The sequence below is a fragment of the Streptomyces sp. NPDC038200 genome, from assembly GCF_055600785.1.
Genome location: NZ_JBVJYH010000003.1, coordinates 450,833 through 508,099 on the forward strand (window position 1 = coordinate 450,833; position 57,267 = coordinate 508,099).

Genomic DNA, 57,267 nt, shown 5'->3' on the forward strand with positions numbered 1-57,267 from the left:
GGCGGCACGATCGAGTCCGACACCGGGGAGACGCCGCGGCAGGGCGCCCGCCGGGAGACGCTGGAGGAGATCGGGCTCGACCGCGAACTCGGCCGGCTGCTGGCCGTGGACTGGGCGCACGGCACGGGCCGGCCGCCGCTGGTGGCGTACCTGTACGACGGCGGGGTCCTCGACGAGACCGAGCTGACGTCCATCCGCCTCCAGGAGGAGGAACTGCTCTCCTGGCGTCTGGTGGCGCGCGAGGAGATCACCGCCCATCTGCCCGGCCCGCTCGGCCGCCGTGTGCTGGCCGCGCTGGACGTCCTGGCGGACGGCTCGGCCACGGCGGAGCTGGAGAACGGCCACCGCGCGGTCTGACCGTTCGGCCCCCGCGACGATCACGACCCCCACGACGAGCCGGGCGAGCGCGACCGTCACCTCGGCCGTGCCCGGAAGCCGGCGCCGGGGGCCTCCGCCGGAACCGGTCGAACCGGTCCCGTGTGCGGGGCGGTGGCCGGCTGAGCGATATCCGCTCGCGACAGGCCGCGGACCCGCCCTACCCTCGGTGTCATGGCCAAGCCCCTCGTCGCCCTGCTCAGCGGGGCCGGTATCTCCACCGACTCCGGGATCCCCGACTACCGCGGTCCGAACGGGCTGTGGAAGCGGGATCCCGAGGCCGAGAAGCTCGTGACGTACGAGTACTACATGAGCGATCCGGAGATCCGGCGGCGGTCCTGGCAGATGCGGCGCAGGAACCGCACGCTGGGGGCCGAGCCGAACGCCGCACACCGGGCCGTCGCCGAGCTGGAGCAGTCCGGCATCCCGGTCCGGGTGATCACGCAGAACGTGGACGGGCTGCACCAGCTCGCCGGGATGCCCTCCCGCAAGGTGCTCGAACTGCACGGCAGCGCGCGCAGCGTGGTGTGCACCGGGTGCGGGGCACGGGGACCGATGGAGGACGCGCTCGCCCGGGTGGAGGCCGGTGAGGAGGACCCCGCGTGCCTGGTGTGCGGGGGCATCCTGAAGTCGGCGACCGTGATGTTCGGCCAGCGGCTGGATCCGGTGGTCCTCGGCGAGGCGCTGGCGATCAGCAAGGCGTGCACGGTGTTCCTCGCCGTCGGCAGCAGTCTTCAGGTGCAGCCGGCCGCCGGTCTCGTCGGAGTCGCCGCCGACAACGGTGCCCACCTGATCATCGTCAACGCCGATCCGACGCCGTACGACGAACTCGCCCACGAGGTCGTACGGGAGCCGATCGGCACCGCGCTCCCCGCGCTGCTGGGCCGGCTGGCCGCGGAGTACGACCGGTAGCGGGCGGGGAGGGTCAGAACAGGGCCGCTCCCCGCTCGAAGTCCAGCAGGCGGCGCTTGCGGTCCAGTCCGCCGCCGTAGCCGGTGAGATCGCCGCCCGCGCCGATCACCCGGTGGCAGGGCACGATGATGCCGATCGGGTTCCTGCCGTTGGCGAGGCCGACCGCGCGGGACGCCTTGGGGTTGCCGAGCGCGTCGGCGAGTTGGCCGTAGGAACGGGTCTCGCCGTACGGGATGCGGGTCAGCTGGTCCCAGACAGCGCGCTGGAACGGGGAGCCGTGCAACCGGAATTCCAGCGTGAACTCCGTCAACTCGCCCGTGAAGTAGGCCGCCAGCTGTTCCTCCGCCGCCGCGAAGGGGGCGTCGTCCGGTGCGCCGAACGCCTCCTCCGACGGGCGGTGGCGCTGGTCGGTCATGTAGAGACCGCACAGTACGCCGTCGTCGGCGACGAGGGTGAGCGGGCCGTAGGGGCTGTCGATGACGGTGTGCTGCTTCATGTCGTACGTCCTTACGCGGGCAGGAAGTTGATCGGGTGGCTGTCGGTCGCCCACAGGTACTGCACCGCGTACGCCCGCCAGGGCCGCCAGCTCTCCGCGCGGGCCGTGAGCGCGGCCGGGGTGGACGGCAGGCCCAGCTCCCGGGCGGCCCGCCGGATGCCGAGGTCGGTGGGGAGGAACGCGTCGGGGTCGCCCAGGGCGCGCATGGCGATGACGTCCACGGTCCAGGGCCCGAAGCCGGGCAGGGCGAGGAGCCGGGCGCGGGTCTGCGCCCAGTCGGCGTCCGCTCCCAGGCGCAGTTCCCCCTCGGCCAGTCGGCTCACGAGGGTGGTGAAGGTGGTGCGCCGGGTACGGGGCATGGCCAGGGTCTCGGGGTCGACGGCGGCCAGTGCCTCGGCGGACGGGAAGAGGTGGGTGAGGCCACCCTCGGGGTCGTCCAGGGGCTTGCCGTGCGCGGTGACCAGGCGGGCCGCGTGGGTGCGGGCGGCGGCCGTCGACACCTGCTGGCCGAGCACGGCGCGGACGGCGAACTCGGCCTCGTCGACCGTGCGCGGCACCCGGCGGCCCGGGGCCCGGTCCACCAGGGGCGCGAGCAGTGGATCGGTGCGCAGCCGCTCGTCGACGGCGACCGGGTCGGCGTCCAGGTCGAGCAGGCGGCGGCAGCGGCTGATGGCCACGGTGAGGTCGCGCAGGTCGCTCAGGGTGAGGCGGCAGGCGATGTGGTCGGGGCGGGGGGCGAGGGCGGCGATGCCGTGGCCGTACGGCAGCCGCAGGGTGCGCCGGTAGGCGCCGTCCCGCCATTCCTCCACGCCGGGTACGGCGGTGGCGGCGAGATGACCGAAGAGGTTGGACGGGTTCAGCGGGGCGCGGAACGGCAGCCGCAGGGTGAGCACGCCCGGGGTGCCCGCGCCGCTCCTGGGGGCCCGGGCGCGCAGCTCGCTCGGGGAGAGCGCGAAGACTTCGCGGACGGTGTCGTTGAAGGCGCGCACGGAGGAGAAGCCGGCCGCGAACGCGATCTCCGTCATGGGCAGCGAGGTCGTCTCGACGAGCAGCCGCGCGGTCTGGGCGCGCTGGGCGCGGGCGAGCGCGAGCGGGCCGGCACCCAGCTCGGCGAGGAGCTGCCGCTCCACCTGCCGGGTGCTGTAGCCGAGCCGGGCGGCGAGTCCGGGCACGCCCTCGCGGTCGACGACGCCGTCGGCGATCAGCCGCATGGCCCGGGCCACCAGGTCGGCGCGCTGGTTCCACTCCGGGGAGCCGGGGCTGGTGTCGGGACGGCAGCGCTTGCAGGCCCGGAACCCGGCCTGCTGGCAGGCGGCGGCGCTCGGGTGGAACGTCATGTTCTCCGGCTTGGGCGGCACGGCCGGGCAGCTCGGCCGGCAGTAGATCCGGGTGGTCAGGACGGCCGTGAAGAACCATCCGTCGAACCGCGCGTCCTTGGACCGCACGGCGCTCACGCAGCGCTCCCGGTCGAGGTGCATCCCTGTCTGCATGCCTCCAGCATCGGCCACCGGGCAGCCCGGTCGCTGGCGGAAATCCGACACCTACGTGGACCTGGCCAGGGGTCCCGCCGGATCAGGCCGGGTGCGTCGCGGGGGTGCTCGGCTGCCGGAAGCGGGTGATCCACTCGGCGGTGGTCCGCAGGCCGCCGAACGTGTAGAAGTGCACCTTGACCGTGCCGTGCCGGGCGGGGTCGTAGCGGTCGGCCAGGGTGTGCAGAAAGCGGTCCGGGCCGGTGGTACCCATGAGGTTGGTCAGCGAGAACCCGTACTTGCGGGCGACGGAGGCGCTGGTGCCGACGCCGAACCGGGTGGCGTAGCCCAGCAGCCGGCGCACCCCGGCCGGTCCGGGGACGCCGATGCGGACGGGCAGGTGCACACCCCGGGCGCGGAGGGCCTCCAGCCAGGTCAGGACCGGGTCGGTGTCGAAGCCGAACTGGGTGATCACGTCGCCGGTGAACCGGTCGGCCCCGATGGCCGCCGCCTTGTCGGTGAGCGCCGACCACAGGGCATGGTCAGTGATGCCGGGGTGGCCCTCGGGGTAGCCGGTGATCCCGACGTGCCGGACGCCGTGGTGGCGCAGCAGTCCCGTGCGCAGGACGGCGAGGGCGTCCTCGTAGGGGCCCTCGGGCCGGGCGGGGTCGCCGCCGACGACGAACACGTTCTCGGCGGTGCCGTCGGCGGCCAGCCCGGCGAGGAACTCCTCCAGGGCGGGCCGGGAGGGCAGGCGGCGGGCGGATATGTGGGGTACGGGGACGAAGCCGAGGCGTTTGACCGCGCGGGCGGCCGTCAGCCGGGTACCGGTGTCCTCACCGGCCAGGAACGTGATGTTGATCCGGGTGCCGGGCGGGATGCCGTCGCGCGCCTCCTCCAGCCTGGCCACGTCCTTGCCGGTCATCTCCAGGGAGAAGTCGTCCAGCAGCGAGGCGCCGCCCCGCCCCGCGCTCCGGGCGCCGTGCGGGGAGCCGGTACCGCCCTCGGGCGCCCGGGTGAGAGCGGGGTTCATGGTGCTCCTCGTACTCGGTACTCGTCGTGCCGCCTGTGCCGCCTGTGTGTCCGGGCGGCCCGTGCTGCCTGGGCGCCCCTGCTGCATGGGGCGGCCTGTGCCGCTCGTGCCGCGCGGGGGTCCGGCTGCCTCGCCTGCCCGGCGGCCGGCCCGGCCGATGATGCCACGCGGGCCGCCGCGGACTCCGGCCAGGGGCGCCGGGGCCGGTTTATGGACCGGTGAGCCGCACCTTGTTTGGCCCTGGCCGCCGGTCCAAGCGCTGGGCAAGGTGGTGGTGTTCCCGATCACCGAGGAGATCCCGTTGAGCGTTTCGTCGAACCCCGGCGCCCGAGCGGTGGTGGCCTGACCGTGCGATTCCGGCATGCCGACGCGGTCCGGGCCGCGTACCCCGAACTCTCCGCCGGCGCGCTGTACGCCGCCGGCGTCGGTGCTCCCGCGGACACCCGCGGGCGTGCCGCCGCGTACACCGACCGGGCCGTGGCCCGGCTGGAGCGGGCCACCGAGGGCGAGTTCCCCGAGGTGCTGGCCTGGCGGCGGACCTTCACCCGGATGGGAGTGAAGCCGACGCAGTACCGGTCCGCCGCGGAGTCGCTGCTGCGCCGGCTGCGGAAGGAGGGCGCGCTGCCGCGCATCCATCCGCTGGTGGACCTGTGCAACGCGATCTCGGTGGCGTACGCGGTGCCGGTCGCGGTCCTCGACGTCGAGCGGGTCACCGGGCCGCTGCTGGAGGTCCGGCCGGCCCGCGGGGACGAGACGTACACGCCGTTCGGCGGCGGCGTCGAGCAGCCCGCGCCCGGTGAGGTCACCTACGTGGACTCCGCGGGCCGGGCGCACGCCCGCCGCTGGACCCACCGGCAGAGCGGGCACTCGGCGGTCGGCGCGCACACCGGCCGGGTGCTGGTGGTGGCGGAGGCGATGCACGAGGGCGGCGCGGACGCCGTGGCCGAGGTGCTGAAGACGGTCGAGGAGGAGGTGGCCGCGCACTGGGGGGCCACCACCCGGGCGGCCCTCCTCGCTCCGGGCACGCCCGAGTTCGTCTTCGGGCCCTGACCGGCATCCGACCGGGACCTCACCGGGCTGCGGTGCTGCCGGGCCCGCCGGGCCCTGTGGGGCCTGCCGGGCCCGCCGGGCGCTGTTGTGCCTGCCGGGCCCCCCGGGCGCTGCCGGGACTGCCGGGCCTCCTGGAGCTGCCGGGGCTGCCGGGCCCGGCGGACGCGGGCGCGGCGCGTGACAGCATGAGCGGGGTGGACGAGGGGCGGGACACAGTGGGGGCGGCGGGGGACGTGCCGGCGCGTGGCTCCGACTTCCTCCAGCTGGCCGTCGGTGACGTGCCCGCCGGTGGGAAGGCGGAGTGGTTGGCCGGACGGCTGCGGCGGGCGATAGCGGACGGCCGGCTGGCGGTGGGCAGCAGGCTGCCGCCGACCCGGGTGCTCGCCGCGGAGCTGCGGGTCTCCCGGGGCGTGGTGACCGAGGCGTACCGGCGGCTCGCCGAGGACGGCCAGGTGGCGGGCCGTCGGCGCGGGGGCACGGTGGTGGTCGCGGCGCCCTTCGCCGGCGCGGTTCCCGGCGCCGGCCTGCCGGATCGGTCCGCGGGCGGCGACGGACCACCGCCGGGCGGACCACTGGCGCACGAAGCACGGCCGGACGAAGCACTGTCGGACGAAGCGCTGCCGGACGAAGCGCTGCCGGACGGCGGCACCGGCGCCGGCCGTCCCGCCCGGCTGTCGGCCGGTGAGCAGGGCGGTGGGCACGCCGGACCGTACGCCGCCGGACCGTACGCCGCCGGCCCTGGCCGGTTCCTCGCCGGCGGCCCGGGTGCCGCGACGCGGTTGTTCGCCGGCGAACCCGGTGCCGAGGTCTTCGACGCGCTGCGGGCCGCCCCGGCCGCCGTCGACTTCACCCCGGGCCGGCCCGACCTGACCACCTTCCCGCGGGCGGCCTGGCTGCGTGCCGAGCGGGCCGTGCTCACCGAGCTGTCCGCCGACCATCTCGGTTACGGCGACCCCCGCGGCGCGCCCCGGCTGCGGCGGGCGGTCGCCGACTGGCTCGCGAGAGTGCGGGGCGTACAGGTGGAACCGGACGCGGTGCTGATCGTCGCGGGCACCGCTCAGGCGCTCACACTGCTGCACCCGGTGCTGCGGGCCGACGGCGTCGACGCGGTCGCGGTGGAGGATCCCGGTTCACTGGGGGCCCGCCAGCATCTGCGGAACGGGGGCCTGGCCACCCCGCCGGTGCCGGTCGACGAGGAGGGCGTACGGGTCGACGCGCTGCGGGCGACCGGCGCCCGGGCCGTCCTGCTCACGCCCGCCCATCAGTTCCCCACCGGCGTGGTGACGAGCGGCGAACGCCGGCGTGAGCTGCTGGAGTGGGCGCGGGAGGGCGGTCTGATCCTGGAGGACGACTACGACGCCGAGCACCGCTACGACCGGCCCCCGGTCCCCGCGCTGCGCGCGCTGCTGGCCGACCGGGTCTGCTATCTGGGCAGCGTGTCGAAGCTGCTCGCGCCGGCGCTGCGCATCGGCTGGCTGGTGGCACCGGCCCGGTACCGTACGGCGCTGGTCGACGCCAAGCGCTTCAACGACCTGGGCAACGCGGTGCTGCCGCAGCTGGTGCTCGCCCGGCTGATGGAGTCGGGTGAACTGGAGCGGCACCTGCGGCTGTTGCGGGGGCGGCACCGCAGGCGCCGGGACGCGATGATCACGGCCCTCGCCGAGCACCTCCCGGGTGCCCGGGTGCACGGCGCCGCCGCGGGCCTGCATCTGACGGTGACGTACGCCTCGGACGTGCCCGACACCGAGTTCGCCGCGGCGGCGCTCGCCCATGGCGTGAAGTGCCAGCCGCTGTCCTGGCACCGGCAGTTGCCGGGCCCGCCCGGACTGGTCCTCGGCTACGCGGCCACCGCGCCGGGGCTCGTCGCCGAGGGCGTGGCGCGGCTCGGCGGGGTCCTGCGCGCCCTGGGCTGACGCCCCTGTCCGAGTCTCAGCTGAGCGCTTCCTGACGGGACGCCAGGGCCCAGATCACGAAGATGTCGATCCCCATCATGATCAGCGACCAGACCGGCGCGTACGGCAGGAACAGGAACTGCGCGATGAGGCTGAGCGAGACGAGGAAGAGACCGGCGAAGCGGGCCCAGGTCATGTCCTTCAGCAGGCCGATGCCGGTCACCAGGACCAGGGCGCCGATGACGATGTGGATGACGCCCCAGCCGGTGAGGTTGATCCGGTAGATGTAGTGGCCGACGAGGGCGTAGACCTCGTCCTTGGCGACGGCGGCGATCCCCTGGAGGATGGCGAGGACGCCGCTGCACAGCATCAGGACCCCCGCGAACGTGACGCCGCCGGTCACCCAGCCGTCGCCCCGGGCCGCCGGCTGCCGCGGCGGCCAGGTGCCGCCCGAGGCGTCCGGTCCGGTGGGTTGCGCTGCCTGGCTCATGAGCGTTCCTTTCTGCCTCCCCGCGCATGCGGTACGCGCGTCCCTCGCGGGGCGCGCAGGGGCACTCCGAGCGTCGGCCAGGCAGCCGCCGGACGCATCGGGGACTACGCCGTTCAGGTGAAGCGCAACCGGGCTTCGAGGCGGGTTCGGGCGCGGGCCGGACCGGGCGAGGGTGTCTCTCGTCCGTCAGCGGGTCTGCCGGGCGAACGCCTCGTACGCCCGTTCGTCGAAGAGCACGAACCGCACCTCCTCCACCGCCGTCGGTGTGCTCAGGACCGCCTCCACGGCGATGCGGGCCGCGTCGTCCATCGGCCAGCGGTAGACACCGGTGGAGACGGCGGGAAACGCGACGGTGCGGGCACCGAGTTCGTCCGCGACGCGCAGCGACTCCCGGTAGCAGGAGGCGAGCAGGTCGGAGCGGTCCTCGCTGCGGCTGTACACCGGGCCCACGGTGTGGATCACCCAGCGGGCGTCCAGTGCGCCCGCCGTGGTGGCGACGGCCTGCCCGGTGGGCAGACCCCTGCCGTACCGGGAGGCGCGCAGCGCGCGGCACTCCTCCAGGACGGCGGGGCCGCCGCGGCGGTGGATCGCGCCGTCCACGCCTCCGCCGCCGAGGAGGGAGGAGTTGGCGGCGTTGACGATCGCGTCGGCGCTCTGCCGCGTGATGTCGCCCTGGACGAGGGTGATGGTGGTCATGTCTGCCTCAGTCTCCGCCAGACGGCCTTGGCCGCGTTGTGCCCCGACATGCCGTGCACGCCGGGCCCGGGCGGAGTGGCCGAGGAGCAGATGAAGACGGCCGGGTGGGGCGTGTGGTAGGGGAACAGGGACAGTCTGGGGCGCAGCAGCAGCTGGAGTCCGGAGGCCGCGCCGCAGGCGATGTCGCCGCCGACGTAGTTGGCGTTGCGGGCGGCCATCTCGGCGGGGCCGGCGGTGGCACGGGCGAGCACGCGGTCGCGGAAGCCGGGGGCGAAGCGCTCCAGTTGGCGTTCTATGGCGTCGGTGAGGTCTCCGGACCAGTTGTTCGGCACGTGGCCGTAGGCCCAGAAGACGTGCTTGCCCTCGGGGGCACGCGTGGGGTCGGCCACACTGGGCTGCACGGTGATCATGAAGGGCTTGTCGGGGGCGCGGCCCTCGCGGGAGGCGGCGCGCAGGGCGGCGCCGATCTCGGCCCGGTCGGCGCCGATCTGCACGGTTCCGGCGGCGCGGGCCTCGGGCGCGGTCCAGGGCACCGGGCCGTCCAGCGCGTAGTCGATCTTGAAGACGCTGGGGCCGTAGCGGTAGTTCGCGTAGTAGTCGCCGAAGCCGGCGATGCGGGCGAGCGCGGCGGGCGAGGTGTCGAAGACGTAGGCGCGGGCGGGCGGCAGGTCGTCCAGGCGCTTGACCTCGTAGTCGGTGTGCACCTGGCCGCCGAGGTCGGTCAGGTAGGCGGCGAGGGCGTCGGAGATGGCCTGGGAGCCGCCGCGGGGCACCGGCCAGCCGCGGGCGTGGGCGGACAGGGCGAAGACCAGTCCGACGGCGCCGGTCGCCAGGCCGTCGAGCGGTGCCATCACATGGGCGACCAGGCCGGCGAAGAGGGTCTTGACCCGCTCGTCCTTGAAGCGGCGCATCAGCCAGGTGGACGGCGGGAGCCCGGCCAGGCCGAAGCGGGCCAGGGTGACGGGGTCGCGCGGGAGCGCGGTCAGCGGCAGGGACATGAAGTCCCGGACGAGGGTGTCCCAGTGGGCGAGGAAGGGCTCCACCAGTCTGCGGTACGGGCCGGCGTCGCGTGGTCCGAAGGAGGCGGCGGTCCGGGCCACCGAGCGGGCCAGCACGGCCGCGGTGCCGTCCGGGAACGGGTGCGCCATGGGCAGCGGGGCGTGCAGCCACTCCAGGCCGTACCGGTCGAGCGGCAGCGCGCGGAAGGCCGGGGAGTTGATGCCCAGGGGGTGCGCGGCCGAGCACGGGTCGTGCCGGAAGCCGGGGAGGGTCAGCTCCTCGGTGCGGGCGCCGCCGCCCACGGTGGACTTCGCCTCGAACAGGGCCACGGAGAAGCCGCGCCGGGCCAGCTCCACGGCAGCGGTCAGTCCGTTCGGTCCCGCACCCACCACGACCACATCGAGCATCGACGGCACCTTCGGACCCCATTCGTCAGCCGACGGCCATTCGGGATCAGGATATGCCGGGGGACCGGCACTCCCCCGGCCCGGGGGCCGCCCGGAGCGTCAGGACGCGGTGCGCAGCAGGTCGGCCACCCGTCGGGCGGTGGCCGCGTCCCGGGCCGCGGTGAACGGCAGGGTGTTGCCGCCGGTGATGCGGAAGGGCTCGCCGGCCAGGGTGAGGTGCGTGCCGCCCGCCTCCTCGACCAGGAGCAGCCCGGCCGCGTGGTCCCAGGCGGCCTCCCAGGAGAACGCCACGGCGTCCGACTCGCCCCGGGCGACGGCGAGATACTCCAGGCCCGCGGAGCCGCACGGGCGCGGGGCGAGGCCGTCGGTCCACAGGGCGCGCAGCGCGCGCTTCTGGTCGTCGGTGGTGTAGTCCGGGTGGGAGGTGGCCACGACGAGGTCCCGGCCGGGCGCGGGCGGGCCCGCGAACAGCCGCTCCCCGTCGAGGAAGGCGCCCTGGCCGCGGACGGCGGTGGCGAACTGGTCGCGCGCCGCCGCGTAGGTCCAGGAGGCGATCACGACGCCCCGCTGGGCGAGGGCCACCAGGGTGCAGAAGCCGTCGTCGCCGTGCACGAACTGGCGGGTGCCGTCGACCGGGTCGACGATCCAGACCGGCGCGTCGCCCTGGAGCGCCTCGTACACCGCCGGGTTGGCGTGCACCGCTTCCTCGCCGACCACCACCGAGCCGGGCAGCAGGGCACCGAGGTGTTCGGTGAGTCGCAGCTCGGCGAGGCGGTCGGCGTCCGTCACCAGGTCGTGCGGGCCGCTCTTCTGGTCCACCTCGTGCGCGGCCAGGCGGCGGAAGCGGGGCAGGATCTCGGCCTCGGCGGCCTTGCGGACCGCTTCCTCCACGTCGGCCGAGCAGCGGGCGAGAAACTCCTCGATGGTTTCCATTTGTTCGATCATGTCACCTATAAGAGCACGGCCCACTGACAATGCCCGCCCCGCGGGTGTCCGCGAGGTGGAATCGGGATGAAGAAAGGGAGTCCCGGCGCGGCCGTCAGCGGCCCACGGCGTACCCCTGCATCCCGCGCGGGTTCGCCGCCGCCGACAGGACGCCGGTCTCCGGGTCCCGGGCGACGGCGCACAACCGCCCCTCGGACCAGGCGGGTCCGACGGTGACGTCGTGCCCGCGCCGGCGCAGTTCCTCGATCACCTCGGGTGCGGTGCGGGACTCCACGGTGACGCTGCCGGGTCGCCGGCCGCGCGGGTGGAAGGAGCTGGGGAAGCTGTCGTTGTGCCAGTTCGGGGCGTCGACGGCGCCCTGGAGGTCGAGGCCGCCGCGGACGGGGGCGCGCAGGGCGGCGGCCAGGAAGAAGTGCAGCTGCCACTGGTCCTGCTGGTCGCCGCCGGGTGTGCCGAACGCCATGACCGGCACGCCGTCGCGCAGTGCGAGGGACGGGGTGAGGGTGGTGCGCGGGCGGCGGCCGGGGGCGAGGGAGGCGGGCAGGCCCTCCTCCAGCCAGGCCATCTGCAGGCGTGTGCCGAGCGGGAAACCGAGTTCGGGCACGACGGGGTTGGACTGGAGCCAGCCGCCGCTGGGCGTGGCCGCGACCATGTTGCCCCAGCGGTCGACGACGTCCAGGTGACAGGTGTCGCCGCGGGTCGTCCCGTCGGCGGCCACCGGGCCGCCGCCGGCCGCCTGCGCCTGTCCGGTCACGTCCGCGACGGCCGGATGGCCGGGCAGCGCCGCGACGGTCGGCTCGCCGGCACCCATCGGGTCGAAGCCGGGACGGGTTCCGGCCGACACGCGCGCGTGCGCCTGCGCGGGCAGTCGCGGGGTGCGGCCGCCGGGACTGCCGGGGCGCAGGTCGTAGGAGGCCCGCTCGCCGATCAGGGCCCGTCGCGCGGCGTTGTAGCCGTCGGACAGCAGGTCGGCGAGGGGTACTTCGGCGGCGTCCCCGTACCAGGCCTCGCGGTCGGCCATGGCGAGCTTGCAGCCCTCGATCAGCAGGTGGACGTAGTCGGCCGAGCCGTACGCGGGCAGCTCGGGCGGGAGCAGGGCGAGCTGCTGGAGCAGGACGGGGCCCTGGCTCCAGGGGCCGGCCTTGCACACGGTCCAGCCGTTCCAGTCGTACGTCACCGGTGTCTCGTAGGTCGCCGACCAGCCCGCCAGGTCGGCCTCGGTGAGCGTGCCCGGGTGCCGTTCGCCGCTGGTGTCCATGGTGGGCCGGCGGGACTGCCGGAGCAGGGCCTCGGCGATGAAGCCGGAGCGCCACACCTCGCGCGCGGCGTCGATCCGGTCCTCCCGGCCGCCCGCGTGCGCGGTCTCGGCCAGCAGCCGCTTCCAGGTGGCGGCGAGCGCGGGGTTGCGCAGCAGCGCGCCGGGCCGCGGTGCCCTGCCGCCGGGCAGGTACAGCTCGGCCGACGAGGTCCACTCGGTCTCGAACAGCCGCCGTACGCTCTCGACGGTCGCGCCGACGTTGTCCACGGGCGCGTGCCCGTGTTCGGCGTATCCGATGGCGTACCCCAGGACGTCGTCCAGGGACTTGGTGCCGTGGTCGCGCAGGAGCAGCAGCCAGGCGTCGAAGGCGCCGGGCACGGCGGCGGCGAGCGGTCCGGTGCCCGGTACGAGGTCCAGCCCGAGCCCCCGGTAGTGGGCCGGGGTGGCGCCCGCCGGGGCCACGCCCTGCCCGCACAGCACGCGCACCGTGCCGCCCGCCGGGGCGAGCAGGATCGGCACTTCGCCGGCCGGGCCGTTGAGGTGGGGCTCCACGACGTGCAGGACGAACGCCCCGGCCACGGCGGCGTCGAAGGCGTTGCCCCCGCCCTCCAGAACCGCCATCGCCGACTGGGAGGCCAGCCAGTGGGTGGAGGAGACCATGCCGAAGGTGCCCTGGAGGGTGGGCCGGGTGGTGAACTGCATCTCTCACCTCGTCGTCGAGGGCCTCGCGCGGAGCGAGCGGCGACGCGTCCGTTCCGCGCCTCGGGGGTGCGGTGCCCCCGCACCAGGCCTGTCGGTTCATCCGGTCGGTGGGCAGGCTATCGAGCACCGGCGCAGGTGATCGGCACGTACGGTCCCGCACCGCCGCTCGGAGTCCCTTCTTCGAGCGCATTCGGGCCTCATCGGGCAGCAGAGACACAGCCGGGAGACAGAAACGATCATTCCGCCGCGAAGGCTCCCCCCGTCCCCTACTTTTCATCGCATGAGCGAACTGACCCCTCTCTCGCCGACCACGACCCTGCGCGACCTGGCTCCCCGGGAGGCATGGCGGGACCTGACCGCCTTCCCCCGCCGGCCCCACGCGGCCGGGCAGACCCTGCTCCGTCAGGGAGAATCCGGGACCCATGTGATTGCGCTGATCCAGGGCATGGTCAAGGTGGTGCGCAGGAGCGTGGACGGCCGGGACAGGCTGCTGTCCTTCCGTGGACCGGGTGACGTGCTGGGCGAGATGGCCGTACAGGACGGCGACACCCGGCTCGCCGACGTACAGGCCATTACGGATTGCAAAGTATCCTGCGTTCCGGCGGCGGCGTTCCGGCGCCTCGTGACGCAGTACGACCTCGCCGGGAAGCTGCACCGGCTCGCCCTGAGCCGCCTGCGGGAGCAGACCCGCGCCGGCGAGGGGGACCTCGATCAGCGGCTCGCGGCAACGCTGCTGCGGCTCATCGCCGTGTCCGGCACGCGCTCCTTCCGCCTCACCCGGCTGGAACTGGCCCAGCACCTCGACGTGGGGCGCGGGTCCGTCAGCGAGGCGCTGCGGCGCCTGGGGCCGGGCGCCGTGCGGGTCGGCCGGACCTCCGTCGAGATCGTGGACGAGCGGGGACTGCACCGTGCGCTGTCCCGACGGTCCGCCGCCTGAGTCGGGGGCCCCGGCGGCACCGCCGGGGCGGACCATGACACGCGTCACGCTCCATCGGTTCTGAGCGAGCAGAACCCCGCCTCCTCCTCCGCGAAGCTCGGAGAGCCGGCCACCGGCACCCCCATCGTCCGCCGCGAGCGAGCCCGACTCCCTTGCTCCCGGCGGGATTTCGCGGAGGAGACACGATGCACGACGGCGGTCCCGCACTGCCCCCGCCCACCACGGCCCCCTACTCCCGCAGCCGCCCGCTCCCCCCGTACCGCGGCCTCCTGGCCGTGGACATGAAGGGCTTCACCGGACGCCCGGCCATCGAGCACGAGATGATCAGCCGGGCGGTGCCCGAACTGATCCGGACCTCGCTGGAGCGCGCCGGGCTGACGGAGGTGTGGAACAGCCGGCTGTTCCCCGCCACCACCGGTGACGGCTACGTCCTGGGCTTCGATCCCGCGCTCATGCCCCTGGTCGTCCACCCGTGGCTCGACACCCTCCAGGACGTCGTCGCGGAACTGAACGTCCACGCGCTCGGCACAGCCCGGATCAGGCTGCGGGTCAGCCTGCACATCGGCCCGCTGCCCGACACCGGGGACGCCTTCTCCGGCAACGGCACGGCACGCAACGACACACACCGCCTGCTCGACTCCCGTCCCGTCAAAGCGGTGCTGGAGCGCTCCAGCGAGAACGTCACCCACGTCGCCGCCATCCTGTCGGACCGCTGCTACCAGGACGCGGTCGCCGGCGGATACACCGGACGGCACCCCGACCGGTTCATCGAGGTCCCGGCGACCGTCGACGGCAGGGCGTTCGCCCAACGGGCCTGGCTCTACGTGCCGTCACCCTCCGGCACACCGCCGAAGACGCGCGTCGCGGCCGGCGCCGCCCCGAAAGACGGTGCCGTCGCGGCACCTCTCACCGTGCTCAGCGCCGAGCGCGGCATCGTCAACACCGGTTCCGTGCAGGGCGGGCAGTACCTCACCAACGTCGACCTGTCCGGCGGTCCGGCCCGGGAGGCGGATCGTGGCGCCTGAGGCCGGTGCCGACGACGACCTCGGCGCGCTGCTACCGGAACTCGCCCGCAGCAAGGGCACACTGATCGTCGCGACCCACGGAACCGTCAACACCGGTGTCGTGCACGGCGATCAACGCCATGCGCCGACTGCCGCGCAGACGGAGGACGGCCGGGAAGCCGTGCTGGTGCGCCAGGGGCCGGTACGGGCGAAGGAGGTGCAGGCGGCCAGCCTCCGCTTCGCGCGGCCCACCGGTTACACCGCGGGACTCGACGTCCTCGATTCCGGCATCCTCTTCGTCTCCGGGGCGCCCCGCACCGGCCGGCAGACGCTGGCCCTCCATCTCCTGGCGAACGGCTGCACCGACCCCGTGCTGGTCCAGGTCGACGGAACCGTGGACCTGGCCCGCTGGCGGCCCCGCCCACGCGATGTGGACGGGTACCTGGTCATGGACCTGAGCGACCCGCTCTCCCTGCGCCCCTGGGACGTGTCCAACCTGGAGGCACATCTGACGAAGGCCGGTGCCCGGCTGGTCGTGGTCCTGGAGGAGGCGCCGGGCCTGGCCCGCGCGCTGGAGGACCGCCTCGGCGTCCGGGTGCTGCGCCACCGGCCGCCGGACCCGGAGGAGGTGTTCTCGCTGCACTTCGCGGGCCTGTGCCCGGACGCCCGGGAGCGGGCCCGCCGGCGGAAGCTGCTCGGGCCGGACACCCTCGCCGCACTCCTGCCGCCCGGGCTGCCCCCGGGCAGCGCGGTCCGGGTGGCCGAGGCCCTGGCGTCCGAGGGCCGGGTGCGCCCCGAGGAGCTGACCGCCCGGCTCGCCACGGCCGAGGCCACCCGGCTCCTGGCCCACGCCGAGGGCGATCCCCACCTCACGGCCCATCTGTTCGCGGTCTGCGTCTACGAGGGGCTGGAGCGGGACACGATTCTCGAACGGGCGGCGGATCTCCTGGCCACGGTCCTGGAGCGGCGGGCCGCACCGGACGAGCCCGGACGACCGGCGACGGTGCCACCGCTCCTCGCCGCCCTCGCACCGGAGGCGACACCGGCGCACCGGATCGCTCGTGCGCCGGCCACCGGCACCGGCCCGCCGCGGCCGGCGGACGCCCCCGCCCGGCCGCGCACCGCACCCGGCCTCCTGACGGCCCTGGGGGCGTCGGCGGACGAGGACGGCGGCGGGGCCGCGACCGTCGCGTTCCCGTGGCCCGGGGTGAGCGAAGCCGTCTGGGACGTGGTGTGCCGGGAACGGCCCGAGGTGCTGCCCCTGTTGCACACCTGGCTGGGCAGCGCCGGGGGCGACGACGAGCAGACCGAACGTGCCGGCCGTGCGATGGCCGCGTGGGCGGAGCGGACGGCGGGACGCAGTCTGGTGCTGCTCCGGGAGGTCGCCCTGGCCGGGCCGGGCACGGCCGTCGCGGTGACGGGGCGCGCCCTCGGCGCCGCGGCGGGCACCCCGCAGACCGCCGGGAAGGCCGGCGCCCTGCTCGAACAGTGGAGCACCGCCCCGGAGACCGCGTTGCGCGCCGCGGTCGTGGCCGCGTGCGGCCACGACGCCGGGGCGGTACCGGTCGGGATCGCCCTGCGCCTGCTGCGGGCGGTCGTGGACACGCTCGGCGACGACGACCACGCGGCGGCGACGGCCCTGGAAGTGGCGCAGACGCTGGTGCGGAGATTCACCACCGGATCCGCGGAGACCAGAGAGGCGACCGTGCGTCATCTGGCCTTGTGGTCCCAGGGCGAGGACGTGGCAGGTCTGCTGGCCGCGCTCACGTTTCCCGCGCTGGTGGCCGAGGACTGCCACTGGTTCGGCGACCGGCTCGCCGCGGGGCGGGAGAGCGCGGCGCGGGTCGTCGGACTGGTCTGCCGGTCGCTCGACGAGGCCACGGCCTTCCCGGCCATGCGGGACGCGCTGCTCCTGTGGTGCTCCCGGGCCGCCGGATCCTCCGCACGACGAGAGGAACAGGTGGCGGAGTTGTTCGCCCGGCTCGTCGACAGCCGCCGGCACGGCTGTCTGCGGCTGCTGATGTCGATCGTGCGTGACGGCGAGGCCACCCCCGGCAGAGCACTCGCCGAACGCTCCCTCGCCGAGTGGCGCGGCGCGGCCGAGCCGGACCCCCACGACTGACCGGTGCGCCCGGTCCCCGTATGCGACAAGGAGAACGAGATGACGTCACCCCCCAGGCCCGCTCTCTTCGACCGCCTCGAAAGGGAGGTGAGGAGCCGGGAGCCGCTGACCGGGCTCCGGCTGGACGACGGCTCCGGCCGTCCGGGCACCGCGCTCACCCCGGGTGAGGCCCGCCCCGTGCTGTACGACCGGTCGGCCCCGCCGGCCGTGCGCTCCGCGCTGTGGCGGCAGATCACCGCGCTCGCCCGCGAGGACACCGACGGAAACGGCTGGCGCCTGGGCGCGGTGTGGCTCGCACTGCCCGGCCTGCGCCGCACAGCCTCCGCCCTCGTCCACCGCTTCGGTGCCGACCGGGACGACGTCGAGGCGGAGTTGGTGACAGGCTGCCTGGAGGCGTTGCGCACGATGGAGCCGCAGGTCGCCGACCCCGGTACGGTCATGCTGCCGTCCGCGTGCACAGGGGCGTGGACCATGGTCCGGCGCACCCGCGCCGAGCGGCCCGTCGAGGACATCGATCTCGCCGCGCGCACCCGCCCCGACGACGGCGCGTGGCAGGCGGAGTTCGACGGACGCGACCGGCCGGACGGCCTCGGCGCGTCCCTGCGGATCACCGTCCCGGCGCACCGGGTGGAGGGCGTGCGCATCGGGGCGCTGGCCGGTGAGTGGGGTCTGACCGACCCGGTCACCGCCGCGCACCGGCTCCGACGGGGCCGCAGGGTGGGAACGCTGTCGCTGCGCGGCCGCCGGAGCCGCGCATGAACGAGCGCGCGCAGAGCCCCCTCACCTTCCGTGAGGTGTTCGACCTGCCGGTCAGTGTGGATCTGAGGACGGCGGCCCGCGCCTTCGGGATGTGCACGGCCACCGCCTACCGGCTGGTCGCCCTCGGCACCTTCCCCTGCGAGACGGTCCGTGTCGGCCGCCGCCACCGGGTGGTGACCGCCCGGCTCCTGACGGCGCTCGGCATCGAGGAGCGGCCCGTGTTCGCCGACGACCTCGCCGACGGTGTGGCCCTGACGCTCTTCGACTGACCGCGACACCCCGGCCGGGCAGGCCGTCCCGCCGCTGCAGCGCCCGGGACGCCCCGGCCACCCTTCCCCTCGGCCCGCCCGGCTGAGCCCCGTCACGTTCCCGCCCGCTTTCTCTTCTCTGGAGGACATCGACCATGACCACGTGCATCGCCCTCGGCCCGCAGGACACCGACCCTCCCGGGGCCCCGGCACCGCACGGCCCGCGTCACCGTTCCGCGCTCTTCTACCGGGAAGTCGTCCGGCCGGTCTGCGAGGAACTGGAGCTCACGCTGATCCGTGCCGAGGACATCGCGGGCTCCGGTCCGCTGAGCAACCGGCTCATCCGTCACCTCGTCGAGGACGACGTCGTGATCGCCGACCTCACCGGGGGCGACCCGTCCGTCGTCTACGGGCTCGGGCTGCGGCACGCCGTCGGCCGGCGCACGGTCCGGCTGGGACAGGCCGGCACCGTACCGGCCGCGCTGGGGGCACTGCCGACCATCGAGTTCCCGCCCCTGCCCGTGGGGGCCGGCGCGGCGCGCGCGCTGCTGAGGGCGGCCCTCGTGGCGGAACTGGACCTGGCCGCCCCGGCGGCGCTCCGCGGCACGGCTGCCGGGGCTCCCCCGGACGGCTTCGGCGGGGCCGTGGACGACACCGGCGGGGCGCCTGCCGTACCCGACGAGCACGACACCGGCGGCGCGCCTGCCGTATCCGACGAGGACGATCCCGGGCTGCTGGAACTGGCGGCCTCGGCGGAGACGGCGATGGAAGCGATGGCCGAGGACATGGCCATGGTGGAAGCGGCCTTCGAGGACCTCGGCGCGATGGCGGAGCTCTCCGGGGAGGAACTGGTCCGGGCAGGGCTGCCGGGCAGGCCGGCCAGCGCCCAGCTGGCGGCGGTCAACCGCTTCGCCAAGTCCATCGAGGGTCCCGCGGACGAACTGGAGGCGGCCGCCCGGCGCTGCGCCGCCCGGATGGAGATCACGATGAGCGCCCTGCGCGCGTTCATGGAATGGGCCCGGGACACCCCGCGAGCCGAGTGGCCGGACAACGTGCCCGAGCTGCTCGACCAAGTGATCGAGCAGGCACTGGACGTCCGGACCGCGGCGGGCGCGGCCGAGCAGATCGGGCCCTCGATGGCGTTGTTCGGCAAGGCCAGCAGCAGGCTGCGCAAGCCGATCCGGAAGATCGGCGCCTCCGTCCACCTGCTGTTCGGAACGCTCTCCCTGTTCGAGGAGTGCGAGACCATGGCGCGCTCGCTCAAGGAGGCGTGACACCCCGCCCCCCGGGGCGAGGAGCCGGCCCGGACCTCCCGGGCCGGCCGCGCGGGTCCGTCGCCCGGCCGTGTCCACACCGTCCGCGCCCGGGCCCCGGGAACACCACGGCCCCCACCCGCGTTGATCTCTTCGGCAGGAACGGAGGCGCCGACGGTGCACGGTGAGTACAAGGTCCCGGGCGGCAAGCTCGTCGTCGTGGACGTGGACGTGGTGGACGGTGCGCTGCGCCATGTGCGCGTGGCGGGTGACTTCTTCCTGGAGCCCGACGAGGCGCTGGACGCGATGAACCGCGCGCTGGAGGGCGCCCCCGCGGACACCGACGCGGCGGGACTGGCGGCGCGGATCGACGCGGCGCTGCCCTCGGGCACGGTGCTGTACGGCCTGACCTCCGAGGGTGTCGGCGTCGCCGTGCGCCGCGCACTGGCGCACGCCACGGACTGGACGGACTACGACTGGCAGCTGATCCACGAGGCCCCGCAGCCGCCGGCACTGCACATGGCGCTGGACGAGGTGCTGACCGCCGAGGTGGCCGCAGGCCGCCGGCCGCCGACGCTCAGGGTGTGGGAGTGGGGCGCCCCGGCGGTGATCATCGGCAGTTTCCAGTCGCTGCGCAACGAGGTGGACCCCGACGGCGCCGCCCGGCACGGCATCGAGGTGGTGCGGCGGATCTCCGGCGGCGGCGCGATGTTCGTGGAACCCGGCAACACGATCACCTACTCGCTGTCGGTGCCGGAGGCCCTCGTGCAGGGGCTGTCCTTCCAGGACAGCTACGCCTATCTGGACGACTGGGTGCTGGGCGCCCTCGGCGACATGGGCATCCGCGCCTGGTACCAGCCGCTGAACGACATCGCCACGGACCAGGGCAAGATCGCGGGCGCGGCGCAGAAGCGGATCGTCGGCCCGGACGGCGGGCCGGGCGCCGTGCTGCACCACGTGACGATGTCGTACGACATCGACGCCGACAAAATGGTCGAGGTGCTGCGCATCGGCCGGGAGAAGCTGTCCGACAAGGGGACGAAGAGCGCGAAGAAGCGGGTCGATCCGCTGCGCCGGCAGACGGGCCTGCCGCGCGAGACGGTCATCGAGCGGATGATCGAGTCGTTCCGCGCACGCTACGGCCTGACGCGGGGCGAGCTGACCGGCGAGGAACTGGCCCGGGCGGACGAGCTGGCGCGCACCAAGTTCACGTCACCGCGGTGGACGGCGCGGGTGCCGTAGCCCGCGCGACGGTGTGGGAGGCGCATAACGGGCAGAGCAGTACGTCGCGAACGCGCTGCCGTGACCGTTCGAGTACGCAGCGAGTTGACACTTCCGCCCCACAGACAGTCGTGTGACACTGTCGTCCCCGTCCACCATGCGGACCCCCTCCGCACCCCCTCCCCCACGAGAAGTGCGCTTGTGCGTTCCCTTCCTCTGCCGCTCGCTCTCACCGCGCGCCTGACCCCGGTCGCGGTACTCGCCTGCGCCGGCTGGGCGCTGACGTCCGGTCCGGCCGCTCCCCCGGCCGTCGCCGGACACCAGACGGCCCGACAGGAGTCGTCCGGCTCCTCCGCCGCACAGCCGTCGTCCACCACGGCGGTGAAGACGTACACCACCGCTCCCGCCCCCTGCGCCGGCGTGCCCGCCGCCACCGTCAAGTCCCTGGTGCCGGGGGCGAAGACGGCCGGCAAGGAGATCCCGTCGACGGACACCGAACTGCGCCGCACCTGCTCCTGGAACGCGCTGCGGGGATACGACTACCGCTGGCTCGACGTGTCGTTCGAGATCAGCAAGTCGGACCAGGAGGCACGAAAGGAGTACGAGCAGCGGGTCGCCGAGAAGAGCGGCGGCGGAGCCGTTCCGGGGCTCGGGGACAGCGGCTACTCCGTCGTGAACCTCACCACGGAGGACAAACAGCAGACCCGTGAGGGCGTGGTGATGGCCCGCGTCGCCAACGCCCTCGTCATCGTCACCTACAGCGGCAGCGACTTCGAGACCAAGAAGGCGCCCGGCACGGACGAGATCAACAAGGGCGCCATCAAGGCCGCGAAGTCCGCGGTCGCCACGCTGGGCGGCGGAAAGGGCTGAACCCCCTCACGCCGGTGCCGGGTCCGCCGGTTCCGCGGGTTCGTCCTCGATGCCGCGGACCACGAAGCTCACCCGGGGGCCGAGTTCGACCCGGTCGCCGTTGCGCAGGCGGACGGCCCGGTCCGGCACCAGGACGCGGTCGTTGACGCGGGTCCCGTTGGTGGCGCCCTGCGCGACCTCGGTCACCCAGGCCGCCCCGTCCGCGGAGTGCTCGACGGTGGCGTGCCGGGCCGAGACCGTGTCCTCCCCGGCCAGGAACACCGACGCCTCGGGCGCCCAGTCGCCGCTGCGGCCCAGCCGGACCCGCCCACCGCGCGGTACGTCCAGATGCCGGCCGCCGACGCGGAACACCAGCCGCAGCACACCGCCCGCCAGCCGCTCCGGCCGGCCGCCCGCGTCGGCCTGCCCGGACCTCCCGACCGGGGCCAGGCACCCGGGGCACACGGTCGTACCGGCCGGCACGACCGTGGCGCACCCCGGGCACCGCTCGCCGACGGGCGGCGGCGCGGACGGGCCGGACGGGCTGGGCGGACCGGGCGGACGGACGGGGGTCGCGACGCCGGAGACGGTCTCCCAGTCGTCGTTCCCCTCGTCGGAATCCGACGTGTCACCGGAATCCCACGCGTCGTCGGTTTCCGGCCGCTCGCCGGAAACCCGCGTGTCCTCGGAATCCCACGTACCGTCGGAGTCCCGCGTGTCGACCGAGTCCCACGCGTCGTCGGAATCCCACGCGTCGTCGGATTCCCCGGTGTCGTCGGAGTCCCACGTGGCGTCGGATTCCCCGGTGTCGTCGGAGTCCCACGTGGCGTCGTCGGGAGCCGGCTGGTCGTGGCGGTCCGGCTCGTCGAAGCGGTCCCAAGCGTCGTCGTCCCGCCCGTCGTCCCGCCCGTCGTCCCGCTCGTCGTCCCGCTCGTCGTCCCGCTCGTCGTCATCCGAGTCGGTTGCCCGCGCCAACGGTGTCTCCCGTCTTCAGGACGACCGTCGATTCCACCCGCCCGCTGTCGGCCTCCCGGACGTCCGTCACCACGACCGTGGTGCCCGGCCCGAGGTCGGACGCGGTGAACAGCTCCCGGGCGAGCGGGTTGATCAGATGTGTCTCCAGCACCATGCCGATGCCCCGGCCGCCGTTCCACTTGTCCCGGGTGCAGTGCTCCAGGAGTTCGCGCCGGGCCTTGTCCTCGATCCGGAGGACGAGCTGGTGGGTCTGGGCCAACTGCCGCTGGATGTTGGAGACCTGGAGATCGAAGATCCGCTCGGCGACGTCGTCGGAGATGAAGTCGAAGACGACGACGTTGCCGCCGATCCGGTTCATCAGCTCCGGCCGGCCGATGACCTGTTCGAAATGCTTCTTCACGTTGTCCCGGACGGTCGTCTCCAGCTCCTTGTACGGCGTTCCGGGTGCCACGATCCACTCGCGCTCACCGGTCTCCGGGTCCGTGCGCTGCACGCCGAGGTTGGAGGTGAAGATGAGCACGCACTCGCTGAAGTAGGTGGTGACGCCCTGACCGTCGGTGAGCCTGCCGTCCTCCAGCACCTGGAGGAACTTGTCGAGGATGCCCTTGTCGGCCTTCTCGATCTCGTCGAAGAGGATGACCCGGAAGGGGTTCTCCCGCACGGCGGAGGTGAGTTCGCCGCCCGCCTCGTAGCCGACGTACCCCGGGGGCGCGCCGACGAGCCGGTCGGCGGAGTGCGCGGCCGAGAACTCGCTCATGTCGAAGCGGAGATACGCCTGGTCGCTGTCGAAGAGGACGGAGGCCACGGCCTTGGCCAGTTCCGTCTTGCCGGTGCCGGTCGGACCGGCGAAGAACAGCACACCGCGCGGCCGGTGCCCGGGGCTGGTGGCCTGCGCACCGGACAGTCCCAGCGCGGCCCGCTTGAGGATGTCCAGAGTCATCGCCACGGCCGCCTCCTGCCCCAGCACGCGCCGGGGGATGGACCGCTCGTCCCTGAGGTCCTCGCCCGCCAGGATGCGCTGCCGGATCTCGTCACGGCTCCAGGGGTTCTTCTCCACGCCGAGCCGGTAGATCCGTACGGCGTCGGGCATGGCGGCGAACGGCAGGCCGCGGGAGCGGGCGAGCTTCACGCTCTCCTCCATGGCCCGCAGGCTCAGTCCGGAGGCCGCCCGGGCGAAGCCGCCCACCGCCCGTGCCGTCTCCCCGGCGTCCGGGTCCGAGGAGCCGTCGCGGGTGCCGTGTCCCACGTACCGCTCGTAGTTCTCGTGGAGGAGGCGGGCCATCGTGGTGCGTTCGTCGGCGTCCGGCTCCGGCACGGCGACCGCGCGGATCCGCTCGCTGCCCGAGAGCAGCCACGCGGGTACGTCCCGCTCGCCCTCGGCCAGCCAGATCACCGGGTTGAACAGGCCCGGCGCCTTCGGTACGACACCGGGGCCGGTCCGGGGCGGCAGCGTCCTGGCCTCGTGGGCCAGTTTGAGGCAGGCGAGGAAGAAGTCCCGTTCGTCGGGGGTCAGCCGGGACGGATCGGTGAGGAGGCGGGAGGCGTGGTCGATCACCAGGGCGACCCGCAGCGGCCGTAGCCGGCGGCCGTCGCGCACCATCTCGTCCCGTTGCTGCGCCCACCCGTCGGTGATGCTCCGCATCCGCTCCAGCACGGCCTGGCGTTGCCGTCCCGGCTGGCCGGGGAACTCGTTCGGCCCCTGGAGCAGTTCCGCCACGGCCGCCTGGGTCCCTCCCTCGCCGGCCTTCGCCACGTGGAAGCCGCTCACCTGGTCGCACAGCACCAGCGCCTCGTAGCCCTTCTTCCGCAGCGGGTTCCACAGCACTTCGAGCAGCGAGCGGAACTCGTCCCGGCCGCGTCGGCGCACCAGGTGCAGATCACGGATGTTGCCGTGCAGGACGTACTGCGCGTGCACGCCGAGCGTTCCGATCAGCTCCTCCACGAAGGGCGGGAGCCGGTCTTCCTTGGACAGGTCCATCGTTCCTCCCCGATGCGCGCTGTTCCGGGCCGCGCGCCGGCCATGGGTGTCGCGGTGCTTTCGGCGACGCCGGGGGCGCCGGTGCTCAGCGCCGTCCGTCGCGGTCCACGGTCCGGTACCGAGGCGCCTCCCCGGGTACGTCCCGACGCGGGCCGGCGCCCCGGTCGGCCTGGTCTGCCTGGTCGCCCTGGTCTGCCTGGTCGAACAGGTCGTCGACCACCACGGCGTCCTCCCCCAGCACTCCCGGCAGCGCCCCTTCGGTGCGTTCGAGGCTGAACTCCAGCCCCAGGCCCAGCAGGCCGGTGATCTCCTCGAACTGGGTGAGCCGCTCCTGGGTCTCGGCGCAGCGGGCGTCGTCCAGGGCGCGCTGTTCCGGGGTCCGCTCGCCCGGACCGCCCCGGTACATGGTCGCCACCCGGAGCCGGCCGTCGACCAGGGTCGCCCTGAGCCAGTGGCCGGGCTCCCAGCCCTCGGGTGTCCAGTCGATGCGGATCTCCTGCCCTTCGGGCCGCCCGGCCCCGGCCTCTCCGCCGAACCTGTCGGCCAGCTCCGCGACGGCGGTGGCGCACTGCTGCCGGACGTAGATCGCCTCCAGGGCGTGCAGCCGCTCCTCCACCCGGCGTTCGACCAGCTCCCGTTCGCCCGGGGTGAGCGGGACGCCCCGGTCGAGGGTCCGTCGCAGCAGCGCCACGGCGTCCGGCGCGGGGGTGAGGTCCTCGGCGCCCTCCGGGGTCTCGTACACGAGGAAGTCGTGGTGCAGCGCGGCGCGTTCCTGGGCTTCGCGTGTCTCCTGCGCCTGCTTGTTGGCGTCCCGGACGAACTTCCGGGCCTCGCCGAGGTGGATGCGCGCCCGGCGGGGGTCGGCGGCGGCGCGGCGTACGGCGTGCCGGACGGCCTGCGCGGCGAGTTCGGCGGTCTCGACGGCGGCGTGGGGGTCCAGTGTGCCCAGGATCTCCGCCCCGGTGCGGCGGACCTCCTCGGGGTCGAGTGCCGTGGAGGCGCGCCGGTCTGCGGGCTGCCGGGGCAGTTGCCGTGCCTCGGCGTCGGCGGTGCGCTCGGCGGAGAACCGCGACAGCGCGCGCTGCCGGCTCGCGCGCAGGGCGGCCTGCCAGTCGTCGTCCTGGTCCTCGTCCAGCCGGAGCAGGGCGGCGAGCCGCTGCTGTTCCCACGCGGCCTGCCGTTCCTCGGCGCGGCGCAGGGCCTCCTCGGCACGGGCCGTCTCCTGCCGCAGTGCGCCGAGCCGCTCCCCGACGGGCGCCAGCGGCGGCGGCAGCTGGGGGTTCGGCGGGGGGCCGGGCGGGCCGCCCCCGGCCGCGGACCGCGCCACCCGCGCCAGCAGGGCGTGCCTGCGGGCGTTGATCCGGGCGGCGGCGAACGCGGCGGCCTGCCACTGCTCCGCGGCCGTGGCCGCCAGTTGCTGCTGCCGTTCGAGGCACCGCTGTTCCTCCGCGGCGCGTACGGCCGCCGTGGCGAGGAGCCGGGTGCCGAGCAGGGCGGCCCGCCCCACGAGCAGGACGCCGCTGAGCGAACCGAGCACCTGGAGTGCCGCGTCCGCGGCCTGGTGGGCGGCGTGCCCGGCGGCGTCGGCCAGGTGGGCGGATGCCTGCCCGGCGGCGTCGTGCAGGTGCAGCATGCCGGTGTGCGGCAGCGCCGCCGGGTCGACGGGCGGCGGGGGCGGTGCGAAGTGCACCGCGGGGGCCACCGTCTGGATCGTGGGCAAGGCGAGCCCCGAACTCATGCCTGATCTCCTGTCGTGTCGCTCGTCGTCCCGGCCCCTCGCCGGGCCGCCCACCGCGCCCGCGCCGCGTGCCACGGCCGCCACGGGCTCCCGCCGCGCCGGCGGGTCCCCGGCCGCCCGGGGCGCGTGCGCCGCCCGTTCCGCACGGTCGGCGCCCCGGCGCCCGTGGTCCCCGGCGCCCCGTCCTCGCGCCGGGCCGCCCACCGCGCGCGCAGGCCGCGCCACAGGCGTGCCGGGCCCCGGTCGCGGCGCCGGGCCGCCCCTCGTGTCCGCAGGCCGCGCCACAGCTGCCGGACGTCCCGCAGGAGGGCCCCCGGCCACGTGCCGTCCCCGTGTCGCCGGCCCCGGCGGTCGCTCCGCAGGCGCCGCCAGGCCCAGCCGCGCCGGACGCTCCACACGGCGACGGCGAGGGCCGAGGCGAGCGGCCACAGCCATGGCGCCACGGCGATCGCGTAGATCCCGGCGAAGCCGGCGAGGACGAGCAGCGCCGCTCCGATCCAGCGGCCCGACCGGGTGCGGGCCAGCCGGCCGGGGCGCTCGGAGCTGCGGATCAGGACGCCCGCGAGGGATCTGGCCGGGTGGTAGAAGGGCGGGCCGATGTACACGGCGGTCCACATCTCCACCACGAACACGAACGCGGCGGCGGGCAGCGCCTCCAGCCAGGCGGTGACGACCGCCTCCTGGGAGGCACGGCCCAGCACGTCCGCGAGGCCGATGACGAAGGTCCAGGGGGCCGTGACGACGGTGGCGCCGAGCAGCGCCCAGCCCAGGGTGGGCAGGCGGTCCATCCGGCGCAGTACGGTGGTGAGTCCGTCCTGGTCGGCCGCGAACAGCCGCGCGCGTTCCCGCTCGGCGCGCTGCGCCCGGAGCGCTTCGGACTCCTCCTTCGCGCGGGCACCGAGCAGGTGGGCGACGACGAGGCGGATGTCGTCGTCCTGCGCGAAGAGCAGCGCGTCGAACCAGGGCACGCGTTCGGGGAACTCCGTGCGGACTTGCCGCAGCGCTCCGGTGAGCCGCTCGCGGGTGCGTTCCGGTTCGCGGGCCAGCTGGAGCAGCCAGGCGTCCACCGCCGTGGTGCGTCGGAGGCCGGCCCGGTCCCGGCGGTCGCGCCGCAGTTCCCTGACGGTGGGCCCCCACCGGTCGCGCAGAACGCGCCACGCGCGGGCGGTCTCGTCCAGCCGGTGGCCGCCCGGCCGCTGGGCGAGTTCACGCAGGACCTCGGGGTGGTCCGCCAGGTGCCGCAGCAGTGCGACGGCGTCGGCGTGCCCGTCCCGGGCCGCCTGGCACAGCCGGCGCATGCCGGGCACGTCCAGGGGGGCGCCGTGCCAGGAGACGTCCAGGCCGGGGCCGAGCCAGTTCAGGAGCCGGACGGTGTCCCCGACGGAGGGGGGCCGCTCCAGAGTCCCGCGCAGGGCGGCGAGCCGGCTCAGCTCCTCGGGGCTGCGGTTGCCGACGGTCGTGAACTGGCCCAGCCACTCGACCAGCCGGGCCCGGTCGGTGTCGTCGGCGAGCATGTGTGCCGCCGAGACGTGGTTCTGGTCCAGGTGGACGGCGAGCCGTTCGGTCCCGGTGAACTCCTGGCCCATGAAAGGGAAGGGCCGGAGCACGGGGCGGTCGGGGTCGTCGGGGAAGATCCGCCCGTCGGTGCGCGGGGCGACGTCGGGGTTCTCGCCGCGCAGCCATTCGCCCACCTCGCTCGCCTGCCAGCGGTGCTCCGGTGCCCGGGTGAGCAGGCCCTCGCAGAGCCGGCGGGTCCGCCCGTGCGTGATGCCCGTGACGTCGGGGTCGTGTGTGGCGATCTCCGCGAGCACGTCCTCGTCCCGGCGGAACTCGATGGGGTGCCGGCCGAGGGCCAGTTGGGCGACGACCATGCCGAGCGACCACCAGTCGCCCGCCTCGGAGACGGTCTGCCGGAGCAGTCCGGCCTCCGGCGCGAGGTAGAGGGGTTTGCCGCGCCAGTCGGTCCGGGGCTCCGACGCCTCGTCGGGCCGGTGGACGGCGGCGCCGAAGTCGACGAGGACGAGGTCGACCGTGTCGCCGCGCCGGCTCTGCACCATGATGTTGTCGGGCGTGATGTCCCGGTGGACGACGCCTCGTTCGTGCAGGGTGCCGACGGCACGGTGGAGCTGGCGGACCACCGCCCGGACGGCGTCCGGGGGCAGGCCGTCGGGGTGGTCCTCGTGGTACCTCTCCAGCGTCTCCTCGCCGTGCGACCAGTACAGGTGCCAGGGGTGTCCGTGCGCGTCACCGGTCTCGAGGAGGCGTTCCAGATGGGAATCCGGGCGCTCGCCGAGTTCCCGGAGCTCGTGTTCCACGTCCGGATCGGGGGCGTGCAGCCGGTGGTACCACTTGAGGACCAGGGGTATCTGCTCCGCACCGTGGCGTGCCGTCAGATCGCGGACACGCAGGACGACCGGCTCGGCGGGGCGCTCCGCCTCGGAGAGCACGGAGACGAGCAGGAATCGGTCCGCCAGTTCGGGCGGTACCTCGGCGCGGACGGGACGGGTCTCGTTGACCCGCGCATTGGTGAATCCCCCGTCCCCGGGGTCGACGAATCGGGTGGGCGGTGTGGTCGTCATCTTCCGGCCTTCCGGGAAACGCGCTGGGTGAACCGGGGGGCCACAATGCGGAACGAACGGGCCCGACGCACGGGCCACGGAACGAAGAACATATCCCGATTCCCCGGCGTCGACGGGGAGTTTCCCGGATCTTCAGTGAATCCCCGGCCGGGGCTACCATGCGCATCATGCACCCCCTGCCCCCGCACGAAAGCCTCGTCGCAGAACTCAGGGAGCTGAGGCGCCGCGGCCTGCCCGGACTGCGCCACTGCACCAGGGACGCGCTGCGCCAGGCCGCGATCGCGGCCGGCCTGTGCACCGGGCCGGACGACGAGCAGACCGGGATCGAGGAGCTGCTGAGCGCCGCGGTGCGGCGGCTGGCCGGCGGGCGTCCCGTGCGGGACGACGAGTCCTGCGATCCGCTGGCCCGCGCCGCCGCCCACTCCTTCGGCATCTTCGCCGCGCGCCGCGGGGTCCCCGGCACCGATCGCCGCAAGGCCGCGGCGGGCGTCTACGGCGTGACCACCGAACGCTTCCGCAAGAGCCAGGAACGCGATGTCATCGCCGAACTCGCGGCGGCGATCCTGGCCGTGGCCCGGGAGGCGAACACCGGCGAGACGGCCGGCCGGCGCCCCGAGGTCGTACGGGAGCCGGGACCGCCGGCGCCGACGGCACCCCCGGTGCACGCGGCACCGCCGGCGGGCGGACTCGCGTCGCGGCGCCCCCCGGGCGCCCGGGCGGCCACCGCCGCGCCGGCCGCTCCGGCGGGCCGGATAACCGTCCGGGTCTGCCCGATCGAGGAGGTGCGGGACGTGGACATCCTGGTCTCCTCGGAGAACACCTATCTGGAGATGTCCAAGACCTTCCGCCCCACCGTCTCCGGCGCCCTGCGGCGGGCCGCCGCCCTCCGGGACGCCGCGGGCGAGATCGTGGACGACGTCCTCTCCCGGGAGCTGAACGTGTGGCAGCGGACGCACGGCAGGACGGGCATGCCCGTGCGGCCGGGCACGGTCGTCGCCACGTCCTCCGGCGCCCTGGCCGCACAAGGGGTGCGGCGCATCCACCACGCGGCGATCGCCACCCCGGTCGGCGACGGCGACCGCTACCACGTGTCCCCCGCCGTGCTGGGCGAGGCGGTGCGTACGTCCTTCGAACTGGCCCGCCACGAGAGCGAGTTCCTCTCTCTGCCGATGTCCTCGATCTGCTTCCCGCTGCTGGGCAGCGGGCGGGGCGGACTGCCCGTCGAGACGGTGGCCCGCCGGCTGCTCGACGCGATCCGGGAGGAGCTGCGCCGCGACCCGTCCTGGTCGGTGCTGCTGGTGACGCCGGAGGAGAGCCGCGCCCGGCTGCTCATGGCCGCCAGCTCCGCTCCGTGAAGCCCATCCCGTCGTCCCGCAACCGCCGCTCCAGGGCGGCCAGTTCGCCGCGCAGCGGGACGCCGTAGAGCCGTAGCCGCCCGTCCTCGCCGGAGACGGCCTGGAGGCGCGGGCCCGGCGACTCCCCGGCCAGGTACGGGGCGTAGCGGAGGGCGCCCCGCGGTGTCAGCGGGACGAGGCGCTGGTTGGCCGAGCCGCGCCAGGGCAGCCGGGTGGGTTCCGCCACCCGGAACCGGCCGGTGACCACGGCGTCGGCGCCGTGGAGGGCGGTCCGGCGCTCCGGGGTCAGTTCCGCGGCGTCGTACCCCGTGTACACCAGCAGGTCGGCGGGGTGGGGCCCGGCGCTCCCCTCGTGCCGCCGGGCCCCGTCCCGCAGGCGTGCCGCGCCGGCCAGGAGTTCCGCGAGCGCCGCCGCCTGCTGGAGGGGCTCGCCGCCGCTGACCGTGAGGCCGTCCGCGCCGTCGGCGAGGGCTCGCTGCCATGTCGCGAGCACCGCGGCGACCGTGGTGCGCGTCCCGCCCTCCGGATCCCAGGTGTGCCGGGACATGCATCCGGCGCAGGCCAGCGTGCAGCCCTGGAACCAGACGCCGAGCCGTTTTCCGGGGCCCAGCGTTTCGAGCGGGTAGTGCGTCCCGTCGAGGCGCAATTCCACGGCATCTCCTCCTCGCACCGGCTTGGAGTATCCAGGGCGGCAAGGGGCGCCCGCAATTGCCGGAAGGCCGCCGTCCGGCTCTTGGCCGGGCGGGATCCGGTTGTTTTCCGGAACACAGCAAAGACTGATCGGTTTCCCCCAAAACAGCCGTCCCCCGAGGGGTTTTGCTCCGCTACTCTCTCCCCATCGCGGCGCCTTCCCACCCGGACCGCCCGCGACGAATGGGGGCTCTTCGAAAATGATCAACAAAGGTCGAATAAATGTCCGGGTCCGACGGCTGAAAGCGGGGCGCCTCTCTTCGGCACGCGCCCGGTTTCACGGCCGCCGGGACGCGGCCGGTCTCCGGGAATTCCTGGCGGACGTGGCGGCGGGCGGCACTCCGGCCGACGAAAGTCTGCCGCCGTACATCCTGGGCCTGCGCGCACAGGTGGGGCGCAGCTCCGCTCGGCTGCGTTCCCGTACGCTCGCGGCGCACCGCGCGCTGCACATCCGGATCCACGCCGAGTCGGTGCGGGTGGTGACCCAGTACACCGTGCGGGGCGAGCCGGCACCGGCCGCACTCGCCCGGTTCGGGCAGATGGTCGGGGCATGGCGCTCGGCCGCCTCCGTGTGCCGGCAGCAGGCGCAGCAACTCGCCGACGAGGCGAACCAGTTGATGGCCTGCTACTGGGACGCCGCCTGGACCCGCACCCAGCGCGACGGCCAGGTCAGCGAGCCACGGCCCACGGGCTGGCTGCCCGGGCAGATCACCCTGGACCGCACCTGGGCCCGGCTCGACGACGGCCTGCTCAGCGACCGCTGGTACGCCCCGGAGCGGGCCGGGCACGACGCCGACCCGTCGGCCGTCGCCCAGGCACTGCACATCCTCGACCACCAGGCGGCGCTCGGCGGCGGCACCACGAGCGGCGCGCGGCGGGGCTGACCCGTCTCCCCCCGCTCGCCGTCCGCCGCCTCTCAGCTCCCCGTCTCCCAGGAAGGCCAAGGAACGTCATCGTGCATCACTCGGCCCGGACCGCCCGCCGGTCCACCACCCGCGCCGCCCGCCGGTTCGCCCTCGTCGTCCCGCTGGTGTGCGCGCTCTCCGCTCTCGTGTCCTGCAGCAAGCAGGAGGAAGCCCTCTCCACGCCCTGCGGGGTGGTCGTCGACGGTTCGGGGTCGGCCGCCGCGGTGAAGGAGGGATTCGACTCGGAGGCCAAGCTCAAGGACAGCCTCGTCGAGTTCCTCACCGACCAGAAGTGCGGAACCGTCGACTACGCCCCCATCACCCGCTCCTCGCGCAGCTCCTCGTGCCAGCAGCGCCAGGTGGACCTCGACCCTCCGCACGACGCCAACACCGACCAGAAGGTCCAGCGGGCCGCCGCCCAGCGCGACGCGGCCGTCGCCGCGCTCGCCGAACTCAAGTGCGCGCGCACGCAGAACGGGTCGGACGTGTGGGGGGCGCTGGCCCGCATCGGGGAGGCCGTGCCCGACGACGGCGACACGCCGAAGCTGCTCGTCGTGAGCGACTTCGCCCAGGCCGACCCGGAGTTCCTCCTGTCCCACCAGGACCTCACCACCGAGGCCAAGAGGTCCGGGGTCATCGACTCGCTCGTGAAGAAGCGGGGCCTGCCCGGCATCGAGGGAATGGACGTCTTCCCCGTCGGGCTCGGTATGCAGTACGGCAGGAAGCCCAGTGAGGCCGACGACTTCGAGTCCTTCTGGGTCCAAGCCCTCGAAGGGAGGGCCAAGGCACATGTCGACAACGAGTACAGGCGCTGACGGACGGCAGCCGCTCCGGCGGCGGCTCACCCGCTATGTGCCGCTTCCGGGACGGTCGGCCCAGCAGACCCCACGGCCCGGTTCCGGCGCCGCCACCGGCGGGCTCGCCGGCCGCCGCCCCCTGGTCCTCGACGCCGGGGACGGCGGCAGCCTGCTCTCCGACGCCTGGAAGCGGGGGCGGCAGGCCGGCAAGCGGAAGACGCTGGACCCGTGGGTGCTCAACAGCGGCGACCGGCTGCCCTACTTCGCCGAGCTGGCTTCCCTTCGGGACGCCGTGGTCCACCGGATCGAGGAGGAGCTGAGTCTGCGCGAGGAGGAGGTCCGCCTCCAGGACGCCCAGGCGGCCTCCGACGTGACCTCGGGGGAAGAGGAGACCAGGCTCCTGGACGAGCGTCTGCGGGAGGCCGATCAGGACATCGAGGCGGCCAGGGATCAGCTCAACCTCCTGGCGGTCCGTTCCTCTCGCTGGCTGCGCTTCCGGGACCGGCTGCGCGAACGGGTGGAGGAACGCTGGCTCCGCGCCCGCTTCCCCGACCCGCCCGCCCGCCCGGCCGGCCCCGCCGCGGGCCCGGCCGGACCCGGTCTCCCGGAGGACGGCCCCGACCGGGCGGAGGACACCGACGCGGGCGACGACTGGCAGTCGGTGTCCACGGCCGGTACCGCCCCGGACGACACCTCGTTCGCCGGGCTGCGGGAGGAGTACCGCGCCGCCCGGCGGGAGACCGGCCTGAGCGAGTCGGCCGAGGGCTGGGAGGGGTTCGCGGTCCGTCCCGGGCTGCCCCGGTGGCTGACCCTGGTCCTGTTGTTCGTCATCATGGCCGTGGAGGTGCCGGTCTACTGGGTCGCCTACCAGCCCTTCCACGGGGTCGGCAGCACGAGCGGGGATCTGCTGTCCGGCACGCTCGCCGTCTCGTCCGCCGTCATCATGCTGATCCTGCCGCACCTGGCGGGGCACATGCTGCGGTGGCGCTCGGCGACCGGATCGCCGCGCAGCGGCTGGCTTCCGTCCCTGTCGCTGCTCGGCGTGTGGGGCGGCCTGACCTGGCTGCTGGGCACGCTGCGCGCCAAGTTCGTGATGCAGCACGACACTCCGGCCCGCGCCGCCGAGGACGCCGCGGGCTTCCGCGGGCTGGGCGGCTCGTCCGCCGACACCACCACCCTGGTGGACCGGCTGCACCTGACGACCCAGACGGTGACCTGGCTGTTCTGCGCGCTGCTGCTCCTCTCGGGCGGCGTCGGGTTCCTGCTCGGCCTGTTCCGGGAGCACCCGTTCCTCGACGCCTACCGTACGGCGGTGGAACGGCGCGCGGAGCTGCAACAGCGGCGCGAGCAGAGCATCACCGCGACCGAGCGGGCCCGGGCGGCACAGCAGACGGCCGACGACCGGCAGCGGGACCGCAGGGAGGCCGCGAACGAGCGGATCGCCGCGGCCCGCCAGCTGTACGAGGCCGCCGCCCACGAGTACCTCGACGGGGTGCGGGACGCCGCGAAGGATCCCGCCGTCACGGAATCGGCGATGCGCCTGTCCCGGAACTGGCCGCTGCTGCCGGCGCCGGCGCGGAACCGCTGAGACGCGGGCCGCGAGGGCCCGCACCGCGACCGCCCCGGCCCCCTGGTGAGAGGGGGGCCGGGGCGGTCGCGTGTCCTCGGGTTCCGGGTCGGTGCGGTGCCCGCTCACTCCTCCGGGACGGAGACGACCGCGTTCAGCGGCGCCAGCAGCCGGTTGACCTTGTCCACGTCGTCCGCCGAGGCCAGCCGCAGCCGGTCCCGCGGGCGGGGGTCCAGGGGCGGGTCCGGGCAACGGTCCTCGAACAGCAGGAGCGCGTTGCGCGGCCGGCAGCGTTTGGACGTCCACCACAGGCCCTGGACATCGCCGCAGCGTTCCCGGATCACCCGTACCCAGTACCGGGTGCCGGCGTAGTCCTCGGTGTCGATCAGCCAGTCGTCCTGCCACACCGCGGCCAGCCCCTCCGCGGTCGTGAGGTCCACTAGGGACAGGTCCACCGTGGTGCGGACCGCGGAGAGCACGTACCGGGACGCCTGCGCCCACGGGATCTGGCGCACCCCGCCGGCACCGTACTCGACCGATCGCAGCAGGACCTCGCACAGGGCGGTGACCGGGTCGAGGGCGGCGTACAGGTACGGATAGGGGTCCTTCTCCGTGGGGTCGAAGCGGCTGCCGTGGAAGAGCTCGTGCGCGACGTTCGGGTTGAACTCGCCCGCCTCGTACTGCTCCTCGTGGCACCGCCACAGCACGGTCCCCGCCGTGAGCGTGTGGCACCTCGGCTTCATGACGGCGTCCACGGGCGGCACCTGACCGACCATCAGAGACCCCCCACCAGTTCGGCGGCGGCGCGTTCCAGCGCGTCGTCCGGCAGGACACCCAGCAGGTCCGCCGGGACGCCGCCCAGCCACCGGTTGCCGCCCAGCCACCAGTCGGCTGCCCCCCAGGGGTCACGGTCCGCGCGGAGCAACACGTTGATCCGGCGGACCACCGGCAGCGGTTCGGCCGTACCGGGCTCGAACTGGAAGCGGGGGTAGCGGATACCGCGCTCGGGGTCGCGCAGCCGGATCAGTCCGGCGGTCGCGTCCCGGCCGTCCGGCGGGGCCTGTCGGGCCTCGGTCAGCGCGGTGTGCTCGGTCTCGGACAGGGCGGGTGCGGCGAGGAGCCGGCGGCGGGCGGTCCGCAGCAGTTCGGCGGGGTCGGGCGGCGGGGTGCCGAGGACGCCGAGAACGGCGTCGATCGTGGTGAGGCTGGGGAGTTCCCGGGTGGCGGCGGCGTAGCGGTGCCCGCCGAGTCCCTCGGAGACGGGGTGGTCCGGCGGCAGCGCGGACAGGGTGCGCTTCAGGCGGCGCACGGCGCGGGCGACGGCCGTCGGGTTCCCGGCGGCGGTCTCCTCCCGCATCTCCCGCAGGGAGCCGGACAGTTGGCCGAGATCGTCCTCGTCCAGCCCGGTGATGACGGTGGTCCAGTGGTTCTCCAGGAGCCGGAGCAGTTCCTCCGACGTCATGCGCGCTCTCCCTTCTGCTGCCGGGCGGAGGCCGGTGCCGGGTTGCCGTGGTGGACGAAGGCCGCCCAGGTGTCCGGCCGGTCGCGGAAGTCCTCGGTGAGCCGCCGGACGGCCGAGATGTTGTCGAGCGCCGGGACGGGCGGGCGCTCGTCCGGCGGGGTGAGCATCCAGCGCTGGGCGGCGCGCAGCGCGTCCGGCGGCGCCAGGCCCTTGGCCAGCGCGTCGTGCAGGACGAGCATGAGCAGCTCGGACCGCATGTCGTCGACCTTCCACCGGGAGCCGATGGCGTCGGCGGCGAGCCGGTGCACCAGCACCGAGGTGACGGTCAGGGCCTCGTCGTGGTCGCGGGTGGTGAGGTCCGTCTCGCAGCCGCCGCACACCACCAGGGGCCCGGCGGAGCGGAAGGCGTCGCCTTCGGCGGGTGCCTCCAGCAGGGTGCTCAGCGTCAGCTCCCCGCCGGTGCCGTCCGGTTCGCCACCGGCCAGCCGGAGGGCGGACCGGGTGGGGTCCGGCCCGGCGAGCCCGTGGCAGGCGAGGTGCACCAGGGAGGCGGGGGCGGCGGACCGGCCGCCGAGCAGCGCCAGGACCGTCTCGGGGGTGGCGGGGTCCTCGTCGGGGCGGTGGACCACGGCATCGGGGTAGTGGACGTCGGCCAGCGTGTCTATCTCCTCCTCGGCCCACGCCAGGTCGTCCGCCCCGTGGAACACCAGGGCCGGCCGCTCGGCGAGTGTCATGCGGCGGCGGGCGGCGGCACGCAGGAACTCCCGGCCGGAGGCGGCGTGGGTGAGCACGGCGATCTCGCAGGCCCGGACGGGACGCCTGGTCCCGTACCCGCCGGGCACCGGGAGAACGGCCGCCTGCCACGGCACGACGCCCAGATCACCGCAGGGCACGATGACGAGACGCACGGCATCGGTCCGCCCGCCCCCGGCCCGACCGGCACCGGCGGACCCGTCCCACCGGCTGGACCCGGCCGAGTCACCGTCCCGCGGGTCCGCGCCGGTCAGGTCACCGTCGCGCAGGGCCGAGCCGGCCGAGTCACCGTCCCACGGCCCCGACCCGGCGGAGGCGCCGCCTCCCAGGCCCGACTCGGTCATGGCGCGGCCCCACAGGTCGAGGTGGGTCAGCGCGGGGCCGAGTACCTCGCCGGCCCATGCGCACAGGTCGTCCAGGGCCAGCAGCCAGCGTCGCTCGGCGCACTCCTCCTCCTCCGGCTCCTCCTTCGGGCCGGTGCCGGTGGCGGCCTCCAGGCGCTGCCGGTCCGCGCCGGCCGCCAGATAGTCCGCGACGGGCCCGCGCCCGTCGGAGGCCAGGCCGGGCAGCGGCAGCACCGTGACGGGTCCGTCGCCGGTGACCACCAGCACGGCCCCGTCCGGACCCTCGACGCCGGGCACCAGGTACAGCAGCGCGTCCGCTCCCGACTCCCGCAGCCCGGCGCGCAGATCGCTCACGGAGGCGAGCACCGGATGCACATCGGCCCCGTCCCGCCCCCGGAGGACGTCCAGCGAGCGGCGCCGCAGGTCGCCGGGCAGGTCGGGAGCACCGGCGCCCGCCGCGGAGAGCATCTCCAGCGGAGAGCGGTCCCGCAGGTCGCCGAGGGTGTCCGGGTCGGCGGAGAGGCCCAGGAGCGAGTGGTCCCCGCTCTCCCAGGCGGACTCGGCGGCGCCCCGCCAGCGCTCGGCCAGTTCGCCCTCTCCGAGGGCCGCCAGCCGGTCGGCGACGCCCGCGGAGACGGCCGCCGCGCCGAGCACCAGGGACCGGCCCGCCTCCAGGCACCCGATCGCCTCGTCGGTGAGCCCGGCGCGCAGTGCCCAGAAGGCCGCTCTGCGGCCCCGGTCGGCCGCCGCGCGGGCGATCCGCAGACCGCGGCCGACGCCCTGCTGGAGCAGGACGTCGTCGGCGGAGAGCCGCAGCGAGGTGCGGGCCAGGCCGACGGCGGCCCGCAGTTCGTCGGTGGCGTCGGGCGCGCCCGCCCGGAGGGTGGCGCGCTTGGCGCGCAACGCGGCCAGGTCCCAGGTGAGCCCGGCAGCGCCCGGCCCGCCGTCGGGCAGTTCGGCCAGCGCCTGCGTCAGCTCGGCGACCGCCTCGTCCAGTGCCGCGGTGTCGCCGGTCAGCAGGTGCAGGGTGTCCAGGGCGAGAGCGATGCCGCCGCGCGCTCTGGAGCGGAAGTCGGAGGTGAAGCCGGTGTTCTCCAGTGCCGCCCGGGCGCGTCGTACGCCCTCGGCGATACGGCTCGGGTCCGACTCGATGATCGCTGTCAAGGTGAGCAGCGGGGCCCAGGTGATGTCGAGGAGGCTCTGCATGACCGGCATGTCCACCGAGGTCTCCACGGCCCGCTGGAGGTGGTGCACGGCCGCTCGCAGGTCGGTGACCCGGTCGTCCGCCGTCGTGTCGAGCACGACCCGGCCCAGATAGGCGGTGCCGAGGACGAAGCCGGTCAGGACTCCGGTCCACTCCTCGGCGGCGTCGTAGGTCTCGTCCAGTTCCAGTTCGCACATGGCGTCGATGACGTCCTCGACCGCTGCGACGTCGCCGCGGTGCAGGGCGGCCGTCAGCCGCACATGGAGCCGGACGGTCTCTCCGCACAGGCGCAGGGTGGCGGCGACGGGGCTGCTGGGGTCGCCGTCCCACCGCTGCGCCTCGAACAGGTCCCGGGCCATGTCCTCGTCCGACAGGCTGCCGCCGGTGAGGGCGGCGGCGATGAGCAGTCCGGGCACGACGACGCGCAGCCACTCGCCGTGTGTCCGGGTGTCGAGTTCCCCGCCCGCCGACGCCTCGTGCATCAGCCGGAGCGCCTCCCGGAACCCTTGCATGTCGCCGGTGCGGGTGGCGAGGGCGACGTGGACGAGCGCGGCCACCATCCTGGACGGCAGGGGGGCGCCGCCCTCCTGCCCTTCGGTGTCCGGCGTGCCCGACAGTTCGGCGAGGAGCCGGGACACGTCCGCGGGGTCCACCGTCCCGGGTGACATCACCTCGGCGAGGGCGAAGTACTGGGTGAGGGTGTGCCGGAGCTCCGCGGACGTGTCGACGTCGTCGGCCGGTGCCTCACCGGTCGCGTCCGGCCGGGGGGACGCGGCGAGGGACCGCTCCATCTGGCCGAGGATCCACGGCAGGCTGTTCAGCGGCGGCGGCAGCGTTCCGCTCGCCATGGTGCCGACGAGCCGCTGGGCCCCGCGGACGAGCGTGCCGGTGTCGCCGGCCAGCAGCGCGTCGGTCATCTCACCGAACGCCTCGAAATTGTCGCGCAGTTCGGGGGTCAGCCGCGGGTGTCCCCGTTCCAGCAGCAGCCGGGCGAACAGCGCGCTGTCCTCCACGATGCCCGAACCCCCCTGGGCGAGGGGGGTGCCGAGCGCGGCCAGGGACAGGGCCCGGTCGACGAACCACTGGTCCGCGGGGCCGGCCGTCACCTCGCGGTTCAGGCGCACCAGCCGCGACCCGACCAGAGCCATCAGATCCCGGTGTGCGGCCTGCCGTTCATCCTCGTCCAGCAGGGCCGACACACGGGCTTCCGTCAGCAGCGGCAGCGCTCGCTCCCGGTCGGCCGGGTCGCCCGCCAGGACGAAGCGCGCGGCCCGGCACCGGCCGAGCCGTGCCGCCACCGTGGCGGCCGTCCCCCGATCGCCCTCGGTATCCGCCAAGTCGGCTTGCAGCGACTCCAGTTCGGCTGTCAGGGCGTCGAGCGCGGGTCCGCGTATCCCCTCGTAGGACTCCGGTTCGACCGGCACGGAGACACCGTCCGTGCGTGCGAGTGCGGCGGTGGTGCGGTCGGCCTCGGATACGGGCCCGGCTTCGGTCATGCGTCATCCCCTCCGCCGCTCATGGTGCCCGTTCCGGCGGTCCGGCGGCCCGGTCCGGCGCACCTCTCCGGCATCCTGCCGGACAACGCCCGGCCACCGGCCGGTTTCCGCCCGATCCGTCGTGGCCCCGGGGGGTGAGTTCGGATCCCGGCCGCGACGGACGACCGCTCGGGGTGCGCCGGGGGACGACGGCTCAGCCGGCATTTCGGGGCCCGCTTCGGGTGGCGGGGCTCAGCCGGCGCGCAGACCCCGGTCCGAGGCCAGTGTCAGGGCCAGGTACAGCACCAGGGAGGTGCCGAGGCCCACCGCCCAGCCGTAGTCGGCGAGCGGGGCCAGCGCGGGGATCGGGCGGCCGTCGGTCAGGGGTTTGAGGCTCGCGCCGCCGAGCGCGAGGACACCGCCCGCCGCGAACGCGACCACCGCCCGCCAGTTCCAGCCGCCCGCGTACCAGTAACGGCCGCCCGCCCGGTAGAGGTCGGCGAGATCGAGGCGGGTGCGGCGCAGCAGCCAGTAGTCGGCGACGAGGATGCCCGCCACCGTGCCGAGCAGCCCGCCGACCAGGCCGAGCCAGGTGAAGATGTAGCCCTGCGGGTCGGAGTACAGCTTCCACGGGAAGATGAGTACGGCGAGGACGGCGGTGATCAGTGCGCCGGTCCGGAAACTCACCTTCCTGGGCGCGACGTTGGAGAAGTCGAAGGCCGGCGAGACCAGGTTGGCGGCGATGTTGACGGACAGGGTGGCCACCAGCACGGTGACCAGGGCGTAGAGCAGGCCGACCACGTTGTCGGTCTTGGCGGCGAGCTGGACCGGGTCCCAGACGGGCTCGCCGTACACGGCCTGCGAACCCGAGGTGACGAGCACGGAGAGGAAGGCGAACAGGGTCATGGTGGTCGGCAGGCCGAGTGCCTGGCCCCAGGTCTGCGCCTTCTGGCTCCTGCCGTAGCGGGTGAAGTCGGGGATGTTCAGCGACAGCGTGGACCAGAAGCCGATCATGCCCATGAGGGAGGGCCAGAACAGCTTCCAGAAGTCGCCGCCCCAGCCCAGCCTGGACGGCTGGTCGAACAGCGGGCCGACGCCGCCCGCCTTGCCGCTCATCCACCACAGCATCACGAAGGCGCCGACGAGGACGAAGGGCGCGGCCCAGTTCTCGAAGCGGCGGATGGTCTCCATGCCGCGGTGGATGATGGCGACCTGGATCGCCCAGAAGATCGCGAACGACAGCCACATGGTCCAGGCGTGGCCGCCGAGGTGCGAGGCGTTCGACCAGCCGTCGCCGATCAGCTTCCCGGCCAGGAAGTAGATGGCCTCGCCGCCGATCCAGGTCTGGATGCCGAACCAGCCGCACGCCACCAGCGCCCGTACGACGGCGGGCAGGTTGGCGCCGCGCACGCCGAAGGAGGCGCGGGCGAAGACCGGGAAGGGGATGCCGTACTTGGGGCCCGCGTGCCCGGTGAGCAGCATCGGGGCCAGCACGATCAGGTTGGCGAGGGCGATGGTGAACACGGCCTGCTTCCAGTCCATGCCCACCGCGATCAGCCCGGAGGCCAGGGTCCAGGAAGCGGTGTTGTGGGCCATGCCGACCCACAGCGCGGAGAAGTTGTACGTCGTCCAGGTGCGCTGCGCCGCGGGGACGGGGAGCAGGTCCGCGTTGGCGTAGGGGCCGCTGGGCGGGGGCGTGCCGGGGGCGAGTTCCACGCGCCCGTCGGGAAGGGTGACCTGGCCGGATGTCGGTATGGCCGGGGGAGCGGTGTCGGTCATGGGCTGGCCAATCGGGGAGAGGCGGACCGGGCGATGCCGTGCGGGCACCAGCCCCCTCCCCGGGACGGCGGGGAGGGGAGACCAAGGGGGGCGTGGGGGCTCGGGGAACGGGGTCAGGCGTTGACGGCGGGGATCACCTGCGTGCCGTAGGCGTCGATGGTGGCCTCCTGGGCGTCGTGCATGTCGTACACGGCGAACTGGTCGACGCCCAGCTCGCGCAGCGCGTTCAGTTTCTCGATGTGCTTGCGGGGCGGGCCGATGAGGCAGAACCGGTCGACGATGTCGTCCGGTACGAACGCGGTGTCGGGGTTGTCGGCGCGGCCGTGGTGGGAGTAGTCGTAGCCCTGGCGGGACTTGATGTAGTCGGTGAGTTCGTCGGGTACCTGGGCGGAGTGCGCGCCGTACTTGGCGACCAGGTCGGCCACGTGGTTGCCGACCATGCCGCCGAACCACCGGCACTGGTCCCGGGCGTGGGCGAGCGCCTCGGGCGAGTCGTCCTCGGTGACGTACGCCGGGGCGGCTACGCAGACCGTCACCTCGGAGGGGTCACGGCCGGCGGCCACCGCCGCGTCCTTGACGGCCTTCACCATGTACTCGGTGAGATACAGGTCGGCGAGCTGGAGGATGAATCCGTCGGCTTCCTCGCCGGCCATCTTGAGCGCCTTGGGGCCGTACGCCGCCATCCACACGGGGAGCCGGGCGTCCGGCTTGATCCACGGGAACTTCACGACCGTGCCGCCGAGGTCCGCCTCCTCGCCGCGGCCGAGGGCCCGGATGACCTTCATGGCCTCGCTGATCCGGGCGAGGGTGTTGGGTTTGCGGCCGGCGACGCGCATGGCGGAGTCGCCGCGGCCGATGCCGCAGACGGTGCGGTTGCCGAACATGTCGTTGAGGGTGGCGAAGGTGGAGGCGGTCACCTCCCAGGTGCGGGTGCCCGGATTGGTGACCATCGGGCCGACCGTCAGCTTCCGGGTGTTCGCCAGGATCTGGCTGTAGATCACGAACGGCTCCTGCCAGAGCACGGCGGAGTCGAAGGTCCAGCCGTAGCGGAAGCCGTTGCGTTCGGCCCGTTTCATCAGGCTGACGACGCGGGAGGCCGGCGGGTCGGTCTGCAGGACGAGTCCGAAGTCCATGGGCGCCACTCCTAGTTGAGGTACTGACAGGTGGAGCGCGGGGTGAAGACGCCGTGCCCGGCGTGTCCGGTGTACTCCCGCTGGTCGATGACGACCTCGCCGCGGGACAGGACCGTCTCGACGCGGCCGGTGACGCGCCTGCCCTCGTACGCCGAGTAGTCGACGTTCATGTGGTGCGTCTCGGCGGACATCACCTGCTCGGCGTGCGGGTCGTAGACGACGACGTCCGCGTCGGCGCCCGGGGTGATGGTGCCCTTCTTCGGGTACAGGCCGAACATGCGGGCCGGGGTGGCGCAGGCGATCTCGATCCAGCGCCGGCGGGAGATGTGCCCGTCGACGACGGCCTGGTGGAGCAGGTCCATCCGGTTCTCCACGCCCGGCAGCCCGTTGGGGATCTTGGAGAAGTCGCCGCGGCCCAGCTCCTTCTGGCCGGTGAAGCAGAAGGGGCAGTGGTCGGTGGAGACCACCTGGAGGTCGTTGGTGCGCAGGCCCTTCCACAGGGCGGCCTGGTGCTCCCTGGGCCTGAGCGGTGTGCTGCACACGTACTTGGCGCCCTCGAAGCCGGGCTCGGCGAGGTTGTCGGTGGACAGGAACAGGTACTGCGGGCAGGTCTCGCCGAAGACGTTCAGTCCCTCGTCCCGGGCGCGTGCCAGCTCGGCCACCGCCTCCGCGGCCGAGACGTGCACGACGTACAGGGGCGCCCCGGCGACCTGGGCGAGCCGGATGGCGCGGTGGGTGGCCTCGGCCTCCAGCAGGGCCTTGCGCACCTCCCCGTGGTAGCGGGGGTCCGTCTCTCCCCGGGCCAGCGCCTGCTCGACCAGCACGTCGATCGCGATGCCGTTCTCGGCGTGCATCATGATCAGGCCGCCGTTCTCGGCGGAGCGTTGCATGGCCCGCAGGATCTGTCCGTCGTCGGAGTAGAACACGCCGGGGTAGGCCATGAACTGCTTGAAGCTCGTCACCCCCTCCTCGATCAGCAGGTCCATCTCCTTGAGCGTCTCCTGGTTCACATCGGAGACGATCATGTGGAAGGCGTAGTCGATCGCGCAGTTGCCCTCGGCCTTGGCGTGCCAGGCGTCCAGGCCCTCGCGCAGGGTGCGGCCCACGCTCTGCACCGCGAAGTCCACGATGGTCGTCGTGCCGCCCCAGGCGGCGGCCCGGGTGCCGGTCTCGAAGGTGTCGGAGGCGAAGGTGCCGCCGAACGGCAGCTCCATGTGGGTGTGGCCGTCGACGCCACCCGGGATGACGTACTTCCCGGTGGCGTCGATCACGCGCTCGGCGGTGAACGCCTCGGCGGCCGGGGTGCCGGAGGCGGCGAGGGCGGCGATGCGGCCTTCCTCGATCAGGACGTCGGCGTGGATCTCGTCCGACGCGGTGATGACGAGACCACCACGGATGACGGTGCGGCGGTTCATGGGCCCTCTCCTTCGTGATCATCTGCGGATGCGTCGTGGCTGAGCGCGTCCGCGCGGCGGTGGCCGCACATCGAGCACTGTCCCGCTCCCCCGCGGGGCGCTTCTACGGTGCCGTCAGCGGCCCGTAGGCTCCCGGCGCCCGGTCGCGGTAGAACTGCCAGCGGTCGCGGACCTCGCGGAGTGCCGCCAGGTCCAGGTCGCGGACGACCAGTTCGGTCTCCTTGTCGCTCGCCACCTCGCCGACGAACCGCGCCTCCGGGTCCACGAAGTACGTGGTGCCGTAGAAGTCGTTGTCGCCCAGGTCCTCCACGCCGACCCGGTTGATCGCGCCGACGAAGTACTCGTTGGCGACCGCCGCCGCCGGCTGCTCCAGCTGCCACAGGTAGCGGGACAGGCCGCGCGAGGTGGCCGAGGGGTTGAAGACGATCTCGGCTCCGGCGAGGCCGAGCGCCCGCCAGCCCTCGGGGAAGTGGCGGTCGTAGCAGATGTAGACGCCGATCCGGCCGGCGGCGGTGTCGAAGACGGGCCAGCCGCTGTTGCCCGGCCGGAAGTAGAACTTCTCCCAGAATCCCTGCACTTGGGGGATGTGGGTCTTGCGGTACTTGCCGAGGTAGGAGCCGTCCGCGTCGATGACAGCCGCGGTGTTGTACAGGACGCCGGGCTGCTCCTCCTCGTACATGGGCAGGACCAGGACGATGCCCAGCTCGCGGGCGAGGGTCTGGAAGCGCCGGACGGTCGGGCCCTCCGGGATGCGCTCGGCGTACTCGTAGAACGCCTTGTCCTGGACCTGGCAGAAGTAGGGGCCGTAGAACAGCTCCTGGAAGCAGAGGACTTGGGCGCCCTGGGCGGCGGCGTCGCGGACCGCCTGCTCGTGGACCTGGATCATGGATTCCTTGTCGCCGGTCCAGGCGGTCTGGAAGAGGGCGGCTCGGATCACTCGGCTCATCGGGACCTCCGGTAGCTCGGTGTGCGGTGAGCCTAGGAAGCCCGGGCGGCCGGTTCGACGGGCAGCGTGTCACGTCCGGGGGTGGTCGGCGTGTCACCGTGTCACGTGTGCGCGGTCCCATGTTTCACCGCCGTTGTCGCAGGTCGTCGCATGTTTCACCCCTGTTGCGCGTCGTGCGCGAGGAGCGCGATGTGCACGGAGGCCGCCTGTTCGAAGTCGTCCAGGTCGACTCCGAGGCGGCCCTGTATCGCCTCCAGGCGGCGGTAGAGGGCCGGGCGGGAGACATGGTGGAGCTGGGCGGTGCGGGACTTGTTGCGGCCCGTCGCCAGATAGGTCCGCAGGACGTTCAGCAGCTCGGGTTCGGCCTCGCACAGCAGCCCGTCCAGCTCGCGCTCCGCGAACGACTGCACCTGCGGGTCGTCGCGCAGCAGCCGGATCAGCCCGCGCAGATGGACGTCCTTGAGGCGGACGACGTCCGGCAGGTCCAGGGCGGCGAAGGAGCCGGCCACGGCGTCCGCGACGTGCTGGGCCTCGCGCAGTCCGGCGGGCACGTCCTCCCAGCCGGTACGCGGGCCCGCGGCGGCGACCACGGCCGGCGCCCCGGCCCGCAGCCGGGCCGCGAAGTGCGCGGTGAGCGCTTCGGCGTCCTGGTCACGGGCGAGACTGAGCAGCACGGCGGCGGCCCCGTCGGCGAGTTCGGCGACGATGCCCGGCAGCCCCAGCAGGCGGAGCACCCGGTCGAGCCCCTCCGGGCTGCGGTCGCGGACGACGAGCGGGACGAAGGTGCGCCGGTTGACCGGCAGTCCGGCCGCCCGGGCCCGCGGCAGCAGTTGCCGGGCCGGTACGACCCCGGAGACGAGGTCGGTCAGCAGGCTCTGCGCGGACTGCTCCTCCCAGCTGTGCGCGGAACCGCCGCCGAGCATCCGGTGCAGCACCAGGGCCTCGGCCCCCCGGTCGGCGAGCAGCCGCCCGGTGGCCGGCTCGCCCCGGTAGCCGCACAGCAGCAGCCGGCCCCATCGCTCCCCGCGTCCGCCCAGTTCGGCGTGGACCCAGCCGTCGCCGGCGCCGGCGGCGCTCGCCTGCCGGGCGATCCGCTCCCAGTCGCGCAGCACGTCGTCCACCGCTGACCGCTCGCCCGCCGTGCCGAGGACGCGGTGGGCGAGATTGGTGACCACGACCGGGCAGCCGCTGTGCCGGGCGATCTCGTCGAGCAGCCGTTGCAGCGGGGCGCCGGCCGTGATCAGTCCGGTGAGGGCGGTGCGCACGGTCTCCGACAGGCTGATCGCGGCGTACTTCCGCCGTACCAGCCGGGACTGCACCTCCTCGGTCAGCTCGGCGAAGGGGAAGGGCCGGTGCAGCACGACCATCGGCAGCCCGCACCGCTCGGCCGCCCGGCGCATCACCTCGGGCGGAGCCGGAAAGGCCCGCCCGAGGCCGAGGACGACGGCCGCCGCCTCGGCCCGGTGCAGGGACCGGATGTACTCGGCCTGCCGGGTCTCGTCCCCGGCGAGCAGCACACCGGTGGTGAGGACCATCTCGCCGCCGCTGAGCATCACGCCGACGTCGGCGGCCTCGGCGACATGCACCCAGCGCACCGGTCGGTCGAGCTGTCCGGCACCGGCGACGACCTCGGGCTCCCCGGCGAGCACCCGCTCCAGGGCCAGCACCTGGCGCACGGAGAGGACGGGTTCGGGCGGCGGCGGACCGGCGTGCCGGAACTCCGGGGTCGTCGTCATGGCCGTACACCTGTTCTCTCGTACCTGCTCCCCCACGGCGCGGTGCGGGCGCCTCAGCCGTTCTCGTAGGGGCTGCGCAGCGCGCGTTCCAGGATCGCCGCGCCCTCCTCGGCCTCGGCGACGGTCAGCGAGAGCGGCGGGGCGATCCGCAGGGCGCTGGTGTCGTGTCCGCCGCCCTTGCCGATGAGCAGCCCGCCCTCCCGTGCCGCCTCCAGCACGGCGGCGACGGCCCGCGGGTCGGCCTTGTCCGTGCCCGGCTCGACCAGCTCGACGCCGATCATCAGGCCGCGTCCGCGCACCTCCCGCACCCCGGGCAGTTGCGCGGCGACGGCCCGCAGCCGCTCGATGAGCAGCCCGCCGACGCGCCGGGCGTTGCCCTGGAGGTCGTGTTCGAGGAGGTAGGCGAGGTTGGCGAGACCGGCGGCCATGGTGATCTGGGTGCCGCCGAACGTGGAGATGCTGTTGGCGTCCAGGCAGTTCATGATCTCGGCGCGCGCGATGACGCCGCCGACGGACATGCCGTTGCCGATGCCCTTGGCGAAGGTGACGATGTCCGGCGGGCCGCTGCGGGCGTGCGCCTGCCAGCCCCAGAAGTGGTCGCCGGTGCGGCCCCAGCCGGTCTGCACCTCGTCGGCGATCCACAGGATCCCGTGGGCGTTCAGCACCTCGCGGAAGGCCGCGTACAGCCCGTCGGGCGGCGAGGTGAACCCGCCGACGCCCTGCACCGGTTCGGCGATCAGCGCGGCCGGCGGCCGGGTGTGGCCGAGGACGTCCTTCAGGTCGGCGACGCAGGCGTCGATGAACGCGCGGTCGTCGAGAGCGGCGAACGGCCCCCGGGTGCGCACACCGCCGTGGACGTACAGGGTCTGCAGCGGGGACAGGGAGGTCGGTGACCAGCCGCGGTTGCCGGTGATGCCGACCGCGCTGAAGGACCGGCCGTGGTAGCTGTTGCGCATGGCCAGGACGGTGTTGCTGCGGCGGTGGGCGGTGGCGAGCAGCAGGGCGGTGTCGTTGGCCTCGGTGCCGGAGGTCGTGAAGAACACGCGGGCGTCCGGGATGCCGCTCAGCTGGGCGATGCGTTCGGCCAGTTCGACCATCGGCCGGTTGAGGTAGAGGGTCGAGGAGTGGATGATCCGGCCGGCCTGCTCGCCGACCGCCTTGGTCACCTCGGGCAGCGCGTGCGCGGTCATCGTGGTCAGGATGCCGCCGAAGAAGTCCAGGTACCTGCGTCCCGCGGAGTCCCAGACGTGCCGGCCCTCGCCGTGGGTGATCTCGATCGGGTCGTCGTAGTAGAGCGCCAGCCAGTCGGGCATGACCCGGCGGTGGCGGGAGGCGAGGTCGTTCACGGCTGCACCAGCCCTTCGTAGGCGTCGGGGCGGCGGTCGCGGTAGAAGGCCCACTGCTGCCGCACTTCCTCGATGAGGTCGAAGTCCAGGTCGCGGACGAGGAGTTCCTCGGTCTTGTCGCTGGCCGGCTCGCCCTCGAACTGCCCGCGCGGGTCCACGAAGTACGACGTTCCGTAGAAGTCGTTGTCGCCGTACTCCTCCTGGCCGATCCGGTTGATGGCGGCGACGAAGTACTCGTTGGCGACGGCCGCGGCGGGCTGTTCCAGCTGCCACAGATGCGCGGACAGGCCCCGGTGGGTGGCCGAGGGGTTGTAGACCAACTGGGCTCCGTTGAGTCCCAGTTGCCGCCAGCCCTCGGGGAAGTGCCGGTCGTAGCAGATGTAGACGCCGACCTTGCCGACGGCGGTGTCGAAGACGGGCCAGCCCAGGTTGCCCGGCTTGAAGTAGTACTTCTCCCAGAAGCCCTTGACCTGCGGGATGTGGTGCTTGCGGTACTTGCCGAGGCAGGTCCCGTCGGCGTCGATCACGGCGGCGGTGTTGTAGTAGAAGCCGGACTGCTCGACCTCGAAGACCGGGACGACGATCACCATGCCGGTCTCGCGGGCCAGCTCCCGCATCCGGCGGACGGTCGGCCCGTCGGGCACGGGTTCGGCCCAGCGGTAGTGCTCCGGTTCCTGGACCTGGCAGAAGTACGGGGCGTTGAAGACTTCCTGGAACCCGATGATCCTCGCGCCCCGGCGGGCCGCCTCACGGGCGTGCTCCTCGTGTTTCGCCACCATGGACTCGGTGTCGCCGGTCCAGGTGGCCTGGACCAGAGCGGCGCGGACGACGTTGGCCATGAGCTGCTCCTTCGACACGACGTCAGAGCCTCTACGCCCGTAGAGCAGGCCGTAGAGGCACGAACGTAAGCCTCTGCGAGTCCCTTGCCAAGACCATCGTCGTCAACCCGCGGAGTCGATCACGTTTCACACTCCTGTGGGTGAGCGGATCCGCCGGCCGGGGGGCGGACCGGGGCAGACCGGGACGCCGTCGGCCGGCCTCGGTCACGGCGCGTACCCCGCGACGCGCAGTGCGTGCACGAGGTCCCAGTGCCGTTCGGCGGAGACGCCGAGCGCGGCGTCCAGCAGCAGCGGAACCAGCCGCCCGGGTTCGACGGCGGCACACCGGGCGGCCTCCTCGGGCGTGCGGACCCGTACGCAGGCGTCCAGCAGGGCCCGCAGCTCCCTGTCCCGCCCCTCACCGGCCAGCTGGAGCACGGCCGCGCCGATCTGCTCCGCGGGCCGCGCCACGCCCTGCCGCAGCATCTGCCGCCCGTCGTCGTCCCGCCCGGCCGCGGCGAGCGCGTCGGCGGCGGCGGCCAGCCGTTCGGCGGGCAGCGCGGCGGCCTCCCACAGCAGGGTGGCCCAGTCGGCGCCGAGCCCGGCCCGGTGCAGGGCGTCGGCGAGCAGCGGCAGCCGGCCCACGGGCCATCGCGCGGCCTCGGCCAGCAGGACGTGCGCTTCTCCGCTGCGCCCCGCGGCGCGCAGCCGCGCCAGCCGTGCGACGGCTCCGGCGACCGCCGCGCCGGCCTCCTCGTCCACCACCGGCGCCACCGCCTCGGCCACCTCCGCGACCCCGGCGAACCGGGCCCCGCGGGGCGTGCGGCGTCCACCGCCGGCCTCCGGCGCACCCGAGGCCGCCTCGGGCACGACGACCGGGGCGACGACCGGGGCGGCCCCGTCCCCGTCGGCGCCCCCGGCGAACCGCGCGCCGCCGCGCCGCCGTTTGCGGGGTTTCGCGGGAGCGCCGGGTGAGGCGGGGGTGCCGGGTAAGGCGGGGTCGCCGCCGGGCGGGACGGGGGCGCCCGGCGAGCCGGTTCGGGGCGCCGGGGGCACCGCCGCGACGGCCCGCGTGCCCTCCTCGGCGTAGGAGGTGGCCCGGGGGGCGGTGGCGGCGGTCCGGGCGGCGTACGGGGCGGCGGGGGCGGTCCGGACGGGGTGCGCGGCTTCCTCGGCGGGCACGGGTGGCGCACCGGTGGCCTGGGCCGTACGGGCGTGGTCGCCGGGCCCGCTCGCGGGAGCGCCGGCCGGGTGTGCGGGTGGGGCGACGGAGTCGGCAGCGGCGCCGGGCCGCGGCCCGGCCGCCCGGTCGGGGGGCGCGGGCGAGGTCGCCCCCGGGGGCGGTCCCGCCTGCCGTCGCCGGTCCGACTCCGCCAGCCGGGACCGGAGTTCGGCGCAGCGGGCCGTGGCACGGGCGTGGTCGTCGCGGGCCCAGGCCAGATCGGCTCGGAGGGATTCGGCCTCCGCCACGGTCGTCGGCGCGGAGAGCAGCCGGTTCAGCTCGGCATGGCGTTCCGCGGCGTACCGCTGCTCGCGGAGCATGCCGTCGAGCCGGTCGAGCAGTATTTCCCGGGCGCCGGGCCGGGCGTCGTACGCGGTGAGCGCGGCGGCGTGCAGCGCGCGGGCCCGTTCCCGCTCGGCCGTCGCGGCGGCGGGACCGTACGTCGCGCCGAGGTCCTCCAGCAGCGCCTCCACCACGTCCCACGGCGGCACCTCGCGCCCGTCCAGGCAGGCGCGCATGCCCTCGGGGTCCCGCTGCCAGAAGACGCCGCTCCAGCCGCCGCGGGGATCGAGACGCGCCAGCAGGGCGTCCAGGTAGCTCGCGAACTCGCTTACCCGACCGGGGAGTTGTTCCACAGCCATCGCCCAGCTCCTGCCCGACCGCCAGTGCTCCGTCCGGTAGGCAACACCAGTCGTGTTACGGGCTTGCTACGGAGAGTTTTCCGGCAGCGCGCGGAGACCTCAGACGGGCACCAGGGCGCACCGTGCGACCAGTTCGTCCATGGACAGGCCGAGGACGCTCGCCAGCGCGGCCACGGTGAAGAACGCCGGTGTCGGCGCCCGCCCCGTCTCGATCTTGCGGAGCGTCTCCGCGGAGACGCCCGCCTCGGCGGCGACGTCGGCCATGCTCCGGCCGCCGCGCGCCTCGCGCAGCAGTCGCCCGAGCCGCTCGCCGCGCTCGCGCTCTTCGGGGGTGAGGGGGGTGCGCACCATGCCCCCATTCTGCCCTCCGCTCGACCCCATTAAAATACCGGTATAGTAATTGGCATGATGGAACTGAAGACGGAGACGTCGATCGACGCGATGCACGCGGCGGGCCGAGTCGTGGGACGCGCCCTGACGGCCGCACGAAAGGCCGCGGGCGTCGGCGTCTCACTGCTGGAGCTGGACGAGGTGGCCCGGGAGGTGCTGCGCGAGGCGGGCGCGTCCTCCCCGTTCCTCGGCTACCGCCCCTCCTTCGCCCCGACCCCCTTCCCCGCGGTGATCTGCGCCTCGGTGAACGACGCGATCGTGCACGGCATCCCCACCCGCTACCGGCTCCGCGACGGCGACCTGCTCTCCCTCGACTGCGGCGCCGCCCTGGACGGCTGGGTCGGCGACTCGGCGGTCAGCTTCGTGGTGGGCCGCCCCGACCCCGCGGACCTGCGGCTGATCGAGACCGCCGAGCAGGCACTGGCGGCGGGCATCGCGGCGGCCGTCGTGGGCAACCGCATCGGCGACATCGCCCATGCCGTCGGCCGGGTCTGCCGCACGGCCGGCTACGGCATCCCGCAAGGCTTCGGCGGCCACGGCGTGGGACGCCGTATGCACGAGGAGCCCGAGGTCCCGAACGAGGGCCGGCCCGGCCGCGGCCTCCCGCTCCGCCCCGGCATGGTCCTCGCCATCGAGCCGATGCTGATCTCCGGCGGTACGGACGCCTACCACGAGGCGGGCGACGGCTGGACCCTGAGGACGACGGACGGCTCCCGCGCGGCCCACGTCGAGCACACCGTGGCGATCACCGAGGACGGCCCCCGGGTGCTGACGGCGAGGGAGACCCCCTGAGGGACGCGGGCCCGGCCGGCCGCGGACGCGCCCCGCGTCCGCGGCCGGCCGGACCCCGCCCACGGCCGCCGGACGACGGGCGCCCCTCCCCCGCAGGCGAACATGCCCACCCCCACAGATCGTGACATCGTGGGCATGAGCAACCCGCCCCCGGGTTACCCGGCCGCTCCGCATGTCATCAGCGAAGGAATCTCGCCATGACCAACGGCTACCCTCCTGACCCCTTCGGCGAATTCATGGCCCGCTTCTTCGGGGGTCTCCCCAGCAGCGGCGGAGCGCAAGGGCCGCGCCACATCGACATCGGCCGTCTGCTCAGCCAGCCGGCCCGGGAGCTGGTCAGAGGAGCGGCCCAGTACGCCGCCGAGCACGGCAGCCGGGATCTGGACACCCAGCACCTGCTGCGGGCGGCCGTGTCGAAGGAGCCCACCCGGAGCCTGCTGAGCCGGGCGGGCGCGGACCCCGACTCGCTCGCGACGGAGATCGACGACCGCGCGGGCCCGGTCCAGCACCAGCCGGGCGAGGCCCCGCCGCCGACCTCGCTGTCGCTGACCCCGGCCGTCAAGCGGGCCCTGCTGGACGCGCACGACATGGCGCGGTCGAGCGGCGCGGGATACATCGGCCCGGAGCACGTGCTGAGCGCGCTGGCCGCGAATCCGGACTCGGCGGCCGGGCACATCCTGCACGCGGCCCGGTTCTCGCCGGGCGCCCTGCCTCCCGAGACCCCGGAGGCCACGCAGCCCCGCCCGGAGCGGCAGCGGCCGACCGGCACGCCGACCCTCGACAAGTACGGCCGCGATCTCACCGAGGCGGCCCGGCAGGGCCGGATCGACCCGGTCATCGGACGGGACACGGAGATCGAGCAGACCATCGAGGTGCTGTCGCGGCGCGGCAAGAACAACCCGGTCCTGATCGGTGACGCGGGCGTCGGGAAGACGGCCATAGTGGAGGGGCTGGCCCAGCGGATCGCCGACGGGGACGTGCCCGACGTCCTGGCCGGGCGCCGGGTGGTCGCCCTGGACCTCACCGGTGTCGTGGCCGGCACCCGCTACCGGGGCGACTTCGAGGAGCGGCTGAACAACATCGTGGAGGAGATCCGCGCCCACTCCGACCGGCTGATCGTCTTCATCGACGAGCTGCACACCGTCGTCGGCGCCGGTTCCGGCGGCGAGGGCGGCGCGATGGACGCCGGGAACATCCTCAAGCCCGCCCTCGCACGGGGCGAGCTGCACATCGTGGGCGCGACCACGCTGGAGGAGTTCCGCCGGATCGAGAAGGACGCGGCGCTGGCCCGCCGGTTCCAGCCGATCCTGGTGCCCGAGCCGACCGTCGAGGACACGATCGAGATCCTGCGCGGGCTGCGCGACCGGTACGAGGCCCACCACCAGGTCCAGTACACCGACGAGGCGCTGGTCGCCGCCGTGGAGCTGTCCGACCGGTACCTCACCGACCGGCGGCTGCCGGACAAGGCGATCGACCTGATCGACCAGGCCGGCGCCCGGGTGCGGCTCGGCGCGCGGACCAAGGGCACGGACGTGCGCGCGATGGAACGCTCGGTCGAGCAGCTGGTCCGGGACAAGGACCAGGCGGTCGCGGACGAGGACTACGAGCAGGCCAAGCAGTTGCGCGACCGGATCGGCGAGCTGAAGCGGCAGATCGTGGAGGCCAGCAACGAGGACACGGCCGACGAGGGACAGCTGGAGGTGACGGCGGAGGCCATCGCCGCGGTGGTGTCCCGGCAGACCGGCATCCCGGTCAGCCGGCTGACCCAGGAGGAGAAGGAACGGCTGCTCGGGCTGGAGGAGCATCTGCACCAGCGGGTGGTCGGCCAGGAGGAGGCCGTCGCCGTGGTGTCCGAGGCGGTGCTGCGGTCCCGCGCGGGGCTGGCGAGCCCGCACCGGCCGATCGGCAGCTTCCTCTTCCTCGGCCCCACCGGCGTCGGCAAGACCGAGCTGGCCCGCGCGCTCGCCGACGTGCTGTTCGGCAGCGAGGACCGCATGGTCCGCCTCGACATGAGCGAGTACCAGGAGCGGCACACGGTCTCCCGGCTGGTGGGCGCCCCGCCCGGCTACGTCGGCCACGAGGAGGCCGGGCAGCTCACCGAGGTGGTGCGCAGGCACCCGTACTCGCTGCTGCTGCTGGACGAGGTGGAGAAGGCGCACCCGGACGTCTTCAACATCCTCCTCCAGGTCCTGGACGACGGCCGGCTCACCGACTCCCAGGGCCGGACGGTGGACTTCACCAACACGGTCATCGTGATGACCAGCAACCTGGGCTCGGAGGCGATCATCCGGCGCGGTGCCGGGATCGGGTTCGGGCCGGGTGGCGCCGAGGCCGACGAGGAGGCGCGGCGCGAGCAGATCCTGCGTCCGCTGCGCGAGCACTTCCGGCCGGAGTTCCTCAACCGGATCGACGAGATCGTGGTCTTCCGCCAGCTGACGAGCGAGCAACTGCGGCGGATCACCGATCTGTTGCTGGAGAGCACCCGGCGGCTGATGGACGGACAGGGCGTCACCGTGGAGTTCACGCCCGCCGCCGTGGACTGGCTCGCCGAGCGCGGCTATCAGCCGGAGTACGGCGCCCGGCCGCTGCGCCGCACCATCCAGCGGGAGGTGGACAACCAGCTGTCCCGGCTGCTGCTGAACGGCACGGTCACCGAGGGCGGCCGGGTCACGGTGGACGCCCGGGACGGGCGGCTGGACTTCCGCGCGGAGGAAGCGCAGCCGCCCGCGCCCGAACTCTGAGCCGCGGGCCGCGGTGGTGGCCGTCAGGGCGCCGGGTTCACCACCATCGCCGAACCGCCGCCGCGCCGTACCTTCTCGGCGGCGGCCAGCCACTTCCCGTTCGGCAGCCGCTGCACACCGGTGGCCGCGCCGATCTCGGGATTCAGGCTGAAGGAGTGCCCGATGGCCTCCAGGCGCCCCCGCAGTTCGCTGTTGTACAAGCCCGGCTCCAGCTCGGTCCTGGCGGCGTTGCGCTGGCTGGCGCGCGGTGCGGCGATGGCGTCCACCAGGGGCAGGTGCCGGTCCAGGAAGCCGGTGAGCGTCTGCAGCACGGTGGTGATGATGGTCGCGCCGCCGGGCGAACCGAGCGCCACCACGGGCTTGTCGTGCCGGTCCAGGACGATCGTCGGCGAGATCGAGGAACGCGGGCGCTTGCCCGGGCCCGGCAGGTTCGGGTCGTGGACGGCCGGGTTGGCCGGGGCGAAGGAGAAGTCGGTCAGCTCGTTGTTGAGCAGGAAGCCGCGGCCCGGGACGGTGATGCCGCTGCCGCCGGTCTGCTCGATGGTGAGCGTGTAGGCGACGACGTTGCCCCACTTGTCGGCCACCGTCAGGTGGGTGGTGTTCTCGCCCTCGTACGTCGTGGGAGCGGCCGTGCCGCCCTTGCCGCAGGCGGCGGGGTGGCGGGGGTCGCCCGGGGCGAGGGGGCTGGTGAGGACCGCGTCGTCCTTGATCAGGCAGGCCCGCGAGTCCGCGTACCGCTGCGACAGCAGCTGCTTGGTGGGCACGTCCTCGAAGGCGGGGTCGCCGACCCAGCGTCCGCGGTCGGCGAAGGCGATCCGGCCGGCCTCGATGTAGTGGTGCAGGTACTGCACCTCACTGGCCTTCGACAGGTCCGTGTTCTCCAGGATGTTAAGGGCCTCGCCGACCGTGGTGCCGCCGGAGGAGGAGGGCGCGATGGAGTACACGTTCAGGCCGCGGTAGGACGTCCTGGTGGGCGCCTGGAGCTTGGCCCGGTAGACGGCCAGGTCCTTCTCGGCCAGCTTGCCGGGGCGCGCGTTCCAGCCGGAGGCGGGGTCCACGGGCGGGTGTTCGACCGTGTTGACGATGTCGTCGCCGATGTCCCCGCGGTAGATCGCGTCGACGCCCTTGCGGCCCAGCTCCTCGTAGGTGCGGGCGAGTTCGGGGTTCTTCAGGGTGGAGCCGACGACGGGGAGCCTGCCGTCCGGCAGGAACAGCTTCGCGGTGTCGGGGAAGTAGCGGAACCGCGTCTCGTTGGACGCGGTCTGCGAGCGGAAGGTGTCGTCCACCGTGAAGCCGTCGCGGGCTATCCGCTCGGCCGGCTTCAGGACGGTGCCGAGGCTTCTGCTGCCCCACTCGTCCAGCGCCCGCTGCCAGGTGGCGGGCGTGCCCGGGGTGCCGACGGCGAGGCCGCTGCTGACGGCGTCGGCGAAGGCGAGCGGCTTGCCGTTCTCGGTGAACAGGTCGGAGTCCGCGGAGAGCGGCGCGGTCTCGCGGCCGTCGATGGTGTGCACGGTCCGGGACCCGGCGTCGTAGTAGACGAAGTAACCGCCCCCGCCGACACCGGCGGAGTAGGGCTCGGTGACGCCGAGCGCGGCGGCGGTGGCGACGGCCGCGTCCACCGCGTTGCCGCCGCGCTTGAGCACCTCGATGCCGGCGGCGGAGGCGTCCGCGTCCACGCTGGCGACCGCACCGCCGTAGCCGACGGCCACGGGAACCTTGGCGGTCGCCCCGCCCGTCGTCGCGGCGGGCGGCGCCGCACCCACCGACACCACGGCGGCCGAGACGGCCAGAACCGCCAGTTTCCGCGTACCAGGGCGACCCATGCGTACCTCCCGTCGGGACAGTCCGCGCAGCGTAACCAGTTGTGTGCTGTACCGACAGTACGCCCCGGGACTTATTCACACCACGTCACAGATCGAACACAGGTACGTAATGATCGCCCGGGGCCGCTAGCATGCGCGGCCATGAACGACGACGTGCGCAACATCGTCCTGGGCGTCATCGCCGCGGGCGTCTCGGCCGCGCTCGGCTGGGTGTCCCGGACGTATCTGTGGAAGCGCCGGCTGCGGCGCAAGCAGGTCTTCTTCGGACTGCCGGACCACTCCGAGTCGCTGATGGTGGTCAACCACAAGGCGGGCGGACCGGAGTTGGCGGTGATGCGGTACGACGTGTTCGCCCTGCTGGAGCTCGCGGCACTGATCAAGGACTGCAACGCGCGCGCCCAGGTCGTGGCGCACGACGCCGCGCGGCAGGGCTTCGGCGAGCGCACGGAGTTCTGCGTCGGCGGGCCGTACTCGAACCGCCGGACGGCGGCCCACCTCTCGTCGCTGCTGCCGGGCGTGCGGATGAACGTCGAGACCGACGCGGGGCCGGAGCAGGGCAGCCTGCGGATCGGCACCGAGGAGTACCGCATGGACCGCGGCCGGAGCGAGTACGTGCTGCTCGCCCGGCTCACCGCGGGCGGGCAGGCGAACTCCCGCCCGGTGTTCCTCTTCTGCGGCCAGCGCGCCATCACCAACCAGGCCGCCACCCGCTATCTCGCCCGCCACCACGAGCGGCTGCACCGCAGGCACGGCACCGGCCCGTTCGTCCTGCTGCTGAAGGTGGTCAACTCGCAGGCGTACGGGCCCGACGTGGTCGAGCTGGTGGCGGACGTGACGCGGACCGCGCTGCGCCCGCCGCCGGAGCCGGCATCCGCGGACGCCGCCTGACCGTTCAACAGTCCCGCGCGTCAACAATCTTTACCCGCACGTAACTTACCGACGGGTTACTTGCGGTAAGAGGGCACGGTTACCGTCGGGTCACTTTGCACTGTCACGAGTGAAGGAGTGACCCATGGGACCAGGTCGCACCGCTCTGCACGCCTCCGCCGCCGGAGCCGTCTCGGCGGCACTGATCGCCGGCACCGTCGTCGGTCTGGCGCCGGCCGCCGAGGCCGCCCCCTCCGTCCGCTTCGTGGACATCGCCGGGGACGGCGGCACCGCGCTGAAGGCCAACGTCCTCACACCCGAGGGCGCCGACGGCTCGCACACCTACCCGCTCATCGTGCTGCCCACGAGCTGGGGCCTGCCCCAGGTCGAGTACCTGGCGCAGGCACAGAAACTCGCCGACTCCGGCTATGTGGTGCTCAGCTACAACGTGCGCGGCTTCTGGCAGTCCGGCGGCCAGATAGAAGTGGCCGGTCCGCCCGACATAGCGGACGCCTCCAAGGTCATCGACTGGGCCCTCGCGCACACCCCGGCCGACCCGGACCACGTCGGCATGGCGGGGGTGTCGTACGGCGCCGGCATCAGCCTGCTCACCGCCGCCCACGACAAGCGCGTCAAGGCCGTGGCCGCGCTCAGCGGCTGGGCCGACCTCATCGACTCG

46 protein-coding genes (2 of these 46 only partly in view) are annotated in these 57,267 nt (G+C 74.0%); 20 read left to right on the plus strand and 26 right to left on the minus strand.

What is annotated here, in order from left to right; genetic code table 11:
* Together ACZ7KF_RS09415 and ACZ7KF_RS09420 are read left to right on the plus strand one after the other, a co-directional pair.
* Positions 1-357 carry the 3' portion of an NUDIX domain-containing protein gene (locus tag ACZ7KF_RS09415; protein WP_471070691.1) on the plus strand. The gene continues 138 nt to the left of window position 1, outside the view, so 357 of the gene's 495 nt are visible here — the last part of the coding sequence; its start codon lies off the left edge, out of view; the stop codon is at positions 355-357.
* Positions 358-549: 192 nt separating this feature from the next.
* Positions 550-1,287, plus strand: a complete 738-nt coding sequence (locus ACZ7KF_RS09420) for an SIR2 family NAD-dependent protein deacylase (RefSeq protein WP_471070693.1) — start codon at positions 550-552, stop codon at positions 1,285-1,287.
* Between the two features lie 13 nt (positions 1,288-1,300).
* On the opposite strand, the gene ACZ7KF_RS09425 is transcribed toward ACZ7KF_RS09420, so the two are convergent.
* The 3 genes from ACZ7KF_RS09425 to ACZ7KF_RS09435 all read right to left on the minus strand — a co-directional run bounded on the left by ACZ7KF_RS09425 (position 1,301) and on the right by ACZ7KF_RS09435 (position 4,177).
* Positions 1,301-1,783, minus strand: a complete 483-nt coding sequence (locus tag ACZ7KF_RS09425) for a methylated-DNA--[protein]-cysteine S-methyltransferase (RefSeq protein WP_471070696.1) — start codon at positions 1,781-1,783, stop codon at positions 1,301-1,303.
* Positions 1,784-1,794: 11 nt separating this feature from the next.
* Positions 1,795-3,273: an AlkA N-terminal domain-containing protein gene (locus tag ACZ7KF_RS09430; protein ID WP_471070698.1), complete on the minus strand. Its 1,479-nt coding sequence runs from the start codon at positions 3,271-3,273 to the stop codon at positions 1,795-1,797.
* Between the two features lie 82 nt (positions 3,274-3,355).
* The gene (locus ACZ7KF_RS09435; RefSeq protein ID WP_471070976.1) at positions 3,356-4,177 is read right to left on the minus strand and encodes a methylenetetrahydrofolate reductase; all 822 of its coding nucleotides are present in this window, start codon (positions 4,175-4,177) and stop codon (positions 3,356-3,358) included.
* Between the two features lie 456 nt (positions 4,178-4,633).
* Between ACZ7KF_RS09435 and ACZ7KF_RS09440 the strand changes: the two genes are divergently transcribed.
* Together ACZ7KF_RS09440 and ACZ7KF_RS09445 are read left to right on the plus strand one after the other, a co-directional pair.
* The gene (locus ACZ7KF_RS09440) at positions 4,634-5,335 is read left to right on the plus strand and encodes a B3/B4 domain-containing protein (RefSeq protein ID WP_471070700.1); all 702 of its coding nucleotides are present in this window, start codon (positions 4,634-4,636) and stop codon (positions 5,333-5,335) included.
* Positions 5,336-5,520: 185 nt separating this feature from the next.
* A complete protein-coding gene (locus ACZ7KF_RS09445) occupies positions 5,521-7,248 on the plus strand; it encodes an aminotransferase-like domain-containing protein (protein WP_471070702.1) in 1,728 nt (575 codons plus the stop codon).
* A 16-nt stretch (positions 7,249-7,264) separates the two neighbouring features.
* Here ACZ7KF_RS09445 and ACZ7KF_RS09450 read toward each other — a convergent pair whose 3' ends face one another.
* The 5 genes from ACZ7KF_RS09450 to ACZ7KF_RS09470 all read right to left on the minus strand — a co-directional run bounded on the left by ACZ7KF_RS09450 (position 7,265) and on the right by ACZ7KF_RS09470 (position 12,724).
* The gene (locus ACZ7KF_RS09450) at positions 7,265-7,717 is read right to left on the minus strand and encodes a DUF7144 family membrane protein (RefSeq protein ID WP_471070705.1); all 453 of its coding nucleotides are present in this window, start codon (positions 7,715-7,717) and stop codon (positions 7,265-7,267) included.
* A gap of 186 nt (positions 7,718-7,903) precedes the next feature.
* A complete protein-coding gene (locus ACZ7KF_RS09455) occupies positions 7,904-8,413 on the minus strand; it encodes an O-acetyl-ADP-ribose deacetylase (RefSeq protein ID WP_471070708.1) in 510 nt (169 codons plus the stop codon).
* Positions 8,410-9,828: a phytoene desaturase family protein gene (locus ACZ7KF_RS09460; protein WP_471070711.1), complete on the minus strand. Its 1,419-nt coding sequence runs from the start codon at positions 9,826-9,828 to the stop codon at positions 8,410-8,412. Before ACZ7KF_RS09460 ends, ACZ7KF_RS09455 begins: the two co-directional genes overlap by 4 nt.
* Positions 9,829-9,918: 90 nt before the next feature.
* Positions 9,919-10,764: an inositol monophosphatase family protein gene (locus ACZ7KF_RS09465; protein ID WP_471070712.1), complete on the minus strand. Its 846-nt coding sequence runs from the start codon at positions 10,762-10,764 to the stop codon at positions 9,919-9,921.
* A 94-nt stretch (positions 10,765-10,858) separates the two neighbouring features.
* Positions 10,859-12,724, minus strand: coding sequence for a gamma-glutamyltransferase family protein (locus ACZ7KF_RS09470; RefSeq protein ID WP_471070715.1), 1,866 nt, complete (start codon positions 12,722-12,724; stop codon positions 10,859-10,861).
* 280 nt (positions 12,725-13,004) lie between these two features.
* On the opposite strand from ACZ7KF_RS09470, the gene ACZ7KF_RS09475 reads away from it, so the two are divergent.
* From ACZ7KF_RS09475 to ACZ7KF_RS09510, 8 genes are all read left to right on the plus strand, one after another.
* On the plus strand, positions 13,005-13,661 hold the full coding sequence (locus ACZ7KF_RS09475; protein ID WP_471070717.1) for a Crp/Fnr family transcriptional regulator: 657 nt from the start codon (positions 13,005-13,007) through the stop codon (positions 13,659-13,661).
* A 185-nt stretch (positions 13,662-13,846) separates the two neighbouring features.
* Positions 13,847-14,686 carry a hypothetical protein gene (locus ACZ7KF_RS09480; RefSeq protein ID WP_471070719.1) on the plus strand — a complete coding sequence of 280 codons (840 nt, stop codon included), beginning with the start codon at positions 13,847-13,849 and terminating at the stop codon, positions 14,684-14,686.
* Entirely contained in the window at positions 14,676-16,787 is a 2,112-nt protein-coding gene (locus ACZ7KF_RS09485) for a serine/threonine-protein kinase (protein ID WP_471070721.1), read from the plus strand. Before ACZ7KF_RS09480 ends, ACZ7KF_RS09485 begins: the two co-directional genes overlap by 11 nt.
* A 39-nt stretch (positions 16,788-16,826) precedes the next feature.
* Entirely contained in the window at positions 16,827-17,546 is a 720-nt protein-coding gene (locus ACZ7KF_RS09490) for a hypothetical protein (RefSeq protein WP_471070723.1), read from the plus strand.
* Positions 17,543-17,815, plus strand: a complete 273-nt coding sequence (locus ACZ7KF_RS09495; protein WP_471070726.1) for a DNA-binding protein — start codon at positions 17,543-17,545, stop codon at positions 17,813-17,815. Before ACZ7KF_RS09490 ends, ACZ7KF_RS09495 begins: the two co-directional genes overlap by 4 nt.
* Positions 17,816-17,949: 134 nt before the next feature.
* On the plus strand, positions 17,950-19,068 hold the full coding sequence (locus tag ACZ7KF_RS09500) for a hypothetical protein (protein ID WP_471070729.1): 1,119 nt from the start codon (positions 17,950-17,952) through the stop codon (positions 19,066-19,068).
* Between the two features lie 156 nt (positions 19,069-19,224).
* Complete coding sequence (locus ACZ7KF_RS09505) at positions 19,225-20,289, plus strand: lipoate--protein ligase family protein (RefSeq protein ID WP_471070732.1); 1,065 nt, start codon at positions 19,225-19,227, stop codon at positions 20,287-20,289.
* Positions 20,290-20,469: 180 nt separating this feature from the next.
* Positions 20,470-21,138: a hypothetical protein gene (locus ACZ7KF_RS09510; protein WP_471070734.1), complete on the plus strand. Its 669-nt coding sequence runs from the start codon at positions 20,470-20,472 to the stop codon at positions 21,136-21,138.
* Positions 21,139-21,144: 6 nt separating this feature from the next.
* Here ACZ7KF_RS09510 and ACZ7KF_RS09515 read toward each other — a convergent pair whose 3' ends face one another.
* The 4 genes from ACZ7KF_RS09515 to ACZ7KF_RS09530 all read right to left on the minus strand — a co-directional run bounded on the left by ACZ7KF_RS09515 (position 21,145) and on the right by ACZ7KF_RS09530 (position 28,387).
* The gene (locus tag ACZ7KF_RS09515; protein WP_471070736.1) at positions 21,145-22,092 is read right to left on the minus strand and encodes an FHA domain-containing protein; all 948 of its coding nucleotides are present in this window, start codon (positions 22,090-22,092) and stop codon (positions 21,145-21,147) included.
* The gene (locus ACZ7KF_RS09520; protein WP_471070739.1) at positions 22,067-24,070 is read right to left on the minus strand and encodes an AAA family ATPase; all 2,004 of its coding nucleotides are present in this window, start codon (positions 24,068-24,070) and stop codon (positions 22,067-22,069) included. Before ACZ7KF_RS09520 ends, ACZ7KF_RS09515 begins: the two co-directional genes overlap by 26 nt.
* A gap of 85 nt (positions 24,071-24,155) precedes the next feature.
* Positions 24,156-25,808, minus strand: a complete 1,653-nt coding sequence (locus ACZ7KF_RS09525) for a hypothetical protein (protein ID WP_471070742.1) — start codon at positions 25,806-25,808, stop codon at positions 24,156-24,158.
* Positions 25,805-28,387, minus strand: coding sequence for a protein kinase domain-containing protein (locus ACZ7KF_RS09530; protein WP_471070745.1), 2,583 nt, complete (start codon positions 28,385-28,387; stop codon positions 25,805-25,807). The genes ACZ7KF_RS09525 and ACZ7KF_RS09530 overlap by 4 nt, the downstream gene beginning before the upstream one ends.
* Positions 28,388-28,554: 167 nt before the next feature.
* Between ACZ7KF_RS09530 and ACZ7KF_RS09535 the strand changes: the two genes are divergently transcribed.
* Complete coding sequence (locus tag ACZ7KF_RS09535; protein WP_471070748.1) at positions 28,555-29,742, plus strand: macro domain-containing protein; 1,188 nt, start codon at positions 28,555-28,557, stop codon at positions 29,740-29,742.
* Here the strand turns inward: ACZ7KF_RS09535 and ACZ7KF_RS09540 are convergent.
* Complete coding sequence (locus ACZ7KF_RS09540) at positions 29,717-30,394, minus strand: 4Fe-4S single cluster domain-containing protein (RefSeq protein WP_471070750.1); 678 nt, start codon at positions 30,392-30,394, stop codon at positions 29,717-29,719. The two genes, ACZ7KF_RS09535 and ACZ7KF_RS09540, sit on opposite strands and share 26 nt — an antisense overlap.
* A 361-nt stretch (positions 30,395-30,755) precedes the next feature.
* On the opposite strand from ACZ7KF_RS09540, the gene ACZ7KF_RS09545 reads away from it, so the two are divergent.
* The 3 genes from ACZ7KF_RS09545 to ACZ7KF_RS09555 all read left to right on the plus strand — a co-directional run bounded on the left by ACZ7KF_RS09545 (position 30,756) and on the right by ACZ7KF_RS09555 (position 33,722).
* Entirely contained in the window at positions 30,756-31,316 is a 561-nt protein-coding gene (locus tag ACZ7KF_RS09545) for a hypothetical protein (protein WP_471070753.1), read from the plus strand.
* 71 nt (positions 31,317-31,387) lie between these two features.
* Complete coding sequence (locus ACZ7KF_RS09550; RefSeq protein WP_471070756.1) at positions 31,388-32,152, plus strand: hypothetical protein; 765 nt, start codon at positions 31,388-31,390, stop codon at positions 32,150-32,152.
* Positions 32,127-33,722: a hypothetical protein gene (locus ACZ7KF_RS09555; protein ID WP_471070758.1), complete on the plus strand. Its 1,596-nt coding sequence runs from the start codon at positions 32,127-32,129 to the stop codon at positions 33,720-33,722. Before ACZ7KF_RS09550 ends, ACZ7KF_RS09555 begins: the two co-directional genes overlap by 26 nt.
* Positions 33,723-33,826: 104 nt before the next feature.
* Here the strand turns inward: ACZ7KF_RS09555 and ACZ7KF_RS09560 are convergent, their stop codons facing one another.
* From ACZ7KF_RS09560 to ACZ7KF_RS09615, 12 genes are all read right to left on the minus strand, one after another.
* A complete protein-coding gene (locus tag ACZ7KF_RS09560) occupies positions 33,827-34,456 on the minus strand; it encodes an RES family NAD+ phosphorylase (RefSeq protein WP_471070761.1) in 630 nt (209 codons plus the stop codon).
* A 20-nt stretch (positions 34,457-34,476) separates the two neighbouring features.
* Entirely contained in the window at positions 34,477-35,163 is a 687-nt protein-coding gene (locus ACZ7KF_RS09565; protein ID WP_471070764.1) for a hypothetical protein, read from the minus strand.
* Positions 35,160-38,960, minus strand: coding sequence for a CHAT domain-containing protein (locus ACZ7KF_RS09570; protein ID WP_471070767.1), 3,801 nt, complete (start codon positions 38,958-38,960; stop codon positions 35,160-35,162). Before ACZ7KF_RS09570 ends, ACZ7KF_RS09565 begins: the two co-directional genes overlap by 4 nt.
* A 231-nt stretch (positions 38,961-39,191) precedes the next feature.
* Positions 39,192-40,718, minus strand: coding sequence for an NCS1 family nucleobase:cation symporter-1 (locus ACZ7KF_RS09575; RefSeq protein WP_471070770.1), 1,527 nt, complete (start codon positions 40,716-40,718; stop codon positions 39,192-39,194).
* A 113-nt stretch (positions 40,719-40,831) separates the two neighbouring features.
* Positions 40,832-41,851 carry a TIGR03842 family LLM class F420-dependent oxidoreductase gene (locus tag ACZ7KF_RS09580; RefSeq protein ID WP_471070773.1) on the minus strand — a complete coding sequence of 340 codons (1,020 nt, stop codon included), beginning with the start codon at positions 41,849-41,851 and terminating at the stop codon, positions 40,832-40,834.
* An 11-nt stretch (positions 41,852-41,862) separates the two neighbouring features.
* Complete coding sequence (gene hydA, locus ACZ7KF_RS09585; RefSeq protein ID WP_471070776.1) at positions 41,863-43,266, minus strand: dihydropyrimidinase; 1,404 nt, start codon at positions 43,264-43,266, stop codon at positions 41,863-41,865.
* A gap of 103 nt (positions 43,267-43,369) precedes the next feature.
* Complete coding sequence (locus ACZ7KF_RS09590) at positions 43,370-44,212, minus strand: nitrilase-related carbon-nitrogen hydrolase (protein ID WP_471070779.1); 843 nt, start codon at positions 44,210-44,212, stop codon at positions 43,370-43,372.
* Between the two features lie 155 nt (positions 44,213-44,367).
* Positions 44,368-45,948 (minus strand): PucR family transcriptional regulator, encoded by a 1,581-nt coding sequence (locus tag ACZ7KF_RS09595; protein ID WP_471070782.1) that lies wholly within the window; start codon positions 45,946-45,948, stop codon positions 44,368-44,370.
* Positions 45,949-46,001: 53 nt separating this feature from the next.
* Positions 46,002-47,261, minus strand: a complete 1,260-nt coding sequence (locus ACZ7KF_RS09600) for an aspartate aminotransferase family protein (protein ID WP_471070979.1) — start codon at positions 47,259-47,261, stop codon at positions 46,002-46,004.
* Positions 47,262-47,290: 29 nt separating this feature from the next.
* Positions 47,291-48,133, minus strand: coding sequence for a nitrilase-related carbon-nitrogen hydrolase (locus ACZ7KF_RS09605; RefSeq protein WP_471070785.1), 843 nt, complete (start codon positions 48,131-48,133; stop codon positions 47,291-47,293).
* A gap of 204 nt (positions 48,134-48,337) precedes the next feature.
* The gene (locus ACZ7KF_RS09610) at positions 48,338-49,975 is read right to left on the minus strand and encodes a hypothetical protein (RefSeq protein ID WP_471070788.1); all 1,638 of its coding nucleotides are present in this window, start codon (positions 49,973-49,975) and stop codon (positions 48,338-48,340) included.
* A 99-nt stretch (positions 49,976-50,074) separates the two neighbouring features.
* On the minus strand, positions 50,075-50,326 hold the full coding sequence (locus ACZ7KF_RS09615; RefSeq protein WP_471070791.1) for a helix-turn-helix domain-containing protein: 252 nt from the start codon (positions 50,324-50,326) through the stop codon (positions 50,075-50,077).
* A 54-nt stretch (positions 50,327-50,380) separates the two neighbouring features.
* Here ACZ7KF_RS09615 and map point away from each other — a divergent pair, with 54 nt between their 5' ends.
* Together map and ACZ7KF_RS09625 are read left to right on the plus strand one after the other, a co-directional pair.
* Entirely contained in the window at positions 50,381-51,157 is a 777-nt protein-coding gene (gene map, locus ACZ7KF_RS09620; protein WP_471070794.1) for a type I methionyl aminopeptidase, read from the plus strand.
* Between the two features lie 197 nt (positions 51,158-51,354).
* A complete protein-coding gene (locus ACZ7KF_RS09625) occupies positions 51,355-53,898 on the plus strand; it encodes an ATP-dependent Clp protease ATP-binding subunit (RefSeq protein ID WP_471070797.1) in 2,544 nt (847 codons plus the stop codon).
* A 23-nt stretch (positions 53,899-53,921) separates the two neighbouring features.
* On the opposite strand, the gene ggt is transcribed toward ACZ7KF_RS09625, so the two are convergent.
* Complete coding sequence (gene ggt / locus ACZ7KF_RS09630) at positions 53,922-55,721, minus strand: gamma-glutamyltransferase (protein ID WP_471070799.1); 1,800 nt, start codon at positions 55,719-55,721, stop codon at positions 53,922-53,924.
* Between the two features lie 141 nt (positions 55,722-55,862).
* On the opposite strand from ggt, the gene ACZ7KF_RS09635 reads away from it, so the two are divergent.
* Together ACZ7KF_RS09635 and ACZ7KF_RS09640 are read left to right on the plus strand one after the other, a co-directional pair.
* Complete coding sequence (locus ACZ7KF_RS09635; protein WP_471070802.1) at positions 55,863-56,609, plus strand: hypothetical protein; 747 nt, start codon at positions 55,863-55,865, stop codon at positions 56,607-56,609.
* A 124-nt stretch (positions 56,610-56,733) separates the two neighbouring features.
* Positions 56,734-57,267 carry the 5' portion of an alpha/beta fold hydrolase gene (locus ACZ7KF_RS09640; RefSeq protein WP_471070805.1) on the plus strand. Its footprint extends 1,032 nt past the window's final position, so the window shows 534 of its 1,566 coding nt (coding positions 1-534); it begins with the start codon at positions 56,734-56,736; its stop codon lies beyond the right edge, outside the window.

Bases quoted from the DNA above. Each gene is read 5' to 3' on its own strand.
- ACZ7KF_RS09565 (WP_471070764.1), bottom strand. From the start codon at position 35,163: ATGACGTCGGAGGAACTGCTCCGGCTCCTGGAGAACCACTGGACCACC.
- ACZ7KF_RS09495 (WP_471070726.1), top strand. From the start codon at position 17,543: ATGAACGAGCGCGCGCAGAGCCCCCTCACCTTCCGTGAGGTGTTCGAC.
- ACZ7KF_RS09535 (WP_471070748.1), top strand. From the start codon at position 28,555: ATGCACCCCCTGCCCCCGCACGAAAGCCTCGTCGCAGAACTCAGGGAG.
- ACZ7KF_RS09500 (WP_471070729.1), top strand. From the start codon at position 17,950: ATGACCACGTGCATCGCCCTCGGCCCGCAGGACACCGACCCTCCCGGG.
- ACZ7KF_RS09595 (WP_471070782.1), bottom strand. From the start codon at position 45,948: ATGACGACGACCCCGGAGTTCCGGCACGCCGGTCCGCCGCCGCCCGAA.
- hydA (WP_471070776.1), bottom strand. From the start codon at position 43,266: ATGAACCGCCGCACCGTCATCCGTGGTGGTCTCGTCATCACCGCGTCG.
- ACZ7KF_RS09420 (WP_471070693.1), top strand. From the start codon at position 550: ATGGCCAAGCCCCTCGTCGCCCTGCTCAGCGGGGCCGGTATCTCCACC.
- ggt (WP_471070799.1), bottom strand. From the start codon at position 55,721: ATGGGTCGCCCTGGTACGCGGAAACTGGCGGTTCTGGCCGTCTCGGCC.
- ACZ7KF_RS09580 (WP_471070773.1), bottom strand. From the start codon at position 41,851: ATGGACTTCGGACTCGTCCTGCAGACCGACCCGCCGGCCTCCCGCGTC.
- ACZ7KF_RS09445 (WP_471070702.1), top strand. From the start codon at position 5,521: ATGAGCGGGGTGGACGAGGGGCGGGACACAGTGGGGGCGGCGGGGGAC.
- ACZ7KF_RS09600 (WP_471070979.1), bottom strand. From the start codon at position 47,261: ATGCCCGACTGGCTGGCGCTCTACTACGACGACCCGATCGAGATCACC.
- ACZ7KF_RS09455 (WP_471070708.1), bottom strand. From the start codon at position 8,413: ATGACCACCATCACCCTCGTCCAGGGCGACATCACGCGGCAGAGCGCC.
- ACZ7KF_RS09525 (WP_471070742.1), bottom strand. From the start codon at position 25,808: ATGAGTTCGGGGCTCGCCTTGCCCACGATCCAGACGGTGGCCCCCGCG.
- ACZ7KF_RS09605 (WP_471070785.1), bottom strand. From the start codon at position 48,133: ATGGCCAACGTCGTCCGCGCCGCTCTGGTCCAGGCCACCTGGACCGGC.
- ACZ7KF_RS09490 (WP_471070723.1), top strand. From the start codon at position 16,827: ATGACGTCACCCCCCAGGCCCGCTCTCTTCGACCGCCTCGAAAGGGAG.
- ACZ7KF_RS09480 (WP_471070719.1), top strand. From the start codon at position 13,847: ATGCACGACGGCGGTCCCGCACTGCCCCCGCCCACCACGGCCCCCTAC.
- ACZ7KF_RS09435 (WP_471070976.1), bottom strand. From the start codon at position 4,177: ATGACCGGCAAGGACGTGGCCAGGCTGGAGGAGGCGCGCGACGGCATC.
- ACZ7KF_RS09475 (WP_471070717.1), top strand. From the start codon at position 13,005: ATGAGCGAACTGACCCCTCTCTCGCCGACCACGACCCTGCGCGACCTG.
- map (WP_471070794.1), top strand. From the start codon at position 50,381: ATGATGGAACTGAAGACGGAGACGTCGATCGACGCGATGCACGCGGCG.
- ACZ7KF_RS09470 (WP_471070715.1), bottom strand. From the start codon at position 12,724: ATGCAGTTCACCACCCGGCCCACCCTCCAGGGCACCTTCGGCATGGTC.
- ACZ7KF_RS09575 (WP_471070770.1), bottom strand. From the start codon at position 40,718: ATGACCGACACCGCTCCCCCGGCCATACCGACATCCGGCCAGGTCACC.
- ACZ7KF_RS09610 (WP_471070788.1), bottom strand. From the start codon at position 49,975: ATGGCTGTGGAACAACTCCCCGGTCGGGTAAGCGAGTTCGCGAGCTAC.
- ACZ7KF_RS09520 (WP_471070739.1), bottom strand. From the start codon at position 24,070: ATGGACCTGTCCAAGGAAGACCGGCTCCCGCCCTTCGTGGAGGAGCTG.
- ACZ7KF_RS09465 (WP_471070712.1), bottom strand. From the start codon at position 10,764: ATGATCGAACAAATGGAAACCATCGAGGAGTTTCTCGCCCGCTGCTCG.
- ACZ7KF_RS09590 (WP_471070779.1), bottom strand. From the start codon at position 44,212: ATGAGCCGAGTGATCCGAGCCGCCCTCTTCCAGACCGCCTGGACCGGC.
- ACZ7KF_RS09635 (WP_471070802.1), top strand. From the start codon at position 55,863: ATGAACGACGACGTGCGCAACATCGTCCTGGGCGTCATCGCCGCGGGC.
- ACZ7KF_RS09615 (WP_471070791.1), bottom strand. From the start codon at position 50,326: ATGGTGCGCACCCCCCTCACCCCCGAAGAGCGCGAGCGCGGCGAGCGG.
- ACZ7KF_RS09425 (WP_471070696.1), bottom strand. From the start codon at position 1,783: ATGAAGCAGCACACCGTCATCGACAGCCCCTACGGCCCGCTCACCCTC.
- ACZ7KF_RS09570 (WP_471070767.1), bottom strand. From the start codon at position 38,960: ATGACCGAAGCCGGGCCCGTATCCGAGGCCGACCGCACCACCGCCGCA.
- ACZ7KF_RS09430 (WP_471070698.1), bottom strand. From the start codon at position 3,273: ATGCAGACAGGGATGCACCTCGACCGGGAGCGCTGCGTGAGCGCCGTG.
- ACZ7KF_RS09555 (WP_471070758.1), top strand. From the start codon at position 32,127: ATGTCGACAACGAGTACAGGCGCTGACGGACGGCAGCCGCTCCGGCGG.
- ACZ7KF_RS09450 (WP_471070705.1), bottom strand. From the start codon at position 7,717: ATGAGCCAGGCAGCGCAACCCACCGGACCGGACGCCTCGGGCGGCACC.
- ACZ7KF_RS09625 (WP_471070797.1), top strand. From the start codon at position 51,355: ATGACCAACGGCTACCCTCCTGACCCCTTCGGCGAATTCATGGCCCGC.
- ACZ7KF_RS09530 (WP_471070745.1), bottom strand. From the start codon at position 28,387: ATGACGACCACACCGCCCACCCGATTCGTCGACCCCGGGGACGGGGGA.